This is a genomic window from Streptomyces sp. NPDC059850, from assembly GCF_042731515.1.
Lineage (GTDB): Bacteria > Actinomycetota > Actinomycetes > Streptomycetales > Streptomycetaceae > Streptomyces.
Genome location: NZ_JBHWJI010000069.1, coordinates 1 through 46,057 on the forward strand (window position 1 = coordinate 1; position 46,057 = coordinate 46,057).

General features: G+C 72.0%; 43 protein-coding genes. 22 read left to right on the forward strand and 21 right to left on the reverse strand.

Features of this window, described 5'->3' with window-relative positions:
- Positions 1-223: 223 nt before the first annotated feature.
- A complete protein-coding gene (locus ACFV9T_RS36950; protein WP_385446914.1) occupies positions 224-1,861 on the reverse strand; it encodes an FAD-dependent oxidoreductase in 1,638 nt (545 codons plus the stop codon).
- 159 nt (positions 1,862-2,020) lie between these two features.
- Between ACFV9T_RS36950 and ACFV9T_RS36955 the strand changes: the two genes are divergently transcribed.
- The 9 genes from ACFV9T_RS36955 (at position 2,021) to ACFV9T_RS36995 (ending at position 9,012) form a co-directional block, all read left to right on the forward strand.
- Entirely contained in the window at positions 2,021-3,187 is a 1,167-nt protein-coding gene (locus ACFV9T_RS36955; RefSeq protein WP_385446915.1) for a SchA/CurD-like domain-containing protein, read from the forward strand.
- Positions 3,188-3,263: 76 nt separating this feature from the next.
- Positions 3,264-3,671, forward strand: a complete 408-nt coding sequence (locus ACFV9T_RS36960) for a cupin domain-containing protein (RefSeq protein WP_385446916.1) — start codon at positions 3,264-3,266, stop codon at positions 3,669-3,671.
- Complete coding sequence (locus tag ACFV9T_RS36965) at positions 3,668-4,930, forward strand: beta-ketoacyl-[acyl-carrier-protein] synthase family protein (RefSeq protein ID WP_385446917.1); 1,263 nt, start codon at positions 3,668-3,670, stop codon at positions 4,928-4,930. The genes ACFV9T_RS36960 and ACFV9T_RS36965 overlap by 4 nt, the downstream gene beginning before the upstream one ends.
- Positions 4,927-6,195, forward strand: a complete 1,269-nt coding sequence (locus ACFV9T_RS36970; protein WP_385446918.1) for a ketosynthase chain-length factor — start codon at positions 4,927-4,929, stop codon at positions 6,193-6,195. The genes ACFV9T_RS36965 and ACFV9T_RS36970 overlap by 4 nt, the downstream gene beginning before the upstream one ends.
- Positions 6,195-6,452, forward strand: coding sequence for an acyl carrier protein (locus tag ACFV9T_RS36975; RefSeq protein ID WP_385446919.1), 258 nt, complete (start codon positions 6,195-6,197; stop codon positions 6,450-6,452). The genes ACFV9T_RS36970 and ACFV9T_RS36975 overlap by 1 nt, the downstream gene beginning before the upstream one ends.
- A gap of 1 nt (position 6,453) precedes the next feature.
- Positions 6,454-6,918, forward strand: coding sequence for an SRPBCC family protein (locus ACFV9T_RS36980; protein ID WP_385446920.1), 465 nt, complete (start codon positions 6,454-6,456; stop codon positions 6,916-6,918).
- A gap of 5 nt (positions 6,919-6,923) precedes the next feature.
- Positions 6,924-7,247, forward strand: a complete 324-nt coding sequence (locus ACFV9T_RS36985) for a TcmI family type II polyketide cyclase (protein ID WP_385446954.1) — start codon at positions 6,924-6,926, stop codon at positions 7,245-7,247.
- A 340-nt stretch (positions 7,248-7,587) separates the two neighbouring features.
- Entirely contained in the window at positions 7,588-8,160 is a 573-nt protein-coding gene (locus ACFV9T_RS36990; protein ID WP_385446921.1) for a hypothetical protein, read from the forward strand.
- 87 nt (positions 8,161-8,247) lie between these two features.
- Complete coding sequence (locus tag ACFV9T_RS36995) at positions 8,248-9,012, forward strand: class F sortase (RefSeq protein ID WP_385446922.1); 765 nt, start codon at positions 8,248-8,250, stop codon at positions 9,010-9,012.
- A gap of 75 nt (positions 9,013-9,087) precedes the next feature.
- On the opposite strand, the gene ACFV9T_RS37000 is transcribed toward ACFV9T_RS36995, so the two are convergent.
- From ACFV9T_RS37000 to ACFV9T_RS37020, 5 genes are all read right to left on the reverse strand, one after another.
- Entirely contained in the window at positions 9,088-10,134 is a 1,047-nt protein-coding gene (locus ACFV9T_RS37000; RefSeq protein WP_385446923.1) for a methyltransferase, read from the reverse strand.
- 1 nt (position 10,135) lies between these two features.
- A complete protein-coding gene (locus ACFV9T_RS37005; RefSeq protein ID WP_385446924.1) occupies positions 10,136-11,200 on the reverse strand; it encodes a nitrous oxide reductase family maturation protein NosD in 1,065 nt (354 codons plus the stop codon).
- Between the two features lie 63 nt (positions 11,201-11,263).
- The gene (locus ACFV9T_RS37010; protein WP_385446925.1) at positions 11,264-12,343 is read right to left on the reverse strand and encodes an MBL fold metallo-hydrolase; all 1,080 of its coding nucleotides are present in this window, start codon (positions 12,341-12,343) and stop codon (positions 11,264-11,266) included.
- A 28-nt stretch (positions 12,344-12,371) separates the two neighbouring features.
- Entirely contained in the window at positions 12,372-13,592 is a 1,221-nt protein-coding gene (locus tag ACFV9T_RS37015) for an aminotransferase class I/II-fold pyridoxal phosphate-dependent enzyme (protein WP_385446926.1), read from the reverse strand.
- Between the two features lie 130 nt (positions 13,593-13,722).
- Positions 13,723-14,457 (reverse strand): ANTAR domain-containing response regulator, encoded by a 735-nt coding sequence (locus tag ACFV9T_RS37020; RefSeq protein ID WP_385446927.1) that lies wholly within the window; start codon positions 14,455-14,457, stop codon positions 13,723-13,725.
- Positions 14,458-14,581: 124 nt separating this feature from the next.
- Between ACFV9T_RS37020 and ACFV9T_RS37025 the strand changes: the two genes are divergently transcribed.
- The 5 genes from ACFV9T_RS37025 to ACFV9T_RS37045 all read left to right on the forward strand — a co-directional run bounded on the left by ACFV9T_RS37025 (position 14,582) and on the right by ACFV9T_RS37045 (position 21,576).
- Positions 14,582-15,862 (forward strand): PAS domain-containing protein, encoded by a 1,281-nt coding sequence (locus ACFV9T_RS37025; protein ID WP_385446928.1) that lies wholly within the window; start codon positions 14,582-14,584, stop codon positions 15,860-15,862.
- A gap of 162 nt (positions 15,863-16,024) precedes the next feature.
- Positions 16,025-16,990 (forward strand): TIGR03557 family F420-dependent LLM class oxidoreductase, encoded by a 966-nt coding sequence (locus ACFV9T_RS37030; RefSeq protein ID WP_385446929.1) that lies wholly within the window; start codon positions 16,025-16,027, stop codon positions 16,988-16,990.
- 63 nt (positions 16,991-17,053) lie between these two features.
- Entirely contained in the window at positions 17,054-18,871 is a 1,818-nt protein-coding gene (locus ACFV9T_RS37035) for a thiamine pyrophosphate-requiring protein (RefSeq protein WP_385446930.1), read from the forward strand.
- A gap of 36 nt (positions 18,872-18,907) precedes the next feature.
- Complete coding sequence (locus tag ACFV9T_RS37040) at positions 18,908-19,471, forward strand: type 1 glutamine amidotransferase domain-containing protein (protein WP_385446931.1); 564 nt, start codon at positions 18,908-18,910, stop codon at positions 19,469-19,471.
- The gene (locus ACFV9T_RS37045) at positions 19,471-21,576 is read left to right on the forward strand and encodes a catalase (protein WP_385446932.1); all 2,106 of its coding nucleotides are present in this window, start codon (positions 19,471-19,473) and stop codon (positions 21,574-21,576) included. The genes ACFV9T_RS37040 and ACFV9T_RS37045 overlap by 1 nt, the downstream gene beginning before the upstream one ends.
- Positions 21,577-21,650: 74 nt before the next feature.
- Here the strand turns inward: ACFV9T_RS37045 and ACFV9T_RS37050 are convergent, their stop codons facing one another.
- From ACFV9T_RS37050 to ACFV9T_RS37060, 3 genes are all read right to left on the reverse strand, one after another.
- Positions 21,651-22,529: an arylamine N-acetyltransferase gene (locus ACFV9T_RS37050; RefSeq protein ID WP_385446933.1), complete on the reverse strand. Its 879-nt coding sequence runs from the start codon at positions 22,527-22,529 to the stop codon at positions 21,651-21,653.
- A gap of 31 nt (positions 22,530-22,560) precedes the next feature.
- A complete protein-coding gene (locus tag ACFV9T_RS37055; protein ID WP_385446934.1) occupies positions 22,561-23,823 on the reverse strand; it encodes an MFS transporter in 1,263 nt (420 codons plus the stop codon).
- A gap of 138 nt (positions 23,824-23,961) precedes the next feature.
- Complete coding sequence (locus tag ACFV9T_RS37060; protein ID WP_385446935.1) at positions 23,962-24,537, reverse strand: NADPH-dependent FMN reductase; 576 nt, start codon at positions 24,535-24,537, stop codon at positions 23,962-23,964.
- Between the two features lie 346 nt (positions 24,538-24,883).
- Between ACFV9T_RS37060 and ACFV9T_RS37065 the strand changes: the two genes are divergently transcribed.
- Positions 24,884-25,519 carry a MarR family winged helix-turn-helix transcriptional regulator gene (locus ACFV9T_RS37065; protein ID WP_385446936.1) on the forward strand — a complete coding sequence of 212 codons (636 nt, stop codon included), beginning with the start codon at positions 24,884-24,886 and terminating at the stop codon, positions 25,517-25,519.
- Between the two features lie 69 nt (positions 25,520-25,588).
- Here the strand turns inward: ACFV9T_RS37065 and ACFV9T_RS37070 are convergent, their stop codons facing one another.
- Positions 25,589-26,194, reverse strand: coding sequence for a TIGR03086 family metal-binding protein (locus ACFV9T_RS37070; RefSeq protein ID WP_385446937.1), 606 nt, complete (start codon positions 26,192-26,194; stop codon positions 25,589-25,591).
- Positions 26,195-26,551: 357 nt separating this feature from the next.
- On the opposite strand from ACFV9T_RS37070, the gene ACFV9T_RS37075 reads away from it, so the two are divergent.
- The 4 genes from ACFV9T_RS37075 to ACFV9T_RS37090 all read left to right on the forward strand — a co-directional run bounded on the left by ACFV9T_RS37075 (position 26,552) and on the right by ACFV9T_RS37090 (position 28,701).
- Positions 26,552-26,935 carry a DUF2795 domain-containing protein gene (locus tag ACFV9T_RS37075; protein ID WP_385446938.1) on the forward strand — a complete coding sequence of 128 codons (384 nt, stop codon included), beginning with the start codon at positions 26,552-26,554 and terminating at the stop codon, positions 26,933-26,935.
- A 61-nt stretch (positions 26,936-26,996) separates the two neighbouring features.
- A complete protein-coding gene (locus ACFV9T_RS37080; protein ID WP_385446939.1) occupies positions 26,997-27,371 on the forward strand; it encodes a CBS domain-containing protein in 375 nt (124 codons plus the stop codon).
- A 137-nt stretch (positions 27,372-27,508) separates the two neighbouring features.
- Positions 27,509-28,321, forward strand: a complete 813-nt coding sequence (locus ACFV9T_RS37085) for a class I SAM-dependent methyltransferase (RefSeq protein ID WP_385446940.1) — start codon at positions 27,509-27,511, stop codon at positions 28,319-28,321.
- A 26-nt stretch (positions 28,322-28,347) separates the two neighbouring features.
- Positions 28,348-28,701, forward strand: a complete 354-nt coding sequence (locus ACFV9T_RS37090) for a VOC family protein (protein ID WP_385446941.1) — start codon at positions 28,348-28,350, stop codon at positions 28,699-28,701.
- A 68-nt stretch (positions 28,702-28,769) separates the two neighbouring features.
- Here ACFV9T_RS37090 and ACFV9T_RS37095 read toward each other — a convergent pair whose 3' ends face one another.
- Positions 28,770-29,312 (reverse strand): GNAT family N-acetyltransferase, encoded by a 543-nt coding sequence (locus ACFV9T_RS37095; protein ID WP_385446942.1) that lies wholly within the window; start codon positions 29,310-29,312, stop codon positions 28,770-28,772.
- A gap of 252 nt (positions 29,313-29,564) precedes the next feature.
- On the opposite strand from ACFV9T_RS37095, the gene ACFV9T_RS37100 reads away from it, so the two are divergent.
- Positions 29,565-30,932: an MFS transporter gene (locus ACFV9T_RS37100; protein WP_385446943.1), complete on the forward strand. Its 1,368-nt coding sequence runs from the start codon at positions 29,565-29,567 to the stop codon at positions 30,930-30,932.
- A gap of 20 nt (positions 30,933-30,952) precedes the next feature.
- On the opposite strand, the gene ACFV9T_RS37105 is transcribed toward ACFV9T_RS37100, so the two are convergent.
- The 8 genes from ACFV9T_RS37105 to ACFV9T_RS37140 all read right to left on the reverse strand — a co-directional run bounded on the left by ACFV9T_RS37105 (position 30,953) and on the right by ACFV9T_RS37140 (position 42,766).
- Positions 30,953-31,678 carry a 4'-phosphopantetheinyl transferase family protein gene (locus ACFV9T_RS37105; RefSeq protein WP_385446944.1) on the reverse strand — a complete coding sequence of 242 codons (726 nt, stop codon included), beginning with the start codon at positions 31,676-31,678 and terminating at the stop codon, positions 30,953-30,955.
- A gap of 85 nt (positions 31,679-31,763) precedes the next feature.
- The gene (locus tag ACFV9T_RS37110; RefSeq protein WP_385446945.1) at positions 31,764-33,929 is read right to left on the reverse strand and encodes a prolyl oligopeptidase family serine peptidase; all 2,166 of its coding nucleotides are present in this window, start codon (positions 33,927-33,929) and stop codon (positions 31,764-31,766) included.
- A 16-nt stretch (positions 33,930-33,945) separates the two neighbouring features.
- Positions 33,946-35,301 carry a M20/M25/M40 family metallo-hydrolase gene (locus tag ACFV9T_RS37115; protein ID WP_385446955.1) on the reverse strand — a complete coding sequence of 452 codons (1,356 nt, stop codon included), beginning with the start codon at positions 35,299-35,301 and terminating at the stop codon, positions 33,946-33,948.
- Between the two features lie 16 nt (positions 35,302-35,317).
- The gene (locus ACFV9T_RS37120; RefSeq protein ID WP_385446946.1) at positions 35,318-36,151 is read right to left on the reverse strand and encodes a M55 family metallopeptidase; all 834 of its coding nucleotides are present in this window, start codon (positions 36,149-36,151) and stop codon (positions 35,318-35,320) included.
- A gap of 6 nt (positions 36,152-36,157) precedes the next feature.
- The gene (locus ACFV9T_RS37125) at positions 36,158-36,937 is read right to left on the reverse strand and encodes a class I SAM-dependent methyltransferase (protein WP_385446947.1); all 780 of its coding nucleotides are present in this window, start codon (positions 36,935-36,937) and stop codon (positions 36,158-36,160) included.
- Positions 36,934-39,330 carry a SpoIIE family protein phosphatase gene (locus ACFV9T_RS37130; protein ID WP_385446948.1) on the reverse strand — a complete coding sequence of 799 codons (2,397 nt, stop codon included), beginning with the start codon at positions 39,328-39,330 and terminating at the stop codon, positions 36,934-36,936. Before ACFV9T_RS37130 ends, ACFV9T_RS37125 begins: the two co-directional genes overlap by 4 nt.
- Before the next feature lie 240 nt (positions 39,331-39,570).
- A complete protein-coding gene (locus ACFV9T_RS37135; RefSeq protein ID WP_385446949.1) occupies positions 39,571-42,117 on the reverse strand; it encodes an MFS transporter in 2,547 nt (848 codons plus the stop codon).
- Positions 42,118-42,310: 193 nt separating this feature from the next.
- Positions 42,311-42,766 carry an SRPBCC family protein gene (locus tag ACFV9T_RS37140; protein ID WP_385446950.1) on the reverse strand — a complete coding sequence of 152 codons (456 nt, stop codon included), beginning with the start codon at positions 42,764-42,766 and terminating at the stop codon, positions 42,311-42,313.
- A 197-nt stretch (positions 42,767-42,963) separates the two neighbouring features.
- Between ACFV9T_RS37140 and ACFV9T_RS37145 the strand changes: the two genes are divergently transcribed.
- Entirely contained in the window at positions 42,964-44,007 is a 1,044-nt protein-coding gene (locus ACFV9T_RS37145; protein WP_385446956.1) for an Rv2578c family radical SAM protein, read from the forward strand.
- Here ACFV9T_RS37145 and ACFV9T_RS37150 read toward each other — a convergent pair.
- On the reverse strand, positions 43,971-44,354 hold the full coding sequence (locus ACFV9T_RS37150; protein ID WP_385446951.1) for a MerR family transcriptional regulator: 384 nt from the start codon (positions 44,352-44,354) through the stop codon (positions 43,971-43,973). The two genes, ACFV9T_RS37145 and ACFV9T_RS37150, sit on opposite strands and share 37 nt — an antisense overlap.
- Positions 44,355-44,390: 36 nt before the next feature.
- Positions 44,391-45,146: an SDR family NAD(P)-dependent oxidoreductase gene (locus ACFV9T_RS37155; protein ID WP_385446952.1), complete on the reverse strand. Its 756-nt coding sequence runs from the start codon at positions 45,144-45,146 to the stop codon at positions 44,391-44,393.
- A gap of 84 nt (positions 45,147-45,230) precedes the next feature.
- Here ACFV9T_RS37155 and ACFV9T_RS37160 point away from each other — a divergent pair, with 84 nt between their 5' ends.
- On the forward strand, positions 45,231-45,737 hold the full coding sequence (locus tag ACFV9T_RS37160) for a GNAT family N-acetyltransferase (RefSeq protein WP_385446953.1): 507 nt from the start codon (positions 45,231-45,233) through the stop codon (positions 45,735-45,737).
- Positions 45,738-46,057 lie beyond the last annotated feature (320 nt).

Below are 46,057 nucleotides of genomic sequence, written 5' to 3' on the forward strand. Positions count from 1 at the left end.
GGCTGGATTTGGTGCACATTCGCCCTCGGCTCCCGGCCCGGGGACGCCCAGCGGGCCGGATTCGGTGGCTGTGGCAGGCCGCGGAGCCCGGGCGGGCCCGGGAAGCGGGCGCCGGAGCGCGCCCGGGCCGTCCGGCCCCCGCCGCAGGCCTGGGGCGGGGGCCGGGGGTGTCCCCCGGTTTCGGGAAGGGGCGGGGTGGGGGAAACCCCGCCCGGGCCCAGGGTCAGCCGCCCAGGCGCAGAACTTCCCTCAGCACCTCCGTCAGCAGGGCGTACGGGTCGGACGCGGCGCGTTCCGCTCGCCAGGCCACGAAGCCGTCGGGGCGGACGAGGACCGCGCCGTCGGGGGCCGTGCCGTGGAGTTCGGACCAGTCGGTGCCCGGCTCGGGGGCCAGTTCGTGGTCCGGCTCCGTGCCGACGCGGTAGCAGTCGAGGGGGACGCCGAGGGCGTCGGCGGCGCGGCGGCCCGCCTCGTGCCAGGCGGCGCCGCCCGGGCCGGTGAGCAGCACGCAGGTGCGCTCGTACAGGTCGAGGGTGGAGAGCCGGACCCCGCAGCGGTGGACCCACATGTGGGGCGCGCGGCCACCCGGCTCGGCGGAGATCTCGAAGCGGTCGGGGACGGCGGGGCCCGCGGGGTCGGTGCCGAGGACCGCGCCGTTCACGTAGCGGTAGCCCATGGCGACGGCCATGACGTTGCTCTGCGGGCCCGCGGTGGGCGGGGCGGAGTAGCCGGGGTGGCTGTGCTCGGCCGAGCGGGACGCGGCGCGGGCGCTGGTGGCCTGGGCGACGGGCTGCCGCTCGGTGCCGTACGTCTCCAGCAGCCCGGGCCCGGCCCAGCCGCCGAGGACGGCGGCGAGCTTCCAGGCGAGGTTGTGGGCGTCCTGGATGCCGGTGTTGGAGCCGAAGGCGCCGGTCGGGGACATCTCGTGGGCGGAGTCCCCGGCGAGGAAGACGCGGCCGAAGCCGTAGGAGTCGGCCACCCGCTCGGCCGCGTGCCAGGGCGCCTTTCCGGTGATCTCGACCTCAAGGTCCGGCATGCCGACGGCGGTGCGGATGTGCTGGGCGCAGCGCTCGTCGGTGAACTCCTCCAGGGTTTCGCCGCGCTCGGGGTGCCAGGGGGCGTGGAAGACCCACTGCTCCTGGTTGTCGACGGGCAGGAGCGCACCGTCCGCCTCGGGGTTGGTGAGGTAGCAGGCGATGAAGCGGCGGTCGCCGACCACGTCGGCGAGGCGCTTGGCGCGGAAGGTGATGGACACGTTGTGGAACAGCTCGCCGTGTCCGCTCTGGCCGATGCCGAGCGCCTCGCGCACCGGGCTGCGCGGGCCGTCGGCGGCGATGAGGTAGTCGGCGCGGACGGTGGAGCGGGTCTCGGTGCGGCGGTCCAGGATGACGGCGGTGACCCCGTCGGCGTCCTGCTCGAAGGAGAGCAGCTCGGAGCCGAAGCGGAGGTCGCCGCCGAGGTCCTGGGCGGCTTTCACCAGGACCGGTTCGAGGTCGTTCTGGCTGCACAGACACCAGGCGGAGGGACTGAGGCGGGCGGCCTTGCCGCCCGGGTCGATGTCTCGGAAGAGCCAGTTGTGCTCCTCTCCGGCGAGCGACGGGGTCTGCATGATGCCGTGGTTGTCGGCCAGGACGGCCGCCGCCTCGCGGATCGCGGACTCCACTCCGGCGGTGCGGTACAGCTCCATCGTGCGGATGTTGTTCCCCCGCCCGCGCGGGTGGTGGGAGGTCCGCGGATGCTTCTCGACGAGCAGGTGGCCGATCTCCAGACGGCCCAGGAACAGTGAGGCGGACAGGCCCACCAGGGAGCCTCCCGCGATGAGGACGGGCACGCGTGTCGCAGTGTCGGCAAGACGATTCATCTTGCAGCTATGCCCGGTGTTTCCAGCCCCGTTCGGGGCTCTGACCAGGCGTTCCCTCAGATGGCTCACAAATCTCGCGCCATACGTGGGAGCGCCCGACGATCGGTCTGACGGGCGGCGCATCCAAGGAAGGACGCATCCCCCTAGGAGGAGTGGAATATGAGCACCCTGCCCCAGACTCCACAGCCCACCACGACACCAACCATGACCACGCGGTCCTCGCAGTCCTCACTGGCCGATTCGCGGCTGCGCGTGGTGCTGCTGCTGGATGTGCGCAGCGGTGCCGAGGAGCGTTTTCTGCGCGCGTATGACGAGCTGTGCCAGCAGGTGGCCTCGGTTCCGGGGCATCTCAGCGACCAGTTGTGCCAGTCGATCGAGGATCCCTCCAAGTGGCTGATCACCAGCGAGTGGGAGAGCGCCCCGCCGTTCCTCGCCTGGGTGGACAGCGAAGCGCACCGGGAGATGGTCAAGCCCATGCACGGCTGCGTGGAGGACACCCGGTCGCTGCGGTTCGGCATCCTGCGGGAGACCGAGCCCCGGGGCCACGGGGCGGCGATGGCCCGGGGCCGGCTGCAGGCCGCGCCGAGGATCGGCGACGGACTGGTCCGGCACGGCCTGACGTTCACCGTGAAGCCCGGTTCGGAGAAGGACGTGGCGGCGATCCTGGCCGACTACGCCCCGATGGAGACGCGGGTGGACGACGCCACGCGGCTGTGCCGGACGTCGCTGTTCATGACCGGCAACCGGGTCGTCCGGGCCGTCGAGGTGAAGGGCGACCTGGTGGCGGCGCTGCGCCATGTGTCCCGGCAGCCCGAGGTGCGTGCGGTCGAGGCGGCCGTCAACCCGTATCTGGAGGAGCCGCGCGACCTGGACGACCCGGACGCGGCACGGGAGTTCTTCTACCGGGCCGCGCTTCCCGTCGTGCACCACCTGACGGCGGTCAACGGTACGAACGGCGGCGCGCCCGCGGGCCCGTTGCGGCGGCACGCCCTGTGCTACCCGGTCCGCGAGGGTTCCGGCACGGCCGTGGCCCGGCTGCTGGCCCGCCAGGACGAACTGGCGATGAACTCCGGCACGACGCCCCTGGTGAGCAGCACGATCTTCCAGCACGAGGACCTCGTCGTCCGGATGGTGGACCTGCGGGCGCCGCTGGAGCAGGACCCCGCGCTGGCGGTCGGTGTCGGCGGCAAGCGTGCCGCGGCCGTGCTGGCCCGCCTCATCGAACGCGGCCAGGACCGGGACCTGTCCCACCAGGACGGGCTGCGGCGCTTCCTCGCGGACTGCGACATGGAGCCGGTCACCGACCGCCGGGCGGCGGACTACTGACCTTCCCCACCCCTCCTTTACCGCCCTCACGCACTTTATGACCCCATGTCACGTCCCATGTCCGGAGGCACCGATCATGATCACGCAGTCCCCCCACATCGTCGACCTCGCCGACGTCGCTCACAACACCCGGCGCGGCGGCGATCTGCGCGCCATGCTCACCCCGAGCACGGTGGGCGCCACCAGCGGCTTCATGGGCCTGGCCCTCATGCGGCCGGGCGAGCGCATCGGTGAGCACTACCACCCGTACTCCGAGGAGTTCGTGTTCGTCGTCTGCGGCGACCTGGAGGTGGATCTGGACGGGACCGCGCACCAGCTGCGCCCCGACCAGGGCCTGCTGATCCCCCGCGACATGCGGCACCGCTTCCGCAACGTCGGTGACACCGAGGCCCGGATGGTCTTCCATCTGGGCCCGCTGGCTCCCCGTCCCGAGCTGGGGCACGTGGACACGGAGGCCACCGAACCTGCCGAGGCGTCATCGTGACGCGACGGGTGGCGATCACCGGGCTCGGCGTGGTCGCACCGGGGGGCGTGGGGGTTCCGGCCTTCTGGGACATGCTCACCGCCGGGCGCACGGCGACGCGCGGCATCACCCTCTTCGACCCGGCGGGGTTCCGTTCGCGGATCGCCGCCGAATGCGACTTCGACCCGGTGGCCGCCGGGCTGACCACGGAGCAGACCGAACGCTCCGACCGGTACGTGCAGTTCGCGCTGGCGGCCTCCATGGAAGCCACCCGGGACGCGGGCCTCGCGACCGGCGGCGAGGACCAGTGGCGTACGGGGGTGTCGCTGGGCACCGCCGTCGGCGGCACCACCCGGCTGGAGAACGACTACGTCGCGGTCAGCAACAAGGGCGACTCGTGGAACGTGGACCACCGGCGGGCCGGGCCGCATCTGCACCGGGCGTTCTCGCCCAGCGCGCTGGCCTCCGGAGTGGCGGAGCTGATCGGGGCGCAAGGGCCGGTGCAGACCGTCTCGACGGGCTGCACCTCCGGTCTTGACGCCATCGGTTACGGCTTCCAGACGATCGAGGAGGGCCGGGCCGACGTATGCGTCGCGGGCGCGGCGGACTCCCCCATCTCCCCCATCACGGTGGCCTGTTTCGACGCCATCAAGGCGACCTCGGCCAACAACGACGACCCCGCGCACGCGTCGCGCCCGTTCGACGCGCGCCGCGACGGCTTCGTGCTGGGCGAGGGCGCCGCCGTGCTCATCCTGGAGGAGCTGGAGCACGCGCGCGCCCGGGGCGCCCGGATCTACTGCGAGATCAAGGGGTTCGCCACCTACGGCAACGCGTACCACATGACCGGGCTGACCCGGGAGGGCCTGGAGATGTCCGAGGCCATCGACCACGCGCTGGGCCACGCCCGCATCAACAGCTCCGACATCGACTACGTCAACGCGCACGGCTCCGGCACCCAGCAGAACGACCGCCACGAGACGGCCGCCGTCAAGCGCTCGCTGGGCGACCACGCGTACCGGACGCCGATGAGTTCGATCAAATCCATGGTGGGGCATTCGCTGGGCGCCATCGGGGCCATCGAGATCGTGGCCTGCACCCTGGCCCTCGCGCACGGCGTCGTGCCGCCCACGGCCAACTACGAGAATCCCGACCCCGAGTGCGACCTGGACTACGTACCGCGCACCGCCCGCTCCCTGCCGCTGCGCCATGTGCTCTCGGTGGGCAGCGGGTTCGGCGGCTTCCAGTCCGCGGTGGTGCTCAGTCATGGGGGTGCGACATGAACGCGACCGTGAAGACGACGAGCAAGGCCAAGAAGCACGTCCGGGGCGCGGCGATCACCGGAATGGGGATCGTGGCGCCCAACGGCGTGGGCACGGACGCCTTCTGGAAGGGCGTACGGGAGGGGATCACCTTCCTCGACCGGCTCACCCGCGAGGGCTGCGAGGACTCCCCGCTGCGGATCGCGGGACAGGTCCGCGGCTTCGACCCGGGTTCGCTGATCGAGGAGCGGTATCTCGTCCAGACCGACCGCTTCACCCACTTCGCGATGGCCGCCGCCGAGCTGGCGCTGGACGACGCGCGGCTGCCGCGCAAGGACATGTCGCCGTACGCGGTGGGCGTGGTGACCGCGTCCGGCTCCGGCGGCGGCGAGTTCGGCCAGCGCGAGCTGCAGCAGCTGTGGGGCAAGGGGCCGCGCTATGTGGGCCCGTACCAGTCCATCGCCTGGTTCTACGCGGCCAGCACCGGCCAGATCTCCATCCGCGGCGGGTTCAAGGGCCCGTGCGGGGTGGTGGCCAACGACGAGGCGGGCGGCCTGGACGCGCTCGCGCACGCCTGCCGGTCGATCCGGCACGGGGCGGACGCGATCGTGGTGGGCGCCGCCGAGGCGCCGCTCGCCCCGTACTCGGTGGTCTGCCAGCTGGGGTACGAGGAGATGAGCCTGGCCCGGGACGCGGGCCGGGCCTATCTGCCGTTCACCGCCGACGCCTGCGGCTTCGCGCCGGGCGAGGGCGGCGGGATGCTCGTCGTCGAGGAGGAGGGCGCGGCGCTGCGGCGCGGGGCGCGGGTGCGCGGGCGGATCCTCGGCCACGGCGCGACCTTCACCGGCCCGTCCAACTGGGAGCGGTCCCGGGACGGCCTGGCGCAGGCCATCCGGGTCGCGCTGGCCGAGGCCGGGTGCGCTCCCGAGGAGATCGACGTGGTGTTCGCGGACGCCCTCGGCACCCCGGAGGCGGACCGTGCCGAGGCCCTGGCCATCGCCGACGCGCTCGGCGCCCAGGCCAAGCGGGTGCCGGTGACCGCCCCGAAGACCGGTTTCGGCCGGGCGTACTGCGCGGCTCCGGTGCTGGACGTGGCGGCCGCGCTGCTCGCCATGGAACACCGCGTCGTGCCGCCCACCCCGTACGTCACCGACGTATGCCATGACCTCGACCTGGTCACCGGCAGTTCCCGCGCCGCCCGGCCGCGGACCGCGCTGGTGCTGAGCCGGGGGCTCATGGGTTGCAACGCGGCGCTTGTGCTCCGCGGCCCGGAAGGAGATATCTGATGTCCAGTCAACTGTCCTACGGGGACCTGGCCTCGCTCATGAAGCGCTGCGCCGGACTGACCGTCGACCCGGAGCTGATGCGCACCCGGCCGGACTCCACGTTCGAGGAGTACGGGCTGGACTCGCTCGGTCTGCTCGCGATCGTCGGCGAGCTGGAGAACAACTACGGCACCCCGATCGAGCCCGGCGCCGAGAGCTCCAAGACCCCCGGCGACTTCCTCGACGCCATCAACACCTCACTCACCACGGGAGCCTGAGATGACCGGCCACACCGACAACGAGATCCTGATCAAGGCCCCCATGGACCTGGTCTGGGACATGACGAACGACCTGGAGAACTGGCCGAACCTGTTCAGCGAGTACGCGTCGCTCGAGGTGCTCCAGCGGAACGGCGACACCACCACCTTCCGGCTGACCATGCACCCCGACGAGAACGGCAAGGTCTGGAGCTGGGTCTCCGAGCGCGAGACGGCCCGCGACGTACGGACCGTCTGGGCGCGCCGGGTGGAGACCGGTCCGTTCGCCTTCATGAACATCCGGTGGGAGTACGACGAGGAGCCCGAGGGCACCCGGATGCGCTGGACCCAGGACTTCGAGATGAAGCCGGAAGCGCCGGTCGACGACGCCGGAATGACCGAGCACATCAACCGAAACTCGAAAATCCAGATGGAGCTGATCCGGGAGAAGATCGAGCAGCGCGCCCGCGCGCGGGTGGGGGCATGAGGGAAATGCACCGTGAACTGATCGTGGCCCGGATGAAGGAGAATGCGGCGAAGGACATAGCCGCCGTCTTCGACGAGTCGGACCGCCATGGGGAACTGCCGCATCTGATCGGTGTGCGCGGGCGGAGTCTGTTCCAGTTCGGCGATGTGTATCTGCATCTGATCGAGGCCGACCGACCGCCGGGACCCGAGGTCGCGCGAGTGGCCGGCCATCCGGAGTTCCGCGCCATCAGCGAACGCCTCTCGGCGTACGTACAGGCCTACGACCCGGCGACCTGGCGCGAGCCGAAGGACGCCATGGCGAACGAGTTCTACCGCTGGGAGCGCTGAGGGACCGGGCCGGGCGAGCGCCCGGCCCGATTTCAATCTGACAAGCTGCATTCGAACCGGCTGCCGCATACGCGGAAGCCGGTTCCGGCGTTACAGGAGAATCCATCCTGACGTCCCGAAAAGCCTGTCGGACAATCAGGTGAATGACCATCAGCCCGTTCGCGCGGCATAAGAGTGATCCAGGGTCGGAACTCCACCCGGAGGGCTTACATCCGTCCGATTTGCTGGCCGCGTCAGGTGGCAGCGGGGCCACTCTTCGCTGACGGTGGTTAAGACGCCGACGCGATCCCTTTGTCTGGCAAATAGTCAGTAATCGCGCTGGTGCCGGAAGGAATGACTCATGCGATCTACTCGCGCACTCTTCGCCGGGGCGGCGATCGCCGCCACCCTGACCCTGGGCGCCCCCGCCGCCGCGTTCGCTGCCGACGTCTCGGACCCGGGCGGTCACGGCGGGTACTCGAGCAGCCAGGAGTCCTCCGAGGACGGCTACGGTCAGAGCGGCAGCTCCTGGAAGGACAAGGACAAGGACCCGAAGGAAGAGCACGGGAAGGAAGAGCCGAAGGGCAAGGACGAGGACCCCCGCCACCACGAGGACGACTGGTCCGGCAGCGACCCGTCCAAGGGTAAGGACGAGGACCCCCGCCACCACGAGGACGACTGGTCCAGCAGCGACCCGTCCAAGGGCAAGGACGAGGACCCCCGCCACCACGAGGACTGGTCGGACAAGAAGGGCGACTGGGACGGCGGGTCCTGGAAGAGCCACGAGAAGCCGAAGGGTGGCGTCCACACCGGTGGTGGCGGCATGGCCACCACGGGCAGCGGCATGGCCGCCGGTTCGGTTCTGCTCCTCGGTGGGCTCGGCGCCGGCGCCTACGCCCTGCGTCGCCGCAAGCCGTCCGGCACCGCGATCTGAGCCTGACGCTTCTGATTCACCCCGTGCTGCCGTGGCACCACCGCTCGCTTCGGCGGAGGTGCCACGGCAGCGCCACGGACGGGCGCTGTGAGAAAGGCGAACACCCGCATGGGCAAACAGGGCAAGCAGGGCGGTACTGACAGCAACACCCGCGACAGCAACACCCGCACGCTCCGATGGGCCGCGGCGGCGGCGCTCATCGGTGTCTTCCTGATCTACAACTCGGTCGACGCGTCCTCCCAGTCCTCCCCGGTGGCACCGGCCACGCCCGCGGCCACCGCCTCCGACACGGATACGCAGCCGGAGACGGCGGAGGTACCCCCGGCGGACCGGCCCGACGTGCCGTCACCGGCGGCCAAGCCCGCCTCCCGGCCCGGGCCCGCGCTGCCCCGGTCGGCCCCGAACCGGCTGGACATCCCCTCGATCGGGGTGGGCGCCCCGTTCACGGCGCTGTCGCTCAACCGCCAGGGCACGCTGATCCCGCCGCCCGACACCGACAACAACCTCGTCGGCTGGTACAAGGCCGGCCCCTCCCCCGGTGAGCGCGGCAACGCCATCGTGGCCGGGCACGTGGACACCAAGACCGGCCCCGCGGTGTTCTCCATGCTCAACACCCTGAAAGCGGGCAGCAAGGTGACCGTGGCCCGCGACGACGGCATCCTCGCCACGTTCGTCGTCGACAAGGTGCGGACGTACAAGAAGAAAGACTTCCCCGACCGGCAGGTGTACGGGGACACCAACGACGCCCAGCTGCGCGTGATCACCTGTGGCGGTGCGTACGACCACACCGCGAAGGACTACACGGCGAACGTGGTGGCGTTCGCCCACCTCACCTCGTTCCGCTGGGCCTGAGGCCCCCACAGACCGTCACAACAACGAAGGTGCCCGCGGGTGCGGGCACCTTCGTCGCGCTCCGGGCACCGGCGGCTAGCCGGGCACCGTGCTGTCGATGGCGTGGAGATACGAGTTGACGGGACGGCTCTCGGTGACGTTCAGCCCGGCCTCGGTCATCCGTGCCACCAGGCTGTCCGTGGTGTGCTTGCGGCCGCCCACGTTGAGCAGCAGGAACAGGTCCATGGCCGTGGTGAACGAGGAGCGACTGTTGTCGATGAGGTTCTCGATGACGAGGACCCGGGCGCCCGGCCGCGCGGCCGCGACCACATTCGCGAGGGTGCGGCGGGTGTTCTCGTCGTTCCATTCGAGGATGTTCTTGATGATGTAGAGATCGGCCTGGACGGGGATCTCCCGGCGGCAGTCGCCCGGCACCAGCGTGGCCCGGTCGGCCAGCGCCCCGCCGTCCCGCAGCCGGGGGTCGGCGCCCGCCACCACCTGCGGCAGGTCCAGCAGGGTGCCGCGCAGATCGGGGCGCTTCTCCAGGAGGCTGGCCAGCACATGGCCCTGGCCGCCGCCGATGTCGGCGACCTCCTTGATGCCGTCGAGGTCGACGAAGGCCGCGACATCGGCCGCGGACTGCCTGCTGGAGGTGGTCATCGCCCGGTCGAAGATCGCGGCCGACTCGGGCGCGTCCTCGTGGAGATAGGCGAAGAAGTCCTTGCCGTAGAGGTCGTTGAAGACGATGCCGCCGGAGCGCACCGCCCGGTCGAGCCGCGGCCAGGCCTCCCAGGTCCACGGCTCGGTGCACCACAGGGAGATGTACCGCAGGCTGCGCGGGGCGTCCTCGCGCAGCAGCCGGGACATCTCCGTGTGGACGAAGCGGCCGTCGTCGGTCTCGGCGAAGATCCCGCAGCAGGCCAGGGCGCGCAGCAGACGGCACAGCGGGTCGGGTTCGGCGTCCACCGTGGCGGCGAGTTCGCCGATGGAGGTGGGCTCCTCCCCCAGCGCGTCGGCGACGCGCAGCCTTGCGGCGGCGCGTACGGCGGCGGCCCGGGCGGCGCCGAAGGCGATCTCCCGCAGCCGCATGGCCGCCTCGGGCGCGGCCGTGCTGTCGGGAGCCGGGGTGGCGGTGGTGGTCATCTCAGCACCGGCCGGTGGGCACCGACAGCGTGCAGACGTTGCCGGTGAAGGTGTTGCCGGGGCCCTTGTCCCGGTCGGCCACGTCGGCGGGCTTGTTGCCGGTCATCACGTTGCGGCTGATGGTGTTCTTGCTGTTGGCGACGCCGACGACGCTCTTGAACAGCACGATGCCGCCGGACATGGGCGAGGTGCCGACATTGTTGTGCACCTGGTTGCCGGTCACCCGGGTGGTGTCGGTGCCGGTGAGCACGATGCCCGCGCCCTGGATGAACGGCAGCCGGGCGTTGGGCGCGCAGTAGGCGTTGTTCGCCTGGACGGCGTTGTGGGCCACCGTCAGGTCCCCGGCGCGCGGTTTGGACTCATCCCCCACGACGAACACGCCGCCGCAGTTGCCGGTGACGGTGTTCTGCTCGACGGTCAGGTTCCGCAGCCTGCGCACCACGACGCCGATGCGGTTGCCGGTCAGCCGGTTCTCGGCGACCCGGGTGCCCTTGGCGTCGGTGGCGCCGCCCTCGGCGTCGACGGTGTTCGCGAGGAAGATGCCCGATTCCTTGTTGTTGCGGGAGATGTTGCGGAGGAAGGACCCGCGGGTGGACAGCTGCTGGCCGATGCCCTGCTGTCCGTTCTTCTCGGCGAGGGCGTTGCGTACGTCCATCCGGACGGTCTGCGAGCCCCAGATGCCGTTCTTGGGGAAGCCGGTGACGGTCAGCGAGCGGATCCGGACATTCTTGACCCGGCGCTGGGCCGTACCGGTGACGCAGATGCCGTGTCCGGCCTTGCCGCAGGCGTTGGCCGACGCCTTGTCGGGCGCGGTGAGGACGGTCGTCCGGCCCACGCCGCGCAGGGTCAGGCTCTTGGTGATCTGGACGTTCTCCCGGTAGACACCGGCCCGCAGCTGGACGGTGTCGCCGGGCCGGGCCGCCTTCACCGCGGCCTGGATCGACTGACCCGGCTTCACGGTGTGCACGGTGGGGGCCGGAGCGGCGTGGGCGCCCGGCAGCTGGGTCATTCCGATGGCGAGGGCGGCCGTGGCGACCGCGAGGTGGCGAAGCTTGAATGTGCGCATGAACAGGAAGTTATGAGCGACTTTCACCACTCGCCACTTATGCCCCGCCTAGTTACGTACGCCCTACTCCAGCACCCGGGAGCCGCCGACCGGCAGGTCCCACAGCTCCTCGCGGGGGCGGCCGGTCGCCTCGAAGGCGGCGCGGACCCGGTGCAGGGGCTCCAGCGGCGGTTCGGCGGAGAGCAGGAACGTCGACCAGTGCATGGGCACGAGCGTCCGCGCCCCGAGGTCCAGATACGCCCGTACGGCCTCATCGGGATCGGTGTGCACCGCCCGCAGCATCCAGCGCGGGTCGTACGCGCCGATCGGCAGCAGTGCCAGGTCGATGCCCGGGTAGCGGTGGCCGATCTCCCGGAACCAGTGGCCGTAGCCGGTGTCGCCCGCGAAGTACACCCGCTGCCCGTCCGGCGCGGTGACGACCCATCCGCCCCACAGCGAGCGGCAGGTGTCGGTCAGGGTGCGCTTGCTCCAGTGGTGCGCGGGGACGAAGTCGAAGCGGACCGGGCCGCCCGCGCCCGGCAGTTCGGCCGCCTCCCACCAGTCCAGCTCGGTCACCCGGGTGAACCGGCGGGCCCGGAACCACCCGGCGAGACCGGCCGGGACGAACAGCGGCGTGGCCCGGGGCAGCCGCTTGAGGGTGGGCGCGTCGAGGTGGTCGTAGTGGTTGTGGCTGATGACGACCGCGTCGACGGGCGGCAGATCCTCCCAGCGCACCCCGGGCGGGGTGACCCGGGCCGGGGTGCCGAGGATCCGGCGCGCCCAGACCGGGTCGGTGAGCACGGTCAGCCCGCCGATCCGCAGCACCCAACTCGCGTGCCCCGCCCAGGTCAGCGCCGTCTGCGCGGGTCCGGTCGCGGGCAGTGGGCCCGGTGCGAAGGGCAGCTCCGGGATCTGGCGCAGCGTCTCCATCGGCGGCCGCAGCCGCCCCTCGCGGGCCAGCCGGGCGAGCGCGCGCACCCCGGGCAGCGGGGAGGTGAGCCGGTGGACGAACGACCTCGGCCAGGTGCGGACCTCGCCGAGCGGGCGCGGGGCGGGCAGCGGCGGGGCCGCGACGGGGGCCGTACGGGACGCGCGGGCCGGGAGCGGCAGCCGGGACGTGCCGTGGCCCTCGCCCGCTTCGGTGGGTCCGGCCTGGTCGGTCATGGGATGCGCTCCCTTCGCGGTCGGCCTCTCACGGCGCCCCGGCCCGGACGAGGTCCCGGAAGGCCGCTTCGAAGGCGGTCAACTCCTCTGCCACGGAGGGAAGTTCCAGCGGGTCCGGGGCGGCCAGCGCGGCGAGCCGCAGCTCGCCTGCGGCCCCGAGCAGCGGCAGCGTCGACAGCCGGATCCGCAGGGTGTGCGGCGGGTCGCCGAACCGGTGACCACCGGCCACCGCCGGGCCGAGCCGCCGGGCCAGCTCGCGCTCCACCTCCACCGAGTCGGTGAGCGAGCGGGCGGCCAGCACCCCGCGCAGCTCGTCGAGGTCCGCGTACAGCTGACGCCCGGCCTGCGGCGGGCGGCACAGCGCGCCGACGGCGGTCAGCGCCCGGTACGCCGCGGCCGCCACCGCCCCGTGCGCGCGGGCCGCGGCGGCCATCCGGGTACGGACCGGCTCGGGCTCGGTGAGCGCGTACGCGGCGGCCGCGGAGACGGGCGCGGGCAGCCCGGCCCGTACGGCGGTGAGCGTGGACAGCACCCGGGCGCGCAGCTCGTCCCCGCGCTCGGTGGCCGGGAACCGGGCCACCGCGGCGGGCCAGCCGACCGGGGTGAAGGCGCCCGCGAGGTCGGTGAGCACGACCACGTCCTCAGATGCCATCTCGGCCGGGCTGAGCAGCACCGTGCCGTGCGGATGGTGCACGGTGTCCCGCCAGGTCTCGTCGCTCACGATCAGCAGCCCCTCGGCCGCCGCCGCCTCGCACACCTCGTGCAGCAGCTCGGGCGGGGCCACGGTGCCGGTCGGGTCGTCGGCGACGGACAGCAGCAGGACGCTCGGCACACCTCCCTCGGCCCGGACCCGGCGGACGGTCTCCAGCAGCGCGAACGGATCGGGCAGCCCGCCGCACTCGGCCGGGACCGGGGCGTGGTGGCCGCGCCGGTCCAGCAGCCGCACCAGCGGCTCGTACCAGGCGGCGCAGGGGCGGGGCAGCAGGACGTCGCCGCCGGGGGCCGAGGCGAGCAGCGCGAGCAGCAGCGGCTCGGCGCCGGGGGCGGCCACCACATGCGCCGGGTCGGTCCACAGCCCGCGCCGCGCCCAGTAGCCGCAGGCGGCCGTGCGCAGGTCGGCGGAGCCGCCGACCGGCTCCGGCACGGCCCGGTCCGCGGCCGCCGCGAAGCACGCGGCCAGCTCCGGGAGGACCGGCAGGCCGCCGTCGTCCCGGTCGGCCGGGGCCGGTGCGGTCCACTGCCGTCGCATTCGTCCACACCTTTCGTGTGGGCACGCGCGTGCACGCGCGTGCACCTGTGTGCCGACGCTGTCCACCTTCGCAGATCCGCGGTGGCTGCGGCGGGGGACGACACCCCGAGATGATCAGCCGACCGGAGCCTCAGCCCTGGTTCAGGGCGATCAGCTGGCGCTCCAGGCCTCGGCCACGGGTCCGTACGACCGTCTCGGCCAGCTCCACCAGCTTCCGGTTCGTCCGCTGCGAGGTCCGGCGCAGCAGGTCGAACGCGCGGTCGGCGTCGCAGCCCAGTACGTACATCACGATCCCGCACGCCTGGTCCACCACCGGGCGCGACCGCAGCGCCGCGTCCAGCTGGTCCACTTGGACGAGGGCGGCCTGGTAGAGGCGGTCCTTGGCCAGGCTCCCGGTGGTGAGGTCGCCGAGCAGCTCGGTGGCGCCCTGGGCCGCCTTCTCCAGGGGGCCGGGGCGCAGCCCGTAGACGGAGATCGTCACCGACAGCCCGTCGCATGCGAACGGCAGCGTCGCGCTGGACCGCACCCCCGCGTCCAGCGCCCGGGCCCGGAAGCTGGGCCAGCGCGGATCGTGCAGCAGATCGTCGGCGCCCGCCGGGCGGCCGGTGTCCAGGGCGGCCAGGATCGGGCCCTCGCCCGACAGCATCTGCACCGACACCAGCGCCGACAGATCGGGGTGGGTGGCGGCGGTCGTCCGGTCGTCCTCCACGCCGCCGGGCGCGTCCTGGGGAAGGAGCGCGGTGGCGGTGGCCCCGCAGCTGGCCGGGGTGCACGAGGCGGCCTGTTCCGCCAGCTCCGCGAGGCCCCGGCCGAGCGAGGGGGCGTCGGTCTGACACTGCGGACGGCTGTACGAGCGTTCCGGCATCGCCGATTCCGGTCCTTTCCATCGGTAGGACAGTGGAGGTCCTGTTTCGTTCGGCTTCCCGCTGCCTTGCGCGGAAAACAACACCCGGCCGGTGCTCCGCCGCCGGTCCGGCTACCGTGTGCGCATGCCCCGGGCGCAGGATTTTGGTGCGGAACTCACGGATTTCCGCAGACGTGTGGATGAATTGCGGACGGCGAGGGCGCTGCCCTCGCAGGAGCGGCTGTCCTTGCTGGACGCCGCTCTTTTCGAGCTTCAGCACGTCGTTGACGTGCTGTGGCCGCGCTACGAGGAGCTGGCCGCGGCCAGCCGGGTCCCGCCGGGAGGCCGGGGCGACCCGCATGAACAGCAGCTGCTGCGCGCCCTGTTCCAGCGCCTGCCGATCCCCGTCGTTCTGCTGGACCGGGAGTCCGTCGTACGGCGTATGAACTTCGCCGCGACCCAGCTGTTCAACACCCGCGCCGGGTACGCCACCGGCCGTCCCCTGACCTCGTCGCTGCGCCGCGACGGCCAGGCGGCGCTGCGTTCGCAGGTCGCGGCCGTGGCGCGCGGGGAGGGCGGGCGCAGTCTGACGGTGCGTCTGTCGCAGCCGGGGGCGGACGGCTCGGTGCGGGTGACGCTGGCGGCGCTGCGCCCGCCGGGCGAGCCGCAGCCCGCGGTGCTGGCCGCGTTCCAGCCGGACCGGGGCGTCCCGGCGGCCGTCTCCTCGGCCACCCTCCCGGTGCCGAGGGCCGCCGGGAGCGACGGCGCGAGCGGGGAGACCGGGAACAACGGGAGCCCCGGGACGCCCGCCAACAGCAAGGACGCCGCGAAGGACGCCGCCGACGGGCTGGCCGCGCAGCCGGATCTGGCCGAGGTGACGCGCCACGCCGCGCTGCTGGACCTGGTCGACGACATGGCGACGGCGCTGCTGCGGGTCACCCTCGCGGGCGGCGGCCCGGAGGATGTGCTCGGGCGGGCGGCGGAGCTGCTGCACGGCCGGTTCGCGGACTGGGTGATCGCCGACCTGGCCCCGGACGGCGGCGAAGCGCCGCACCGGATGGTGGCCCTCGGCCCGCCGGAGGCGGCCGGGGACCGTACGGCGTCGCTGGCCGCGCAGGATCCGGCCGACTGCCCGCTGGTGGTCGACGCGCTGGACGACGGGGTGTCGGCCCTGCGGGTGAGCCCGCCCGACGCGAACGCCTTCGGCCGGGACGCCACGGGCGCGCCCGTGCTCGTCCGGGAGGAGGTCACCTCGCTGCTCTGCATCCCGCTGCGGGTCTCCCCCACGTCCCCGGTGCTCGGCGCGCTCACGCTGTTCCGTACGGGCGGGCGGAGCGCCTTCGAGATGGCGGAGGCGGGGGCGGCGGACCGGGTCTCCCGCCATATCGCCCTGGCCCTCAGCCGCCCCCGGGTCCGGGAGGCCTGAGGTCCACCCTGCGGCCGTCCCTCATGTGGGCTATGGTGTGTCACCGCGGGAGTAAATCTGACAAAAAGGGCACACGCTGCTCGCCGAACAAGATTCCCTCCCGTGTTTTCTTCCCTGCGCGCCGGTTACTCGTGCCACGCATCCGCGCTCAAGGAGGGTCCGATGACCGAGTACGGCTATTTCCTGGCCGCCGAGGAACACGGTCCCGCCGAGCTGATCGAGCAGGCGCGGATGGCGGAACAGGCGGGGTTCACCTCGCTGTGGATATCCGACCACTACCACCCCTGGAACGAGGCGCAGGGCCAGGCCTCGTTCGTCTGGTCGGTGATCGGCGCGCTGGCCCAGGCCACCTCGCTGCCCGTGCAGACCGCCGTCACCTGCCCCACCTTCCGCGTCCACCCCGCCGTCGTCGCCCAGGCGGCGGCGACCAGCGCGGTCCTGCTGGAGGGCCGGTTCCGGCTGGGCGTGGGCAGCGGTGAGGCCCTCAACGAACATGTGCTGGGCGACCGCTGGCCCCCGGCCCCGATCCGGCTGGAGATGCTGGAAGAGGCCGTGATGGTGATGCGCCAGCTGTTCGAGGGGCGCCGGGTCAATCACCACGGCAAGCACTACACCGTGGAGAACGCCCGGCTGTTCACGGTCCCCGACGAGCCGGTGCCCATCGACATCGCCGCGTCCGGGGAGGCCGCCAGCGCGCTGGCCGGGCGGGTCGGCGACGGCTTCATCACCATGTCCCCCGACGCGGAGCTGGTGGAGCGGTTCCGGCGCGGCAGCGGCGCCAGCGGCAACCACAAGCCCGTACGCGGCGGTCTGAAGGTGTGCTGGGGCCCGGACGCGGAGGAGGCGCTGCGCACCGCGCACCGGCTGTGGGCCGTCGAGTCGCTGCCCGGCCAGCTGCTGACGACGCTGCCCACCCCGGCCCACTTCGAGCAGGCCGCCGAACTCGTCACGCCCGAGCGGACGGCGCGCAAGGTGACCTGCGGCGACGACGTGGACGCCCACATCGGCGCGCTGTCCGCGTACGCCGAGGCCGGGTTCGACACCGTCTACGTCAACCAGATCGGGCCCGACCAGCGCGGCTTCTTCGACTTCTACCGCACCAAGGTGCTGCCGCAGCTGGCCGGTTGAGCCCCGCCCTGACCCCGTCGAGTCAGCGATTCCGAGCACCCCCATGAGGAGTGAGTGACCGACATGACCACCACAGTCGCCGACTATGTCCTCGCCCGGCTGCGCGAGTGGGGCGTCGAGCATGTCTACGGCTACCCCGGCGACGGCATCAACGGACTGCTCGCCGCCTGGGGGCGGGCGGAGAACGAACCACGGTTCATCCAGGCCCGGCACGAGGAGATGGCCGCGTTCCAGGCGGTCGGCTACGCCAAGTTCAGCGGACGGCTCGGCGTCTGCGCGGCGACCTCCGGGCCGGGCGCCATCCACCTGCTGAACGGACTGTACGACGCCAAGCTGGACCACGTCCCGGTGGTGGCGCTCGTCGGCCAGACCCACCGCAGCGCGATGGGCGGCTCGTACCAGCAGGAAGTCGACCTGCACAGCCTCTACAAGGACGTCGCCTCCGACTTCCTGGAGACCGTGACCGTCCCCGAGCAGCTGCCGAACGTCCTGGACCGGGCCATCCGCACCGCCTACGCCCGGCGCGCCCCCACCGCCGTGATCATCCCGGCGGACGTCCAGGACCTCGAATACACCCCGCCCACCCACGAGTTCAAAATGGTGCCCTCCAGCCTGGACCGCAGCGGCTGGTCCGCGGTGCCCTCCAGCAGCGCGCTGGAGCGCGCCGCCGAGGTGCTCAACGCGGGCGAGCGGGTCGCCATCCTGGTCGGCCAGGGCGCCTCCGGGGCACGCGGCGAGGTGCGGCAGGTGGCCGACACGCTCGGCGCGGGCATCGCCAAGGCGCTCCTCGGGCTGGATGTGCTCAGCGACGACCTGCCGTATGTCACCGGGCCCATCGGGCTGCTGGGCACCCGCCCCTCGTACGAGCTGATGCGCGACTGCGACACCCTGCTGACGATCGGCTCCAGCTTCCCGTACACCCAGTTCCTGCCGGAGTTCGGCAAGGTCCGCGGGGTGCAGGTGGACCTCGATCCGCACATGATCGGGATGCGCTACCCGTACGAGGTCAACCTCGTGGGGGACGCGCGCGAGACGCTGCTGCGGCTGCTGCCCATGCTGCGCCGCAAGGAGTCCCGCGACTGGCAGGACCAGATCATCAAGGGCGTCCAGCGCTGGGACGAGGTGATGGAGCGCCGCGCCGAGGTGTCCGCCGACCCCATCAACCCCGAGTACGTGGCCCACTGCCTCAACCCGCTGCTCCCCGACGACACCATCCTCACCTGCGACTCCGGCTCCGTCGCCAACTGGTACGCCCGCCACATCCGGATGCGCGGCCGGATGCGCGGCTCCCTGTCCGGCACCCTGGCCACCATGGGCAGCGGCGTGCCGTACGCGATCGGCGCCAAGTTCGCCCAGCCGGACCGGCCCGTGGTGGCGCTCGTCGGGGACGGCGCGATGCAGATGAACGGCATGGCGGAGCTGATCACCGCGGCCAAGTACCGCCACACATGGGACGACCCACGGCTGATCGTCGCCGTCTGGAACAACCAGGACCTCAACCAGGTGACCTGGGAGATGCGGGCGATGGGCGGCGCGCCCCAGTTCCTGCCCTCGCAGGAGATCCCGGACGTGTCCTCGGCGCGGTTCGCCGAATCCCTCGGCCTGAGGGGCATCCGCGTCGAGAAGCCCGAACAGGTCGAACCCGCCTGGCGCGAGGCACTGGCCGCGGACGGCCCGGTGTGCGTCGAGTTCCTGACCGACCCGGCCGTACCGCCGATCCCGCCGCACGCGACCTGGGAGCAGATGGAGTCCACGCTCGAATCGATGGTCAAGGGCGACCCGGACCGCACCGGCATGGTCCGCCAGGGCCTGAAGGCGAAGGTCCAGGAGTTCCTGCCCCACCGGTCGTCGCACCGGGACAAGAAGACCGACGACGCATGACGTACGTACTACGGACACCGGAAGGACGTGAACACCATGATGGTCGCCTTTCTCGTCGCCCCCGAGGGCGTTGAGCAGGTCGAACTCACCGATCCGTGGCAGGCGGTCCGCGACGCCGGCGGCACGCCGCGGCTGGTGTCCACCGCGTCCGGACGCGTCCAGGCGTTCCACCACCTCGACAAGGCCGACACCTTCGAGGTCGACCAGACAGTGAAGGACGCGCGCGTGGACGAGTACGACGGGCTGGTGCTGCCCGGCGGCGTCGCCAATCCCGATCTGCTGCGCCTGGACAAGCGGGCGGTCGCCTTCGTCAAGGGTTTCTTCGAGGCGGGCAAGCCGGTCGCCGCCATCTGCCACGCCCCCTGGACGCTGGTCGAGGCCGTTGTCGTGCGCGGCCGCACCCTCACCTCGTTCCCCAGCGTGCGCACCGACATCACCAACGCGGGCGGTGTCTGGGTGGACGAGCAGGTCAAGATCTGCGAGGGCGGGCCGAATGCCCTGATCACCAGCCGTAAGCCGGACGACCTCAAGGCGTTCGACGAGGCGTTCCTGGAGGAGTTCGCGAAGGCGTCGGGCTCGAAACACAAGGGAGCCGCGTGATGACCCAGCAGCCGGACCGCAAAGAGCGGCAGCGCGAAGCGCACCTGGCCGCCGACCCCGTCGAAGGGCCGCTGACCACCGACCAGGGGGTGGCGGTCGACCACACCGACGACTCCCTCGCGGGGGGCGAGCGCGGCCCCACGCTGATGGAGGACTTCCACTTCCGCGAGAAGCTCACGCACTTCGACCATGAGCGGATCCCGGAGCGGGTGGTGCACGCGCGCGGCGCGGGCGCGTACGGGTACTTCGAGCCGTACGAGTCCTGCGCGGAGTTCACCAAGGCCGCCTTCCTCCAGGACCCGTCCGTGCGCACCCCCGTCTTCGTACGGTTCTCCACCGTGCAGGGGCCGCGCGGCTCGGCCGACACCGTGCGCGACGTGCGCGGCTTCGCCACGAAGTTCTACACCTCGGAGGGGAACTACGACCTGGTCGGCAACAACATGCCGGTCTTCTTCATCCAGGACGGCATCAAGTTCCCCGACTTCGTGCACGCGGTGAAACCCGAACCGCAGAACGACATCCCCACCGGCGCCTCCGCGCACGACACCCTGTGGGACTTCGTCTCCCTGCAGCCCGAGACCATGCACATGATGATGTGGATGATGTCGGACCGGGCGATCCCGCGCAGCTACCGGATGATGCAGGGCTTCGGCGTGCACACGTTCCGCTTCGTGGACGCGCACGGCAAGGGCACGTTCGTGAAGTTCCACTGGAAGCCCAAGCTCGGCGTGCACTCACTGGTGTGGGACGAGGCCCAGGAGTGCATGGGCCGGGACCCGGACTTCAACCGGCGCGATCTGTGGGACGCGATCGAGGCGGGCGAGTACCCGGAGTGGGAGCTTGGCGTCCAACTGGTGCCGGAGGAGGACGAGTTCAACTTCGACTTCGACCTGCTCGACGCCACGAAGCTCATCCCGGAGGAGCAGGTGCCCGTCCGGCCCATCGGCCGCATGGTCCTGGACCGCAACCCGCACAACTTCTTCGCCGAGACCGAACAGGTCGCCTTCCACACCGCCAACGTCGTGCCCGGCATCGACTTCACCAACGACCCGCTGCTCCAGGCCCGCAACTTCTCGTACCTGGACACCCAGCTGATCCGGCTCGGCGGCCCCAACTTCGCCCATATCCCGGTCAACCAGCCGGTCGCGCCCGTTCGCACCAACCACCGCGACGGCTACCACCAGAGCGAGATCCACCGGGGCACCAACTACTCCCCCAACTCGCTCGGCGGCGGCTGCCCGGCCATCGCCGGAGCGGACGGCTACGCGTACTCGCACTACGCGGAGCGCGTCGACGGCGACAAGATCCGCAAGCGCAGCCCCAGCTTCAAGGACTTCTACAGCCAGGCCGCCATGTTCTGGAACAGCATGAGCGACTGGGAGCGCGAGCACATCGTCGCCGCCTTCCGCTTCGAACTGGGCAAGGTGGGCGCGGTGCGGGTGCGCGAGCGTACGGTCGAGGAACTGGCCCACGTCGACTACGGCCTGGCCACGTCGGTCGCCGAAGGCATCGGCATCGCCAACCCGGCCCCCGGCCCCGACAACCACAAGCCCGTCGCCTCCCCCGCCCTCAGCCTGGACAACCTGGGCGGCGACCACTCCATCCGCACCCGCACCGTCGCGGTGCTGGTCACGGATGGCGTGGACGTCGCACAACTCACCCAGGCCCGGGAGGCGCTGACCGCCGAGGGCGCCGTCGTCGAAGCGCTCGCGGCCCACGACGGCAAGGTGCGCGGCAGCGACGGCAACGGCTGCGCGGTCGACCGCGCCCTGCCGACCGTCGCCTCCGTGCTCTACGACGCCGTCCTGCTGCCCGGCGGGCCCCCCGGCACCCCGGACCTGGCCTCCGACGAGGCCGCCATGCGCTTCGTCCGCGACGCCTACCGCCACGGCAAGCCCATCGGCGCGCTGGGCTCAGGTGTCGGCCTCCTCGCCGCCCTCAGTCCCGACGGCCTTCACCTGTCCGCCGGGCACGGGCACGTCTGCGCGGACCGGGGTGTGGTCACCGATACGACGACGGGCGCGGCGAGCGAGGAGTTCACCCGGGCCTTCGCCGAAGCCCTGGCCGCCCACCGCCACTGGACCCGCCCACCGGCCCGCCTCTGACCCGGCCTGTCGAGGCCGGGACGGACGGACCGTCCCGGCCTCGACCAGACCTCGACCGCTCAAAGGCGCTCAGGTCACTCGGGAATCCACCCGAGGAAGGCCCGTACGGCGGCGGCTTCCTCGTCGGAGAGGGTGACCCGGAAGCCCTCGCGCAGCTCCTCCACCGCCTGGTCCGCGGTGAGATGGGCTTCGTCGATGGAGCCGTCCGGATGCTGCGTCCGCAGCACGCGGTCGCGGAGGACGTGGCGGAACTTGTCGTCACCGCGCTGGGCCACGATGTGGCCGGTGAAGACGGACTTGGGGTGGGTCGCGGTGTAGTGGAAGGACGCCACGAAGTCGCTCGGGGCCTGGGTCTCCAGCCCGAAGGCGTAGACGTCGAACCAGCTGTCCCCGTTGAGCGTGCGGAACACCCAGGTCTCCTCGCCCTCCCTGACCACCTGCCACGTCCAGTCGCCGACGGTGGACCGGCCCTCGTGCTCGAAGGGGACGGGGTGGAGCGGCCCCGCGTCCCCGAAGCCGACGTCCACGAGGTAGGTGCGCCCCTCGGCCTCCGCGGTCAGCATGGTGTGCGAGCGGAAGCGGACGTCCGTGGTGTTGCCTCGGCGGACGCGGGCCAGGTGCCGGTGCACGGTGAAGCCCAAGGCCTCCAGGACGGCCGCGAACAGCAGGTTGTGTTCCAGGCACATGCCTCCTCGCCCACGGTGGACGAGTTTCTCCTGGATGCCCGCGATGCCGGTCGGTATGGGGATGTCGAGCCCCACGTCGATCGACTCGAAGCAGATGGTTTCGACATGGCGCCGGTGCAGTTCGGTGAGGGTCGCCAGGGTCGCCTCGCGCGGGCCGGAGTAGCCGATCCGGGCGAAGTAGGCGTCCAGGTCCGGGGTTTCGTCCGCCCACAGGGAGCGCGGAGCGGAGGTGGCGGTGCTGCCGGAGGTGGGGAGAGTGACGGTCATCGCGGATCTCCTCGGAGTTCGGTGGCGTGACTCAGCTGGGCTGGGTGACGGGTTCGGCCTTCTCGCTGGGCACCCCGCGGGCCGCGACCTTGTCCTGGCGCGGCCGGGCGCCGGTCGGCCCGAACAGGGTGACGACGAGCGCCGCGACCAGGTACGCGGCGGCGAGGAAGAGGGCCGTGGGGACGAATTCCCCGAAGATCGCCGGTACTTGCGCGCCCAGCCCGGCGCACAGGTTCAGCACGAAGCTGAAGACGGCGAGCGCGGTACCGGCGGCAGCGCCTGCCGCCGCACCGGTCGACTGCACCAGGGCCGGAGTGGCGCTGGAGGAGGCGAGCATGGTGAAGAACATGGCGGCGCCCATGCCGACCACGCTGTCGTTCAGGAGCGCGGCGGTGCCCAGACCGATACCGCAGACCGTGAGGGCCCCGGCGGCACGCCACTTGGGGACGATGCGGGCGAGCACGGGCGCCAGCACCACCGAGAGGACCAGGGCGGGCAGGGCGCTGGCGCGCAGCCCCAGCATGGCGTCGTGGTCACCGGCCAGGCCCGAGGGTCCGTACAGCTGGATCGCGGTGTAGGCGGAGGTGATGCCGCCGAGCGAGATCACGCCGCCCACCAGGAAGGGGACGATGCGCAGCAGACCGGAGCGAGGCGCGGGGGCCGACGGTTCGGCCTTCTGCGGCGAGTCCTTGGCGGCAGTGGGGCTGGGGAGGTCGGGCAGCATCACCTTGTGCACCGCCACGGCCGACAGCGCCAGCAGCGGGCCGGAGATCCAGAAGAGCGACTGCCAGCCGAAGACCGGCTCCAGCAGTTGGGCGGCGACCTGTCCGACGACCAGGCATCCGCCTAGGGAACAGGAGATGATGGTGATCGCCGTGGCGAGCCGGGAGGCGGGCAGCCGCTGGCCGAAGTAGGCGTAGACCACAGGTGAGAAGACGCCTGCCGCGACGCCCTGCACCGCTCGGACCAGCGAGCCGGACAGCAGCGATTCGGTGAACGGCACCAGCATCGTGATCACGGCCATCGCGGAGATCGACCACACCAGGGCGCCCCTGCGGCCGAGCCGGTGGCTCAGCGGCGCGGCGAGCAGCGAGCCGAAGGCGAAGGCGATGGCGAAGGACGTGGTGGCCCAGGCGGCCCCCTCGTCGCTGGTGTGCCAGGCCGAGGCGAAGTTGGGGATCAGCGAGATCGTGGCGTACGCCTGGCTGGCCAGGATGATCGCGATCGGGGCCAGGGTCCCCACGGTACGGGCGAACGGCGCTTCGAGCGCTTTCGTCCCGGTGTCGGTTGTCATGGTTGTGCCTCTCCGGGGCAGTGGTGGTGATGCTCACGAGGTGCACGGCCCGGTGCGGACCGTGCGGGCCCGTGGCCTGCGGTCCGGTACACGCCGTCGTGACGCACCGCAGGCCACGGAACTCCGAGAGCGGTGCGGTCAGGCCTCCTGCAATCGGCCGACCGGCCGACCGGCAGACGTGGCGGCGCTGATGACCGCCCGGCGCAACTGCATCGCGATCTCGGAGTCATCGGCGGGGTGAGTGTCGGCGAAGCGCTCCTGAGTTCCGCCCACGGCGACTCCCTCGCCGGGGATCACCTGGGCGCCGGCGACACCGAGCGCCTTGGTGACTTCTTCCTGCGCCCATACGCCGCCGAACTGGCCGTATGTCGCGCTCAGTACGACCGTCGGCTTGCCGGACAGGGCGCTCGCGCCGTACGGGCGGGAGAGCCAGTCGAGGGCGTTCTTCAGAACGGCCGAGGTCGTGCCGTTGTACTCCGGGGTGAAGACCATGAGGGCGTCCGCCTCGCCGACGGTTCGGCGCATGGCGACGGCCGGGCGCGGGGTGATGCCGCCGAGGTCGATGTCCTCGTCGTAGTAGGGGAGTTCGGCCAGCCCTTCGACGATCTCAATGGTCACGCCGTCAGGGCTCACCTTGGCCGCGGCTTCGGCGAGCTGTCGGTTGAACGAGCCGGCTCTGAGGCTGCCGACGAGAGAGAGGATGCGCACAGGCATGACGAAGTGACTCCTAAAACTTGCTTCCATCTCAGGCTGGGCTGAAGTGTTCGTGGAGTTGGGGACGTTCGGGATGTCTGGTGCAAGCATGGACTTGATGCGGGCATGCCAACGTGGACGGCGCAAAACGGACGCCGTCGCCCCGGTCAATGCGCTTCACACGTAAGCAGATTCCAGCCATCAACGTCAAACAATTCGCTGTCGAACTGTACGTGGCCGAAGTCGACCGGTCGGGCGCCATCCCGCGTTCAGCGGGCTGTATGCTCAGTTTCAGAAGATTTAGTGTCGAATGATTCGACCTCAAAGTTGAGGTTCGGTCGATCAAGGAGCGGAGGGCAACCGACGCGTGACGTACGAGCGGCAGGCAGCCGACGACAAGTTGGCCATGAGCGAGACCACGGCAGGTAAGCCCTCCGAACCCACCGGCGTGACCGATGCCGTCGACGTGATCCTGCAACAGTGGGAGCACGTCCGGCCGGACCTCGACGCCTCCCCGATGGGCGTGATCGGGCGCCTGTCCCGTGCCGCCCGGCTGACCGGTCTGCAGGTCGACGACTACCTGCGCTCCGAAGGGCTGGAGAGCTGGGAATTCGACGTCCTCGCGACACTGCGGCGAGCCGGTGCGCCGTACACCCTCAGCTCCAAGGAGCTGGCCTCCGCCAGCATGATCGGAGCCGCGGCGATGACCAACCGCGTCGCCCGGCTCCTGGACCGGGGGCTGCTCACGCGCGAGCCGGACGCCCACAACCGGCGCAGGGTGAAGATCACCCTGACGGCCGAGGGCCTGGAGCTGGTCGACCGGGTCGTCGAAGGACACATCGAGAACGAACGCGCGCTCGTGGCAGGCATGACCGCGGAACAGCAGGACCAGCTCTCCCACCTGCTGCGCCTACTCCTCGTCTCCCTCGGGGACGCCACGGGGGTCACCACCGGTGAGCCATGTCCGATCCAGTGTCCGGTGCCGGTGGGAGTCGGCCCCTGAGCCGTGGCGCCACGTCTCGCGGCGCCACGTCTCGCGGCGCCACGTCTCGCGGCGCTACGTCTCGCGGCGCTACGTCTCGCGGCCCAGCAGGGCCAGCAGCTTCGTCTGGGCGTCGGCGCCCGGTGGGGGTTCCACCGGGGCCGCGAACAGGCCGCTTTTCTCCAGCTCGGCCGCGTACGGCGCGACCTCCCGGACGGAGAAGTCGACGAGCGGCTTGGGCAGCCGCTCATCGGCGCCGATGGCCCGGGCCAGGTCCCAGGCGTGGACCGTCGCGTCGGCGGTCATCTGGGCGCAGTACTCGGTGGCGGGGCTCGCGCCGTAGGAGAGGGCGACGGTGCGCTCCAGCGCGCCCGGCTCGCGGAAGGCCGTACGGGCGACGGCCGCGGCCGCGTCCCAGGTGGCGACGGGATCCTCGCCGAGCTGGTCGCCGGACAGGACATCGCCCTCGCCCTCGCCACTCGCGCTCGCGCCCTCGCGCAGCAGCGACGGCACCCACATCTGCTCGACCGCCAGGTGGTTCACCAGGTCCCGCACGGTCCACTCGGTGCAGGGCGTGGGGGCGTCCCACTGGTCGGCCCGTACGGCGTGCACCCGCTCGGTGAACAGGTCCAGTGCCTCACCGTGTCTGGCCAGCAGCGGATTGTCCGCCATGGGGTTCGCGGAGGTGTCAGTCATGCGCGCCGGGTACCCGCGCCATGCCGCGTTAATAAGGTCCGCCGCGCGGGCACGCAGAGGCGCCGGGCACGAGCCCCTGATCTCCCGTGCCCGGCGCCGCCCTCACTCCCTGCGGGCCGCTCGGCCACCCGTCGAGTCCCCGGACCGGAGGGCCGTAAAACCGTGAACCGGCGAAAGAAATCTTCCGCAACGCCAGCCGTCTGGCCTGTGTCGATGTCGTGGTGACGGGTACGCGGGAGGGACGAAAGACCCGGACCGCCGGGAGGGAGGACATACCGGGGGCGGCGGAACGCAGTGAACTCTCGGGGAAATGACCATCCCACGAGCACCACGGACCCGTGTAGGAAGGGGACCGACATGCAGCGAGGCAGCAACCGGGTGAGCGTGCACCGGGACGATGAGATGAAGCAGGAGCTTCAGGGTCTGATCCGTTCCGGCCATCCGACCCGGGTCGAGGAGTGGCACGACCCGGAGCCCGCCGCCGACGACGACCCGGAGGTGACGACCGGGCCGGTGCCCACACCGGGGGCGACCGGCCAGGCGGAGTCGATCCGCTTCGAGTTCGCCCGCCATCTGGGCCGTACGACGTTCCCGGCGGGGCGGAGCGCCGTGCTGCGCGTACTGCACGAGCGGCACGCACCGGACCAGCTGATCGCGCTGGCCGAGGAGCTGCCCGCCGACGAAACGTTCCACACCGTGCAGGAGGTGGTCTCCGCGCTCGGCCTGCGCACCGAGGCGTAAGACCTCATGGCTAGCGTATGGCCCGACCGTCCCGTGCCCGGATCTGAAGAAGGCGAACGATATGCCGCAGTACGTGAAAGACGTCATGACGCCGAAGGTCGCCTCGGTGCGCCCCGATGCCTCGCTGGTGGAAGCGGCGCAGATGATGCGCGCGCACGACATCGGCGGTGTGCTGGTGGCGCTCGACGGTGAGCTGCTGGGCGTACTCACCGACCGCGACATCACGCTGCGCGCGGTCGCGGACGGCGTCGATCCGCTGACGGTCAGCTGCCATCTGATCTGCACCCCGAACCCGGTGACCATCGGCCCCGACGAGGAGATCGCCGAGGCGGCCGCGCTGATGCGGCAGCACGAGGTGCGGCGGCTGCCGGTGGTCCGGGCGGGGCGCCCGGTGGGCGTGGTGAGCATGCGGGACTTGGATCGGACGCCCGCCTGAGGCGCATGGCCACGTCGCCAAAGGGGCGGTGGGGAACGGAAGTTGCCGTTCCCCACCGCCTTTCCCGTGCACATCGCTTGACCACATAGCAAGACAACTCTTCTCGTGATGCGAGATGGCGGCGTAGGGTTTCCGTCATGCTGGACGACGCCGTCTACACCCACGGACACCATGAGTCGGTGCTGCGCTCGCACACCTGGCGCACCGCCGCCAACTCGGCGGCCTATCTGACCGGCCATCTCACACCCACCACGCGCATCCTCGACATCGGCTGCGGCCCCGGCACCATCACCGCCGATCTGGCCGAACTGGTACCCCAGGGCGAGGTCGTGGGCGTCGACGCGGAGCCGTCCATCCTGGAGCAGGCGCGGGCGGCCGCCGATGAGCGCGGGCTGACGAACACCCGCTTCGTGGTCGCCGACGTCCACGACCTGGACTTCCCCGACGACTCCTTCAGCGTCGTCCACGCCCACCAGGTGCTGCAGCACGTCGGCGACCCGGTGCGCGCGCTGCGCGAGATGCGGCGGGTGTGCGAACCCGGCGGCATCGTCGCGGCCCGCGACAGCGACTACGCCGCCATGACCTGGTATCCGCGAGTCCCCGGGCTGGACACCTGGCTGGATCTCTACCGCCGGGTCGCCCGCGCCAACGGCGGCGAACCGGACGCCGGGCGCCAGTTGCGCTCCTGGGCCCTGGAGGCGGGCTTCCCCGCCACCGCCGTCACCTCGACCGCCGGTACGTGGTGCTACGCCACCCCCGAGGAGCGGGCCTGGTGGAGCGGGCTGTGGGCGGACCGCACGGTGGCGTCCTCGTACGCCCGGCGCGCGGTGGAGGGCGGGCACGCCACCGAGGCCGAGCTACGGGACATCGCGAGCGCCTGGCGGGAGTGGGGCGGCCGGGCCGACGGATGGTTCGCCGTCCTGCACGGCGAGGTCCTGTGCCGCGTCTGACATGCGGTTCAACTAGGCTCGCCCGCATGGACATCATGGGGACTTCACTGCGGGTCTGCGTCGACGATCTGGACTCCGCCATCAGCGTCTACGAACGGCTCACCGGCGCCGAGGCATCCCGCTTCCAGCGCGGCGGCGTCTCGGTCGCGGCGGTCGGCTGCTTCTTTCTGATGAGCGGCCCGGAGTCGGAGATGGAGATCCTCCGCAAGATCGCGGCGACGATCGCGGTGAAGGACGTGGACGAGGCGATCGCCGATCTGACGGCGGTCGGCGCGCAGATCGTCGCGGGGCCGATCCCCGCCCCCACCGGCCGCATGCTGATCGCCCGCCATCCGGACGGCTCGATCTTCGAGTACGTGGACCGCAATCCCGGCGCATGAGAACCCCCTGGTGATGCGCCCTCGGCCGGATCAGGCCGGGGGCGCCTCCTGTTCGTCGGCCGTGAGCCTCACTCCGGCCCCAGCATGTCGCTGGTCATGGCCCAGCGGTCGTGGTCGCGCCACGCGCCCTCGATGTAGAGGAAGCCGGGCGAAAAGCCCTCCAGCCGGAAGCCGTGCCGCTTCACGAGCGCGGTCGACGCCTCGTTGCCGGGCTGGATGTTGACCTCGATCCGGTGCAGCCCGAGCGGCCCGAAGGCCTGCCGCAGCACCAGCCCGAGCCCCTCGGACAGATAGCCGTGCCCGGCGGCGGGCGGGAAGGCGCCGTAGCCGATCGCGCCGCACTGGAACGCGCCGCGCACGATGTTGTTGATGTTGATGAACCCGGCGAGCGCGCCGGTCTCCCGTACGCAGACCAGGAAGCCGAGCCGGTCCTCCCGCTCCAGCTGACCGATGAAGCCCTCGTACGCCTCGTCGGTCGTGGGCAGCGTCAGCCAGGGGCGGTGGAAGTCGGCGCTCCGCCGCGCGAGCCGGACGAACTCGGCGCCGTCCTCGCGCCGGTGGGGCCGGATGGCCGCGCGGGCCCCCTCGGCGAGATACGCGTGATCGGGCATTGGTCAATGATCGTACGGAGGCCGCTCCCCCGCCACCGGCTTTGACCGTGCCACACCAACCTGGTCATATTCGTGAACGCCACCCGCGAAGGCCCTCTTGACTTTTCCGACTCGGCGGAAGACCTGAAGGCCAGGTCAGCCCTGCGGAATCGTTGCTTCATGAGCCATTGACCGAGTGCATGCAGAACCGTATGGTCCTGCGCACCACTCGTTGACTGTTCACAGGGATGAACATATCGCCAGGAGAGCACCATGGCACAGCAGGGACCCCCCGGCCAGGAAGCGGCGCCGCCCGCCCCCGAGCTGGTCGACCGGGCGGTGAGCAAGTTCTTGCGGCGCGTCATGCCGATGCTGGTGTTGATGCTGGTCGTCAATCAGATGGACCGCACCAACGTCGGCTTCGTCCAGGACGACCTCAGTGCCGACATCGGAGTCGGCGCCGCCGCCTACGGACTGGGCGCCGGGCTGTTCTTCATCAGCTACGCGATCTTCGAAGTGCCGAGCAACATGCTCATGGAGCGCTTCGGCGCCCGCGTCTGGCTGACCCGCATCATGATCAGCTGGGGTGCGGTCACGCTCGCCATGTGTTTCATGCACGGCGTCACCTCGTTCTACGTGCTGCGCTTCCTGCTCGGCATCGCGGAGGCGGGGTTCTTCCCGGGCGTCATGTACTACTTCACCACCTGGCTGCCCAACTCCTACCGGGGCCGGGCCAGCGCCATCTTCCTCGGCGGCTCCGCGACCGCCTACATCGTCACCGGCCCGATCAGCGGCGCGCTCCTCGAAATGCACGGCCTCGGCGGCTTCGCCGGGTGGCGCTGGATGTTCGCCATGGAGGGCGCCATCTCGATCGTGGTGGGCCTCGTCGCCGCGTTCTTCCTGGTCTCCAAGATCGCCGACGCCCGCTGGCTCACCGCCGAGGAGCGGAACGCCCTGAGCGCGGCGGTCGAGCGCGACCGGGCGTCCCGCAGCCGCGAACCCAAGGTGTCCCGGCTGCGGCTGGTGCTCCACCCGCAGGTCGCGCTGCTCACGCTCGTCTTCTTCGCCATGGCGCTGACCGGCTACGCCATCACCTTCTGGCTGCCGAGCCTGGTCGACGACATCGGCGGGCTTTCGCCCTTCCAGGTCGGGCTGCTCTCGGCCGTCCCGTGGATCTGCGCCGTGGTCACCATGTACACCATGAGCCGCTACACCGACCGCATGCCGGACCGGCGGCCCTACCTCGCGATCGTGCTGGTGCTGTCGGCCATCGGCACCTTCCTGGCCACGCTCGGCTCCCCGTGGTTCGGCCTCGCGGCCATCACGCTGGCCGCCGTCGGCAGCAAGTGCGGCGCCAACCTCTTCTGGCCGCTGGCCCAGTCCAGCCTCGACCTCAAGGTCACGGCCTCCGGGCTCGCCGTCATCAACTCCCTCGGCAACCTGGGCGGGTTCGTCGCCCCGACGCTCTTCGGCTACCTGGAGGAGAGCACGGGCAGCACCAACGGCGGGCTCTACGCGCTCTCCGCCGCCTCCCTGGTCGCCGTCGTCGGGGTCTACCTGCTGCGCCGCCCGGCGGCCGGGACCGGCGCCGGGGCCGACACCGAGGCCCCCGCCCCGGTGCCCGCACCGACCGCCCACTGACGCATCGTCCCCGGCCGGGCTTACCCCTCCCGGCCGGGGTCGCGCAGCGCCATCGCGGCCGCGTAACCGGCCTCCACCGGTACGTCGATCAGCGCCCACGGGCCCACCGGCACCGGCTCCCGGGCGGTGCCGACGTAATCCTTCGCCGGGTCCTGGGACAGCCCGGTGCCGATGCCCTTCAGATACGCCTCCTTGCGCGTCCAGCAGCGGCCGAAGGCGGCGGGCCGCTCCTGCTCCGGCAGCGCCTCCAGCTCCGCGCGCTCCCTGGGGTGCAGGCTCTGGGCCACCTGGCTCACCACGGAGGCGGGCTGGAGCTTCTCCACATCGACCCCGACCGGAGTCCCGGCGAAGGCGAAGAGCACCAGGTCACCGGCGTGCGACATATTGAAGTGGAGCGGGGCGCCGACCACTGCGGGGCGGCCGTGCGGACCGCCGCAGCCGGGGCAGTCCTCCCGGGTGAACGGCACGGCGGCCGGGTCCACGCCCAGATAGCCGCCGAGCAGCTGCCGCAGCCCGATATGGGCCGCCGCATACCGCTCCCGGTCCTCGGCGCGAAGGAACCGCCCGGCGCGCTCCCGCTCCTCGGCGTCGAGGATCTTGGCGGGTGCGGCGGCGTCGAGGGCGGCGGTGAAGGCCGAGACGCTGAGCAGCCAGGTCTCGGGCCCGCCGCCCTGCGGCCACCCACCGGCCAGGGCGGTGGGCAGCGGCTCACGGCCGACGAGGCGCGGGGCCCGTGCGGGTGTCAACTGGCTCCTCCAGTACGAATGATGGCGAAATTAGCTCGCGTATCGGATCAGAAAGCGCATCTCAGCGCAGCTCACGCTATCGCTGTCATGTGCGCAGCTCCAGCTCGGGCAGGCCGAAGGCGTGGGCGTACAGGGACAGTTCGGCCTCCAGGGCGCGGACCATGGTGTCGGCGCGGCGGAAGCCGTGCCCCTCGCCCTCGAAGGCGATATACGCGTGCGGCACCCCGCGCCCGGCCATCGCCGCCAGGAACCGCTCGCACTGCGCGGGCGGGCAGATCGTGTCGTCCAGCCCCTGGAGCAGCAGGAACGGCGCGGTGATCCGGTCGGCCCGGTGCAGCGGCGAACGCTCCCGGTAGCGGTCCGGGACCTCGGCGACCGGGCCGATCAGCGATTCGGCGTACCGCGACTCGAAGTCATGGGTCTCGCCGGTGGCCCAGGCGGCGGGGTCGAGGATCGGATAGATGACCGTGCCGCACGCGTACAGCCCGGTGGCGGTGAGCGACACGGCCGCCGTCCAGCCGCCCGCGCTGCCCCCGCGGATCGCCAGCCGGGCGCGGTCGGCGACGCCCTCGTCGGCGAGCGCCCCGGCGACGGCGGCGCAGTCCTCCACGTCGGCCACGCCCCACTGCCCGTACAGCCGGTCGCGGTAGGCGCGGCCGTAGCCGGTGGACCCGGCGTAGTTGACCTCGGCGACGCCGATGCCGCGCGAGGTGAAGTACGCGATCTCCAGGTCGAGCACGAGCGGGGCACGGCCGGTGGGCCCGCCGTGTGCCCACACCACGAACGGCGGCAGCTCGCCGGGCGGCGCGGTGTGGCCGGGGTTGTGGGGCGGGTAGAGGTGGGCGTGGATCTCGCGGCCGTCCGCCCCGGTGAAGGTGCGGACCTGCGGCTCCGGGTAGTACGCGGGGTCGACGGGGTCGGTGTGAGCGTTGCCGATGACGCGGGCGTGGCCGGTGCGGGTGTCCAGCTCCACGACCTCATGCCCGCTGCGCGGGCTCGCGGCGACGCCGACGACCCGGGTGCCGTCCACGGCAAGGGTCGGCTCCCACTCGGTCCACGGCCCGGCGACATCGGCCAGCTCCCCGGTCGCGGGGTCGAGAATCCCGAGCCGCTGAGCCCCCCGCCCATGCAACACGGCGACCAGCCCCCCGCCGTCCAACGGCGCGAACCACCGGTGCCCGAGCTTCCACAACGGCCCCCCGAACTCCTCCTGACGGGAGCACAGTTCCCGGGTCCCAGCCTCCGCCCCAGGCCCGGCCGCGTCCTCGACCCCGGCAGCTGCCTCCTGTCCAGCGTCTGCCGCTGGCGCGACACCTGCGACGGGCCCAGCGCCCGCACCGGGCACGGCACCCGCGCCCGGCCCCACGGCCGAGCCAGGTCCGGCGGCCGGGCCCGGCCCGGTGGGCGGGGCGGATCTCGCCGCCGCGGGGACACGCGGCGGCAGCCGGTGGAGGTTCCACCAGCCGGTCCGGTCGGTCGTGGCGAGGAGCGAGCCGTCGGGAGCCCACTCGATCTGGGCGACGGACTCCTCCGGTCCGCCCAGCACCGCGCGGGCACCGGTGAACGGACCGTCATCCGCCGTCTCGGCGACCATCACCACCGTGCCGTCCCATGGCATTTCGGGGTGGTTCCAGGCGATCCACGCGACCCGGCGGCCGTCCGGGGCGAGGTGGGGGGCGGTGACGAAGTCGTGGCGGGGGTCGGTCAGTTCGCGTAGCCCCGCGCGGTCCTCGGCGGCCGAGCCGTCCAGCGGTACGGCGGCGATGACGCGCCGTACGTCGGTGGGCCGCTCGCCCGTGAACTCCTCCAGGACGCACCACACTTCGCCCCGGTCCGCATGGAGCCGCAGGTCCGCCCAGCGCAGGCCCTCGCCGACCGTGGACACCGGGGTCAGCGGGCGCGGCGGGGCGGGCGCGGCGGCGTCCGGTTCGTACGCGTACAGCCGCTGGTCGGCGAAGTGCGCGAACACCACGAGCGGGCCGCCGGACGGGCGCGGGGTGGCGGCCCAGGGGGTGCCGCCGTAGCCCATGACCTTGCTGCGCACGTTCCACGGCGGGGGCAGCACCGGCTCCTCGGCGCCGTCGGCCCGCCGCCGGATCAGGGCGCGGCGGCCGCCCTCGGCGGGGCGGGGCGCGGTCCACCACACCTCGGGGCCGACCGTGCCCACGTACTCGGGGTGACCGTCGTGCGAGGCGGCGAGGGCGGCGTCGACCGGGGAGGGCCAGGTCCCGTACGGGGCCGTGGCCGTCACCTGCTGGACCACCCGCTCACGCCCTCTGCAGGAAGTGGTCGAGCACCCGGACGCCGAAGTGCAGGGCGTCGACCGGGACCCGCTCGTCCACACCGTGGTAGAGCGCCTGGTAGTCGAAGCCCTCGGGCAGCCGCAGCGGCGAGAAGCCGTAGCCACGGATGCCGAGCCGGGAGAACTGCTTGGCGTCGGTGCCGCCCGACATGCAGTACGGCACGGCGTGGCCGCCCGGGTCGAAGCGCTGGACGGCGGCGCACATCGCCTCGTACGTGGGCGCCTCGGGCCCGACCGGGGCCTGGAGCGGGACCTCGCGGTGGTGGAACTCCCAGTCCACGTCCGGGCCGGTGAGCTGGTCGAGGGTGTCCCGGAACTCGTCCTCGCCGCCGGGCAGCATCCGCCCGTCCACATAGGCGGAGGCGCTGCCGGGAATCACATTGATCTTGTAACCGGCCTCCAGGACCGTCGGGTTGGCACTGTTGCGCACGGTCGGCTCGATGAGGGCGGCGGCCGGGCCCAGCTTGGCGAGCAGTTCGTCGACGTCGAAGCCGGGCGCGTCCACATCGGCCGGGATGTCCTGGAGGGCGGCGATCTCGGTGAGCGCCGCCTTGACGGTGGGTGTCAGCCGGACCGGCCAGCGGTGGTCGCCGATGCGGGCGACGGCGGCGGCCAGGCGGCTGACCGCGTTGGCCCGGTTGACCTTCGAGCCGTGACCGGCCCGGCCACGCGCGGTGAGCTTCAGCCAGGCCGTGCCGCGCTCCCCCGCCGCGATGGGGTAGAGCCGCAGCCCGGGCCCGGCGTGAAAGGTGAACGCGCCGGATTCGCTGATGCCCTCGGTGCAGCCCTCGAACAGCTCGGGGTGCTGGTCGGCGAGGTAGCCGGAGCCCCAGGCGGCGCTGTCCTCCTCGTCGGCGGTGAAGGCCAGCACGATGTCCCGCCGGGGCCGCACCCCGGCTCGCGCCCAGGCCCGGACGACGGCGAGGACCATCGCGTCCATGTTCTTCATGTCGATGGCGCCCCGGCCCCACACCACCCCGTCGCGCACCTCCCCGGAGAAGGGGTGCACGGTCCAGTCGGCGGGCTCGGCGGGCACCACGTCGAGGTGACCGTGGACCAGCAGCGCGGGCGCGGCGGGCTCGGTGCCCTCGATCCGGGCGACCACATTGGTGCGCCCGGGCGAACGCTCCAGCAGCGTGGGGTCGATGTCCACGTCGCTGAGCATCTCCGCCACGTACTCGGCGGCGGGGCGCTCCGAACACTCCCCTCCGCCACGGTTGGTGGTGTCGATCGCGATCAGCTCGGAGGTGAACCGCACCACCTCCTCCAGCGCCAGCTCGTCGATCGCCTCCGGACGGGACGGGCGGGACGGGTCAGCCATATTGCTGCGGGCCGTGTCAGCCATACTGCTCCTCCACCGCGGCCGATACGACGGTCGTGACCGCCTTGAAGCAGCGGATCCCCTCGTACATGGTCGGTGAGGTGTAGGCGACGCGCCGCTCGCCGCTGCGCTCCACGCCCGGTACGACGCTCGCCGCCCCCACCAGATGCTCGGCGTCGAACTCCAGCTCGATCGTGAACGGCCCCCGGCGCGGGGGCTCGTGGCGCACCGCCAGCACGGCGGCCTCCCGCGCCGCCTCCCGGATGTCGGCGGCGGTACGGGCGGGGGTGCGGCACACCGCCGCGTACCGCGAGACGTAGTCCTTGACGGCGACGCACCGGGCCTCCGGCGCGTAGCCCTTGGCGTCCCGACACGTCATGTCGTCGCCGGTGATCAGCACCACCGGCACCCCGTACTCGGCGACCACCAGCGAGTTCAGCAGCCCCTCGCTCGCCCGGGCCCCGTTCGCCCAGACGCCGGTCACGGAGTTGGGGAGATAGGTGTGCGCGAGGACGCCCTCGGTGCCCGCCCCGGTGTGGTACCCGATGAACGCCACCCCGTCCACATCGCCGTGCTGCACCCCCTCGACCATGCTCAGCGTCTTATGCCGCCCGGTGACCAGCTCCGCCCTCGGGTCCAGCTCCTCCAGCAGCAGATTGCGCATGGACCAGTGGGCCTCGTTGATGAGCACCTCGTCCGCGCCGCCGTCGAAGAACCCCAGCACCGCCGCGTTCACATCGGAGGTGAACGGGCGCCGGAAACGCTCCCACTGCGGGGTGCCGGGCAGGCAGTCGCCCGGCCAGGTCACGCCGGTGGCGCCCTCCATGTCGGCGCTGATGAGGATCTTCATGGTTCGTTACGTTACGCGGTGTTCGGGAGCCGAACCACCCCTGTGGATAACCCTTCCGGGCCCCGGCGCACGGGCCACCACGAACCACCGGGCCGGTAGCTCCACCCGTGAACCGTCGGCCCATTGCTCCGTCTGGGCGAGCGCCGTGGGGCCCTCGGCCAGGATCCGCAGCCCCGCCGCCACCAGCAGCTCCGGGATCTCGGTGGTCCCCGCGTCGGCGGGCCGCAGTCCATGGTCGAAGACGCGGCGGAGCTTGAGGGGCGGGCCGCCAGGGCTCTCGGCCAGGCGGGCCAGCGTCGTCTTGGACTCCTCCGTCAGCTCCGCGACGAAGCCCCGGCCCCGGTGGCCGACCAGGGTGGCCACCGCTTCGGCGACGAGGCGGCGGTCGGGGGCGTCGCTCTGGTGGATGACGGCGCGCATATAGACGTTGGCGTCGCCGATCCGCTCGTGCAGCTCCCCCACCGCCGCCGCGTCGGTGAGGCTCAGCTGCCGGAACTCGGCGACGGCCCCGGCCGCATCGGCGCGGCGCGCGTGCTCGACCGCCGCGTGGGACAGGTCGACGCCCAGGGCTCGGCCGAAACGGGTGGCCAGATAGCGGGTCTGGGTGCCGTTCCCGCAGCCCAGGTCGAGGATGGGGAGGGAGGGGTCGGCGTGCGGGGTCAGGCGGTCGACGTCCCGGGCGGCGCTCAGCGACGGGTCGGCGTCCCAGATGGCCTCCCCCGGGGCGTCCGAGGTGCCCCGCCAGTAGCTCTCCCACGCTTCCCGGTAACGCTCCGACACGCTCATCGCCGCTCCCCACGTACGCCGGTCCGTGGCAGGGCCTGCTCGAACCAGACGGTCTTGCCCTGCCGCGTCCGGCTCGTGCCCCACTCCCTGGCCAGCTCGCTCACTACCCGCAGCCCGCGCCCGTACTCATCGTCCGGACCGGCGCTCAGCAGCGCGGGCAGCTCGTGGTCGTCGTCCGAGACCTCGCACAGCAGCGCCTCGGTGCGCACCAGGCGCAGCACCACATGGTGGGTGTGGGCATGGCCGACCGCGTTGGTCACGGCCTCGCTGACGAGTAGTTCGGCGGTCTCCACGGCGTGCGGGAGGCCCCAGCGCAGCAGCCGCTCCCGGACCAGGCGGCGGGCCCGGCCCACCTCCTCCGGGTCGAGGGCCAGCCGCCACTGGGCGACGTCGTCGGAGGGGATGCCGTTCAGCCGGGCCATCAGCAGCGCCACATCGTCCTTGCGGCCGCCGCGTTGATTGAGTGCGCGGATGACGGTGTCACACGCGTCGTCCATCGACGCCGCCGGATGGGCGGCGGACTCGCACAGCGCCGCGAGCCCGGCGCCGATGTCCTGGCCGCGCACCTCGACCAGGCCGTCCGTGCACAGGACGAGCCGGTCGCCGGGCGCGACCCGCACCCGGGCCGTCTCGAACGGCACCCCGCCCACGCCGATCGGCGCGCCGGTCGGCAGGTCCAGCAGCTCGGCGCGGCCGTCCTGGGCGCGGACCAGCACGGGCGGGATATGGCCCGCGTTGGCGATCAGCAGCTCGGAGCCGATCGGGTCGTAGACGGCGTACAGACAGGTGGCCAGATAGTGCTCGCCGAGCCGCTGCGCCAGGTCGTCCAGATTGCGCAGCAGCTGCGCGGGCGGCAGGTCGAGGGCGGCCATGGTCTGCACGGCGGTGCGCAACTGGCCCATCATCGCGGCCGAGTTCAGCCCGTGCCCCATCACATCGCCGACGACGAGGGCGGTGCGAGAACCGGACAGCTTGATGGCGTCGAACCAGTCGCCGCCGACCCGGCCGAGCCGGGTGCCGGGCAGATAGCGGGTGGCTGTGTCACAGCCCGCCATGCGCGGCGCCACCTGGGGCAGCATGCTGTCCTGCAGGGTCTCCGCCACGTTCTCCTGGTACGTGTACATCCGGGCGTTGTCGAGTACGAGCCCGGCGCGGGCGGCGAGTTCGGCCCCGGTCGTGCGGTCCATGCCGTCGAACGCCGCACGGCCCGCGCGGCGCAGCAGCACCATGAAGCCCAGCACCACATCGCGCGCCTTGAGCGGCACGATGAGGATCGACCGGCCGTTGATCAGTGGGCGCAGGTCCCGCTTCTCGAACTGCCCGGCGATCCGGTCGCCCAACTCGTCGCTGAGATACGGGATGAGCACGGGTTCGCCGGTGACCATGCACTGGAAGAACGGGGTGTGCTCGGGGAACGCGATGCTCTCCCCGACCGGCACCGTGTCGTCCCAGCGCCCCGGTTCGTCGTTGTGCTCGACCCAGACGCGGTGCCAGACGGTGGTGACATCGGGCGGGCCGTCGGGGAAGCCCTCGCCCGCGAGGACCTGGGCGCGCAGATGCGTACCGGCGAAGTCCGCGAAGCGGGGGACGGCGGCGCTGGTCACCTCGCGGATGGTGCGGGCCAGGTCGAGGGAGCTGCCGATGCGTCCGCTGACCTCGTTCAGGAACTCCAGGCGCTCGCGGACGGCGGCGTATTCGAGGTCTTCGGGATCGTCGTCGGGGTCGGGCGGCGGTTCAGCCGAGGCAGTGGGACCGGCCACCCCGCGCAGGGCCGCCCGGCGCGCCTGGCGCTCGCGGTAGCGGGGCATGCCCCAGTCCGGGGTCACCGGGACCCGTGCGTGGTGGCTGATCTCCAGGACCGGGTAGCCGAGTTCGAGGACCTGGGCGACGATCCGGCCGCCGGTGGCCGGGCCCATGTTCGGCAGGATGTCCGGCAGCCGCCCGGCCAGCAGCTCGGCTCCGGGGAACTCGGTGTGCAGCGCGAAACCCGGCGCGACCCGCTCCTCCGGGGCGCCCCCGGTGAGCCCCGTGGCGTCCGCCGCCAGCACGAGCAGCCGCTCAGGTCCCGGTCCGGCGAGCGGGTACGCCCACCACAGGACGTCGGCGTGGGCGGCGCCCTGGGCGGCGTCGGCCGGGAGGGTCATCCGGGCGCGGCCCGCGGTGGGGTAGGCGCGCGGGCCGCAGAGAGCGCCGTCCGCCGCGTCGTCAAGGTCCTCGCCGCGCAGGGCGCCCGAGACCGGCATCAGATCGACGGCGGGGGTGCCGATGGCCTGCTCGCGGGTGCGTCCGAAGAGCTTGCGGGCGCCAAAACTCCAGTGCGTGACCAGCCCGTCGGCGTCGACGACGACCACCGCGAGCGGGATCCGGCCGGACACCTCCGTGCCATGCTCCATAGGCGGAAGACTCCTTCGCACGCAACGCCCGCACCACCGTCTTCAACGGTACGGCGGGGGCCGGTCACGGCGCGGGCCAATACCCGAATAGGTGTCATCTTGTGCGAGGTCGCGGACACCTGTGCGAAGCCCGCGCCCCGGACCCCGGCGGAAGGCGGGGTCCGGGTCGCGGGCGCCCGGTGATGGTCGGTTTCCGTGGCCGACCGGTGGTGGTCGTCAGCCCTCGAGGCCGACCGGTCGTCAGTCCTCGTGGCCCAGGTGCAGATCGCGTTCCGTACGGCCGCCGCCCGCCACCTGGAGCACCGTCGCGACCGGGGGGTAGCCCGCCGCGATCACCGTGTACTCCCCCGCCGACAGGTCGATGAAGCGGAAGGCCCCGTCCGCGCCGGTCGTCGCGGTGTCGACCACGTTCCCGGCCGCGTCCAGCAGCGTGACCCGGGCGTCCTCGACGATACGGCCGCCACCGGCCCGGACGACGCCGCGCAGCACCGCGCCACCGGCCAGTTCGATGTCCTGGCGGGTCTCGCGGGCGGCCTGCACGGTGACCGGGAGGGCGGCGGGACGGAAGGCGGGCGCGCTGGCGGCCAGGGTGTACTCCCCGGCGACCAGTTCGGTCATCACGTAGCCCCCTTCCCGTCCGCTGCGCGTGGAGGCGACGACCTCGCCGCGTACGTCGGTGAGGGTGACCGTCGCGTCCCGTACGGGCGTGCCGTCCGCCGTGAGGACGGACCCGGCGAGGCGGCCCGCGCCGCCCAGGACGACGTCCAGCTCGACCGGGCGGTCGCCGACCGTGACGCTGACCGCCCTCGGCTGATGGCCTCCGGCCGACGCGATCAGGACGTACGACCCGGTGCCGGGCGTGCTCAGCGCGTACCGCCCGTCCTCGCCGGTGGCGCCCCGGCCGATCTGGCGGCCGCTGACGTCGATGAGGGTGAGCGCGGCCCTCGGGACCGAGGTGCCGTCGTGGTGCTGGACGGTGCCGCAGACCGGGATGCCCGCGACGGGCGGCGGAGGTGGCGGCGAGGCGGCGTGCCGGGGCACCGAGCGCGCCGCCGGTACGACGGGATCCGGCTGGACGCCGGGGTCTGGCTGGACGGCGTAGTCGGTGTGGGACACCAGTGGTTTCTCCTTCAGCAGGAAGGCGAGCAGGAAGCCCAGAACGAGCACCGGCACGAGGTAGAGGAAGATCCGCGGTATGGCGTCCGCGTACGCCGTGATGTAGCCGTCGCGCAGGGCGCGCGGCATCGCGTGGACGATCTGCGGGGTGACGGAGTCGGGGTCGGGCACCTCCGGCCCTCCGGTGGCCCGGACGTCTCCCGCCGCGGCGCCCCCCTTGATCCCCTTGGGAAACTCCTCGGCGAGGCGGTCGGCGAGCCGGTGGGCGAAGAGCGTGCCGAAGATGGCCGCGCCGACACTGCCGCCGATCTGCCGGAAGTAGTTGTTGGCACTGGTGGCCGAGCCGAGGTCGTCAGGGGATACGGAGTTCTGCACGGAGAGGATCAGCACCGGCAGGACGAGCCCGATGCCGAACCCGAGGACGCCCATCCAGAGGCTGTAGTCCTGGCGGGAGGTGTCCTCCTCCAGCCGGGAGAGCAGCCACATGCCGCCGACCGAGATGAGGCCGCCGACGACGGGGAAGACCTTGTAGCGGCCGGTGGCGCTGATGAGCTGGCCGGAGATGATCGAGGACAGCACCATGCCGCCCATCATCGGCACCATCAGCAGCCCCGACTCGGTGGCCGAGACGCCGTCGACCATCTGTAAGAAGGTCGGCAGATAACTGGCGGCGCCGAACAGCGCGACGCCGATCACCGCGCCGATGAGTCCGGAGACGCAGAAGACCGAATCGCGGAACATCCGCATCGGCATGAGCGGTTCGGGCACGACGCACTCGACGACGACGAACAGGATCGCGGAGCCCGCCGCGCCCAGGGCGAGCCCGAGGATGACGCGCGAGTGCCAGCTGTACTCCGTACCGCCCCAACTCGTCAGCAGCACCGCACAGGTGGAGAACATGGTGAGGAACAGGGCGCCCAGGTAGTCGAAGCGCGGCCGCCGCAGCGGTTCGGGCACCTTGAGGACGGCCGCCACGACGGCGAGCGTGACCAGGCCGAACGGGACGTTGACGTAGAAGCACCAGCGCCATGAGGCGTGGTCGGTGAAGAAGCCCCCGATCAGCGGCCCGGCCACCGACGCGAGGCCGAACGCGGCCCCGATGAGCCCCATGTAGCGGCCGCGCTCCCGGGGCGGCACGATGTCCGCGATGATCGCCTGGACGCCGATCATCAGCCCGCCGGCGCCCACGCCCTGCACCGCGCGGAAGATGATCAGCTCGTCCATCGTGCGCGACCATCCGGCGAGCGCGGAGCCCGCCACGAAGACGACGATCGCGAAGATGAACACGCTCTTGCGGCCGACGAGATCGCCGAGCTTGCCGTAGACCGGCAGGACGATGGTGACGGCGAGGAGGTAGGAGGTGACGGTCCAGGACATCTTGTCCAGGCCGTGGAGTTCACCGACGACCTCGGGGAGGGCGGTGGCGACGATCGTCTGGTCGAGGGCGGCCAGCAGCAGGGCGAGCATCAGCCCGAGGAAGACCGTCCGCACCCGGGCCGGGCTCAGCCCCGCCCCGGCGGGCCCGTCGGACGCGGGGCCGCCCGGTGGCGGGCCGTCGTCGGTCCGCCGTCCCGCCGCCGCATCGCCTCCGTCGGGCTCGTCGGTGGCGCGGGCGGGTGCGCCTGCTGACCGTTGGCCCTTCGCGAAGGTGGTCTCGGTGATCCCGCCCACGTCTGTCTCCCCATCGTCACGCCTGCGCCGCCGCCCATTTCTCGCATTGCGCGACAACTAGGGGCAAGCGCGACGAATCGATAAAGAGACGGGTCCGGGTGGCTTTACCGCAAGTGAGAGCGTGTGCGCCTAGGGAGTGCACCGCGGAGAAAACCACCCGAACCGGTGACCGTGCCGCCGGGGCGGACGGAAGCTACTGGGCGCCCCCGGCCGGGAGTTGCGCCGCCAGCTTCTCCAGCACGCCGTCGTAGATGCGGGCGAGGCCCTTGGGCGCGAAGGTGCGCTCGAAGAAGCCGCCGATGCCGCCCGCGCCGTTCCATACGGAGGTCACGACGACCCGGGCCTTGCCCTCCCCGGCCGGGGTGACGGTCCAGGTGGTGACCATGGAGGAGTTGCGGTCCTTCTCCACGAGCTGCCCGTCGGTCGGCTCGGAGACCTCCAGCAGGCAGTCGCGCACCCGCTTGCTGGTGGCCTGGAGCCGCCAGTGCACCAGAGTGCCTTCGCCGTCGCCGCCCTCACGGACCTCGTACTCGCTGAACTGCTCGGTGAGCAGCCGGGGGCGGACCTCGCGGTAGTCGGCGAGCGCGTCGAACACGTCCTCGGGCTTGCCCGTGACGATGCGCTCCGTGGTGGCCTCGACCTGGCCCATTGCTCTTTCCTCCGATGGTTGCGGTTGCGCTGCCCTCGCGTACGTGTGCGCTGCCTCGCGTACGTGCGCGCCGGCGCCCTTGCCCTGCGCTGGCAAGCCAACCACCTGGGGGTCACCCGCCCAAATTCGGGGTTGACGAAAACGAAGGGAACATGTGTTCTATTGTGGTAGTGAGCGAGACCCCGGAGGTGGGTGCCATGCGCTGGGACAACCTGACAGGCGACGGCGAGACGGCCACCCCGGCCCTCTTCGCCACCGACGCGGTCGTCAGCCGCACCTTTGACACCCCTGAGTTCCGAGGCATCACCTTCCACGAGATCCGCGCCCGTTCGATCGTGAACCGGGTGCCCGGAGCGTCCCGGATGCCCTTCGAATGGACCGTGAACCCCTACCGGGGCTGCACCCATGCCTGCGTCTACTGCTTCGCGCGCAAGACGCACAGCTATCTCGACCTCGACACCGGGCGCGACTTCGACACCCAGGTCGTGGTCAAGGTCAACGCCCCGGAGCTGCTGCGGCGCGAGCTGGCCGCCGCGCGCTGGCGCGGCGAGCACATCGCCATGGGGACCAACGTGGACTGTTATCAAAGGGCCGAGGGTCGCTACGGGCTCATGCCCGGCATCCTCGGCGCGCTCATCGAGCGCGCCAATCCTTTCTCCATCCTCACCAAGGGCACGCTGATCCTGCGCGATCTGGAACTGCTGCGACGGGCGGCGCGCGTGACCGATGTCGGCGTCTCGGTCTCCGTCGGCTTCACCGACCGTGAGCTATGGCGCACCGTCGAACCGGGCACGCCCTCCCCCGAGCGGCGCCTCGACGCCGTACGGGCGCTGTCCGAGCACGGCGTCCCCTGCGGGGTGCTGATGGCCCCGGTGATCCCCTTCCTCAGCGACTCCCCCGAGCAACTGCGCGCGACAGTCCGCGCCATCGCCGAAGCGGGCGCGACGTCGGTGACCCCGCTCGTCCTGCATCTGCGCCCCGGCGCCCGCGAATGGTTCACGGCCTGGCTCACCCAGCACCATCCGCACCTGCTGAAGCGCTACGACGCCCTGTACGGGGGCGGCTCGTACGCCCCGAAGTGGTACCAGCGGCGGATCACCGGGATGGTGCACGACTTCGCCGCCGAGTACGGCATCGGACCGTACGAGGCGGGCGCGCACCGCGCCGTCCCCAAGCCGAGCCCCGGTCCCGGCTCCGAGGAGGGTTATCCACAGGGCCCGGCGCAGCTGTCGCTGCTGTGAGCGACGATTTCCCCCAGAGCCTGCGCGAGGCGGTCGCGGGCCTCGGTCTGGGCGGCGATCCGGGCGTCGAGTACGGCGAGCCGGGCGCGGGCGATGCCGAGCCCCTCGGCGCTGGGCGGGGCCGTCGCCATGTCGCCGTCCAGGCACGGCAGGAAGCAGCGGACGTCGTCCAGGGTGAGGCCCACCGAGAGCAGATGCCGGATGTTGCGGACGCGGACGGCGGCCCGCTCGTCGTACACCCGGTAGCCGTTGTGCGCCCGTACGGACGTGATCAGCCCCGCCTGCTCGTAGTGGCGCAGGGCGCGCGGCGTCGTGCCCGTCGCCGCCGCCAGTTCCCCGATCCGCACCGGTCCCCACCTCCGGTGCCGTTCTATCAGCTGTGTTCAGCCGACGATCGCCCCGCCGTCCACGGGCAGAACCGCCCCGGTGATGAACGAGGCGCCGGGCGAGGCGAGTCGGCTGATCGCCCACGCCACCTCCTCGGGGCGTCCGATCCGCCCCAACGGGGTGTGGGCGAGCTGCCAGGCGCGCACCTCGGCCCGCCGCTGGGGCGACAGCCCCGAGTGGTCCGCGATCGGCGTCTCGATCGCCCCGGGCGCCACGGCCACCACCCGCACGCCGCGCGGCGCCAGTTCCACCGCCCAGCTGCGGGTCAGCGTCTCCAGCGCGGCCTTTGTCGCGGCGTACACCGCGTTGCCCGGCCAGCCGCGCTGGCCGACGGCGCTGGACACGTTCACGATCACGCCGCCGCTCGCCTCCAGGGCGGCGAGGGCGGCCCGCGCGAGCAGGATGGGAGCGACGAGGTTGGTGTCGAGGTGGGTGGTGGTCAGTTCGCGGGTGCTGCCCTCCAGGGGCGCGGAGCGGACGATCCCGGCGTTGTTCACGAGGACGTCCAGCCGCCCGTACGTCTCGACGGCGTGGCGGACGATGTCCTCGGCGGCGCCGGGTTCGGTGATGTCCGCGGCGAACGGATGGACGCGGTCATGGCCGCGGGCCGTCTCCGCCAGCGGCTCCGCCCGCCGCCCGACGGCCACCACGCGCACCCCCTCCCCGGCGAGCGCGCGGGCGGTGGCGCGGCCGATGCCGGTACCGGCTCCGGTGACGAGGGCGACGGGATACGGATTCGAGTGATCTTCCATGGCGAAGATCGTGTGTCCCTGCCGCCAGTGACAAGGTCAAGCCACCTACGGTGGACGCATATGGACGGGGTGTTGGTAAGGGAGATGGCCGAGTCCGACATCGACGCGGTGGCGACGGTGCGGGTGCGGGGGTGGCAGAAGGCCTACAGGGGGCTGATGCCGCAGACGTATCTGGACGGCCTGAGCGTCGAGGAGGACGCGGAGCGGCGGCGGGAGTTCTTCTCCCGGGGGCTCGGCGACGTGGTCAACCTGGTGGCGGAGGACGGCACCGGCGAGGTGGTCGGCTGGTCCTGCTTCGGCCCGTACCGGGACCGCGATGTGCCGCCCGGGGACGCCGAGTTGTACGCGCTCTACGTCCACCCCTCGCGACTCGGCACGGGCGTCGGCCGCGCCCTCCTCGACGAGACCCGCCGCCGGGTCGCCGAGCGCGGCTTCCCGCATCTGCGGCTGTGGGTGCTGGAGGAGAACCGGCGCGCCCGCTGCTTCTACGAGCGGGCGGGCTTCGGGGCGGATGGGGGCGCGGAGACGTACAAGGTGGAGGGGGCGGCGGTGCCGGAGCTGCGCTACGCCCTGCGCCTGCCTGCCAGTTGATCCCCCACCCCGCCCCTACCCGACCCCGGGGCTCCGCCCCTGGACCCCGGCCACGCGGCCGCCGGTAGGCAGGGACCTCCGCCCCGGGCTGGGCGTTCGGGGGCGCAACCCCGGGCGGAGGTCCAGGGGCGACGCCCCAACGAGGACCAGAGGCGCAACCCCGGGCCGGGACCCAAGGGCACAGCCCCAACGAGGACCAGAGGCGCAACCCCTCGCCGGGACCCAAGGGCACAGCCCCAACGAGGACCAGAGGCGCAACCCCGGGCCGGGGCCCAGGGGCGCAGCCCCGGCGGGGACCGGGGCGGAGCCCCGGATCGGGA

Excerpts from the sequence above, each read along its gene's own strand:
- ACFV9T_RS37075 (WP_385446938.1), top strand. The coding sequence starts at position 26,552 with ATGCAGCGAGGCAGCAACCGGGTGAGCGTGCACCGGGACGATGAGATG.
- ACFV9T_RS37145 (WP_385446956.1), top strand. The coding sequence starts at position 42,964 with ATGCGCTGGGACAACCTGACAGGCGACGGCGAGACGGCCACCCCGGCC.
- ACFV9T_RS37130 (WP_385446948.1), bottom strand. The coding sequence starts at position 39,330 with ATGGAGCATGGCACGGAGGTGTCCGGCCGGATCCCGCTCGCGGTGGTC.
- ACFV9T_RS37020 (WP_385446927.1), bottom strand. The coding sequence starts at position 14,457 with ATGCCGGAACGCTCGTACAGCCGTCCGCAGTGTCAGACCGACGCCCCC.
- ACFV9T_RS37115 (WP_385446955.1), bottom strand. The coding sequence starts at position 35,301 with ATGGCTGACCCGTCCCGCCCGTCCCGTCCGGAGGCGATCGACGAGCTG.
- ACFV9T_RS37060 (WP_385446935.1), bottom strand. The coding sequence starts at position 24,537 with ATGCCTGTGCGCATCCTCTCTCTCGTCGGCAGCCTCAGAGCCGGCTCG.
- ACFV9T_RS36955 (WP_385446915.1), top strand. The coding sequence starts at position 2,021 with ATGAGCACCCTGCCCCAGACTCCACAGCCCACCACGACACCAACCATG.
- ACFV9T_RS37120 (WP_385446946.1), bottom strand. The coding sequence starts at position 36,151 with ATGAAGATCCTCATCAGCGCCGACATGGAGGGCGCCACCGGCGTGACC.
- ACFV9T_RS37015 (WP_385446926.1), bottom strand. The coding sequence starts at position 13,592 with ATGCGACGGCAGTGGACCGCACCGGCCCCGGCCGACCGGGACGACGGC.
- ACFV9T_RS36985 (WP_385446954.1), top strand. The coding sequence starts at position 6,924 with ATGCACCGTGAACTGATCGTGGCCCGGATGAAGGAGAATGCGGCGAAG.
- ACFV9T_RS37085 (WP_385446940.1), top strand. The coding sequence starts at position 27,509 with ATGCTGGACGACGCCGTCTACACCCACGGACACCATGAGTCGGTGCTG.
- ACFV9T_RS37045 (WP_385446932.1), top strand. The coding sequence starts at position 19,471 with ATGACCCAGCAGCCGGACCGCAAAGAGCGGCAGCGCGAAGCGCACCTG.
- ACFV9T_RS36980 (WP_385446920.1), top strand. The coding sequence starts at position 6,454 with ATGACCGGCCACACCGACAACGAGATCCTGATCAAGGCCCCCATGGAC.
- ACFV9T_RS36990 (WP_385446921.1), top strand. The coding sequence starts at position 7,588 with ATGCGATCTACTCGCGCACTCTTCGCCGGGGCGGCGATCGCCGCCACC.
- ACFV9T_RS37055 (WP_385446934.1), bottom strand. The coding sequence starts at position 23,823 with ATGACAACCGACACCGGGACGAAAGCGCTCGAAGCGCCGTTCGCCCGT.
- ACFV9T_RS37010 (WP_385446925.1), bottom strand. The coding sequence starts at position 12,343 with ATGACCGACCAGGCCGGACCCACCGAAGCGGGCGAGGGCCACGGCACG.
- ACFV9T_RS37025 (WP_385446928.1), top strand. The coding sequence starts at position 14,582 with ATGCCCCGGGCGCAGGATTTTGGTGCGGAACTCACGGATTTCCGCAGA.
- ACFV9T_RS37005 (WP_385446924.1), bottom strand. The coding sequence starts at position 11,200 with ATGCGCACATTCAAGCTTCGCCACCTCGCGGTCGCCACGGCCGCCCTC.
- ACFV9T_RS37030 (WP_385446929.1), top strand. The coding sequence starts at position 16,025 with ATGACCGAGTACGGCTATTTCCTGGCCGCCGAGGAACACGGTCCCGCC.
- ACFV9T_RS37040 (WP_385446931.1), top strand. The coding sequence starts at position 18,908 with ATGATGGTCGCCTTTCTCGTCGCCCCCGAGGGCGTTGAGCAGGTCGAA.
- ACFV9T_RS37035 (WP_385446930.1), top strand. The coding sequence starts at position 17,054 with ATGACCACCACAGTCGCCGACTATGTCCTCGCCCGGCTGCGCGAGTGG.
- ACFV9T_RS37100 (WP_385446943.1), top strand. The coding sequence starts at position 29,565 with ATGGCACAGCAGGGACCCCCCGGCCAGGAAGCGGCGCCGCCCGCCCCC.
- ACFV9T_RS37090 (WP_385446941.1), top strand. The coding sequence starts at position 28,348 with ATGGACATCATGGGGACTTCACTGCGGGTCTGCGTCGACGATCTGGAC.
- ACFV9T_RS36950 (WP_385446914.1), bottom strand. The coding sequence starts at position 1,861 with ATGAATCGTCTTGCCGACACTGCGACACGCGTGCCCGTCCTCATCGCG.
- ACFV9T_RS37140 (WP_385446950.1), bottom strand. The coding sequence starts at position 42,766 with ATGGGCCAGGTCGAGGCCACCACGGAGCGCATCGTCACGGGCAAGCCC.
- ACFV9T_RS37080 (WP_385446939.1), top strand. The coding sequence starts at position 26,997 with ATGCCGCAGTACGTGAAAGACGTCATGACGCCGAAGGTCGCCTCGGTG.
- ACFV9T_RS37160 (WP_385446953.1), top strand. The coding sequence starts at position 45,231 with ATGGCCGAGTCCGACATCGACGCGGTGGCGACGGTGCGGGTGCGGGGG.
- ACFV9T_RS37125 (WP_385446947.1), bottom strand. The coding sequence starts at position 36,937 with ATGAGCGTGTCGGAGCGTTACCGGGAAGCGTGGGAGAGCTACTGGCGG.
- ACFV9T_RS37000 (WP_385446923.1), bottom strand. The coding sequence starts at position 10,134 with ATGACCACCACCGCCACCCCGGCTCCCGACAGCACGGCCGCGCCCGAG.
- ACFV9T_RS37070 (WP_385446937.1), bottom strand. The coding sequence starts at position 26,194 with ATGACTGACACCTCCGCGAACCCCATGGCGGACAATCCGCTGCTGGCC.
- ACFV9T_RS36975 (WP_385446919.1), top strand. The coding sequence starts at position 6,195 with ATGTCCAGTCAACTGTCCTACGGGGACCTGGCCTCGCTCATGAAGCGC.
- ACFV9T_RS37050 (WP_385446933.1), bottom strand. The coding sequence starts at position 22,529 with ATGACCGTCACTCTCCCCACCTCCGGCAGCACCGCCACCTCCGCTCCG.
- ACFV9T_RS37095 (WP_385446942.1), bottom strand. The coding sequence starts at position 29,312 with ATGCCCGATCACGCGTATCTCGCCGAGGGGGCCCGCGCGGCCATCCGG.
- ACFV9T_RS36960 (WP_385446916.1), top strand. The coding sequence starts at position 3,264 with ATGATCACGCAGTCCCCCCACATCGTCGACCTCGCCGACGTCGCTCAC.
- ACFV9T_RS36970 (WP_385446918.1), top strand. The coding sequence starts at position 4,927 with ATGAACGCGACCGTGAAGACGACGAGCAAGGCCAAGAAGCACGTCCGG.
- ACFV9T_RS37155 (WP_385446952.1), bottom strand. The coding sequence starts at position 45,146 with ATGGAAGATCACTCGAATCCGTATCCCGTCGCCCTCGTCACCGGAGCC.